Here is a 56,111-nt window from a genome sequence, read left to right as displayed (position 1 = left end):
CTGGATCACGGCTATGTTCTTGTGGATTTTGCCTCGGGTGCGCGCGCGATGTTGGAACTCTGCATGTTTGCCGAAGGCTCTCGCTATCAGGAAGAGATATCAGCCGTCGGACCAGACGCTAAAATCGAAGCGCTGGTTCCAGGACCGGTGCGCTTTTGGCAGGATCACTTGGGCGCTCCTCCACCTCCGCGCGTAATCGTGAGTCCGCGCAATCCCAAAGGCCCCGTATCAATGGACGTTCCAGTGGACCCGAACCTATTGGCGGCTGGGGATCACAATGGATCAACCTACTATCAGCACAAAGGTTTCTTGGCCGTGCTTCGTGGCGAAAAAGATAAGCCGGACGTAAGTTTAAACGACGGCCTCTGGGCGGTCAGAATGGGGCAAGCGGCGCAACGGGCGATAGACACGGGCGAAACGGTGTACATGGTCGATTGAACGGGTTCAAAAACACGGGCGCGTGTTGCAGCCCTTAAAAGACCCCATATCGCTCGAGTTTATGTCAGACATCACCAATCGATTTGGCAAAGGGCCAATTATGGCGACTGTGCAAGCCTACGTTTGTGCAGTCCTACTTGGATGCTCCGCTAGACTTTTTGTCTTGCCTTCCCTGCTGCGAACGGCCGCCTTTCATGATCGAGTGAGTTGCTCTTGCGGATGCAGCTCAGGTCCGCTTGCCCCGGACAAACCGAAACACCTTTCTTCTGTGTTGGCGTCCAAGCTCCAAGTAAACCAGTGCCTAACATGATGAAGATGTCGTGCAACTTGCTATACCGGCGACGGACCTGCTCGATCATCCGATGGCCCTGCCGATAACACCCATGTACCGAGCCTCGGCATCGAGATTAAATGTGCAGCTCTTATCCAGAATGCGGGCGGGCTGGACGCATAGCCTGATCTTTGGTCATTAGAACTATTGTGTAGTCGGTTCCACAACTACAGCACCCTACACGGTAAATTCGATCGCATAGGTTCGTTGGGTTTCGTGTCTCTCATCACCCAGGATGCTTCTTTTGAAAAACGCTCCTCCTCGCACGATGTTGATGTGGCTTTGTTGCAACCGGTTGCAACAATGCGGACTTGGTGCATAATGCTGACACCATGACACTACCCAGCGCCCTCCCCGCCCAATTGCCCGCAAGGCACCTGCCATGAGCGTCACCCTCAAAGATGTTGCCGCGCTGGCGGGTGTGTCGCGATCAGCCGTGTCGCGCACCTTTACCGAAGGCGCCTCGGTCTCGGCCAAAACCCGCAGTAAGGTGGAAAAAGCCGCGAAAGAGCTGGGATATAGCCCCAATGCGCTGGCCTCGTCGCTGACAACCGGGCGGACCAAGCTGATCGGGCTGATCTCGAACAACTTCCACAACCCGATCTTTTTGGAGGTGTTCGACCAGTTCACACGGGCCCTGCAGGAGCGCGGACTGCGTCCTTTGATCGTGAACCTGACCGACGAGACCGAGCCCGCCAATTCCGTTCGGATGTTGCGGCAATACTCGGTCGATGCCGCCATTGTCGCCTCATCGACCTTGCCCCCCAGTTTTGCCAAAGCGTTCCACGACGCTGGGGTTCCCGTCGTGCATACATTTGGCCGCTCGGCCACCTCGCCCGAGGTGCATGTGGTTGGCATCGACAACGTGGAATGCGGGCGTATGGCCGCGCGAGAGCTGGTGGCACGGGGGTACACACGCGTCGGGTATCTTGGGGGACCGAAGGATGCGACCTCGGCGATGGACCGATATCGCGGGTTCATCGAGGAAACAGCGCAATATGCGAACCTCGAGGTGTCGTATTCTTTCGCGCAGAATTACTCGTTCGATGCCGGGCGGGCCGAGATGCTGCGGCTGTTGGGTGGCGCCCCGGCCGAGGGGTATTTCTGCGGCGATGACATCCTGTCGATTGGCGCGCTGTCGGCCCTCAAGGATCATGGGCTGACGCCAGGACACGACATCGGCGTCATCGGCCTGAACGATATGGAAATGTCTCGTTGGGAAAGCGTCGACCTGACCACCATTCACCAGCCGATCAAGCAGATCATCAACGCCTCGGTGGATCTGGTCGAGGAGATGTTGAAAGAGCCTCAGAGATACCCTGAGGCCCGTATTTTCCCCTGCCGGGTGATCGAGAGGGGCACGCTGCGCCCCCGTGCCTGACTACCGGAACATTGGCGGACGCGCGTCTTTCCAAGCGCCGTCCTCTTTGCCCGACGCGACAGCAGCATGAACGGCGGCGATCGAACGCACACCGTCTGAAGCCCCGGGCAGACCGTCACGGGCCTCACCCCGGATCGCATCGGCCAGATCGCAGTAGATATTGGCCACAGCCAGCGGGAAGCCCTCAGGGTGGGCGATGGCCACGCGCGACAGTCGTTGCACTTCGTCATGCAGACCACCCTCGCCCTTTTCGATGATCTGGGTGCGCCCTCCGACTGGGGTGTAGATCAGCTGGTTGGGCTGCTCAGACGCCCAGCGCAAACCGCCGGTTTCACCAAACACTTGAATGTCGAACCCGTGTTGCCGCCCGATCGCCACGGACGACGTCCACAGGCGACCAACCGTGCCGCCTTCGGTACGGAAATTGATCATCGCGTCATCTTCCAGCTCGCGGCTGGAAATGGTCGAGGCCATATCAGCGGACAAGGATTTCACCTGATCATCGCAGACGAAACTGGCCATATGCAGCGCATGAATACCACAATCGGCGAATTGGCCTGAGACACCCGCCATCGCCGGATCATAGCGCCAGCGAACCCTAGGGTTTTCGGCATCCGTCGCATCGCCATGATGGCCATGGCTGAAATTGGTCACCACCAACCGCACCTTGCCGATATCTCCTGCCCGCACCATCGCACGGGCCTGCCGGATCATCGGATAGGCCGAGTAGCAGTAGTTCACCGCGCAGATCTTGCCTGAGGCCTCGGCCACGCGTACGATCTCTTCGCCTTCTTCGACCGTCATGGTCATGGGCTTTTCGCACAGGACGTTGAAGCCGGCCTCAAGAAACGCCTTAGCGATTTCGAAATGGGTGGAGTTCGGCGTGGCAATCGTGACCAGATCAATCCTGTCGGGGCGGTCTTTTTCGCCTGCCAGCATGTCCTGCCAGCTGCCATAGGCGCGGTCGGCGTTGATACCCAACCGCTGAGCATATTCACGGCCCACCTCGGGCCGATGATCCAAAGCGCCTGCCGCGAACTCGAACATCCCGTCCGCCTGCGCGCCCAACCGATGGGCAGGTCCGATCTGGCTGCCTTCGCCGCCACCAATCATGCCCCATTTCAGCTTTGCCATGGTCTTTGTCTCTCTTCAATTTTACCGAGCTAGAGCGATCAAAAATCGCTGATATCTTTCCACTGCCGCTGGTCCGACGAAGCCAGCGCAGCCGCCAGCACCCGGTTGACCTCATGCCCGTCGCGGAAGGTCGGCCAGATCGGATTGCCAGTGTGAATGGCTTGTAGGAAATCCTTGGCCTCGATGATGATCTGGTCCTGATAGCCGGTACCGTGACCGGGGCCCTGGCAGAAGGGCTCATAGTCCGGATGGGCGGGGCCGGTCAGAATCTTGGTGAAGCCTCGCTGCCCTTCCGGCCCTTCGCGGCGATAGAGCCAGAGGGCGTTCTGATCTTCCTGATCGAACCGGATTGCGCCCTTGGTGCCCGAGATCTCATAGGCATAACCCATCTTGCGACCCGTCGCGACGCGGCTGAAATAGAGATTGCCCATCACACCTTTTTCAAAGCGGCACATAATCTGGGCGTGATCGTCATTCGTAACCTCTCCGCCCGGACGCGTGCGGTGAACGGTTTCGACATCAGCCATGACCTGCGCGATCGGGCCGATCAGCGCCAGCGCGCCGTTTACCATATGCGGGGCCAGATCTCCGATCGTGCCGTTGGCCATGCCGGTCGTGCGCCACGTGGCGGGAGCGTCGGGGTCGGCATAGAAATCCTCAGTATGCTCACCGCGAAACCAGGTGACGTCGCCGATCTCACCATCAGTAATCAGCTGGCGCGCATACTGGCTGGCGGGAGTGCGGATATAGTTGAAACCCACCATGTTGACGACGCCGGCTTCCTCGGCCGCGCGTGTCATCGCCTGACTGTCCTCCAGCGACGCGCCCAGAGGTTTTTCGCACAGGACCGGCTTGCCCAAGGCAAAGGCTGCCTCGGCGATCTGGCGGTGCGTTTCCTGAGGCGATGCGATGACAATCGCTTCGACCTTCGGATCCTCAACCAGAGCGCGCCAATCGTCGGTCGCGCGCTGGAACCCATAGGCCGCACGGTATCGTTCGGCACTTTCAGTGGACGAGGCGCAAATCACCTCGAGCTGCGGACGCAGAGCAGTGTTGAACACAGCGCCCACGGCGGACATGGCAACAGAATGCGCCTTGCCCATATAGCCGCCACCAACAATTCCAATTCCGATTTCAGGCATCTGTCGCGGCTCCGAACATACTATTTGCAACCGGTTGCAAAATCAGTATCGTGTGAATCGATTCAACGCAAGGTCCAAACTTTGCCGACGACGCTACGCCGGAGGAACATCACGTGAGCGCTTTGATCGAGGGCATCAAAGGAAATCGGTTTGCGGTTTTCGGTCGTGCCGGAATGGATATGTTTGCCGATCCAATCGGTGTCAAAAGCGAGGATGCCGACACTTTCCATGCCGATCTCGGCGGGTCCTCGGCCAATATTTGCGCGGGTCTGGTCAAGCTCGGCAGTCAGGCATCATTGGTTACCTCGGTCTCGGACGATGCAGTTGGTCGATTCTGTCTGAACCGCCTGCGGCACTACGGTGTCGACACCTCTTACATCCGCATTGTCGGCGGTGAATTCCGCATATCCCTAGCGATCTATGAAAGCCGGATCGAGAATTTTCAGAACGTCATCTACCGCAACGGGGCGGTCGATTTCCAAGTCACCGAAGAGGACATGGACCGGATCGATTATGCGGCATTTTCAGCCGTGATATCCGCCGGAACTGTCTTTGCAGCGGAACCATCACGCAGTGCCACGTTTCGGGCTTTTGACAATGCCCGCGCCGCAGGGTTGCCAATAATTTTCGATATCGACTATCGCCCTTATAGCTGGCCATCGCCCGAAGTGGCGGCCGATGTCCTGTCCCGGGCCGGAGAGGCCAGTGACCTGATTGTCGGCAATGACGAGGAATTCGGCTTCATGGCCGGCGGTATCGAAAAAGGGTTCGCAAAGGCCAAGGAATTGGCCGAAAAGCCAGGCCGCATCGTTATCTACAAGATGGGTGAAAAAGGTGCCGTCACGATGATGGACAGTCAGGAGATTCACACGGGCATCTACCCGATTACCGCAGTCAAACCCAACGGAGCAGGTGACAGCTTTATGGCAGGCTTGCTGGCCTCTGTCGCCGCTGGCTATTCGTTGGAAGAAGCCGTCATGCGCGGTTCGGCCTGTGCATCCATCGTGGTTTCGAAACCCGGATGCGCCCCCGCCATGCCCACAACGCCCGAGCTGGATGCGTTTCTGGCCGACCACCCCGGCCCGACCACATAGGAGGCCCCCATGCACATCGCGCCCCATGACAACCAAAACAAAGCCATCGTCGATGTCGACGACCCGCTGGTTCCGCTGAACTATTTCAACATCGTCAAACTCAAGCGCGGTGAGGCGTTCGAATACCAGGTGCCGGGCTATGAGACCTGCATCGCCCCCGCCACCGGCTCGGTGGATGTAGACGTCGAAGGCGTGCAATTCGCCAAACTGGGCAACCGTGGCGAGGACGTTTGGGATGGTGAGCCAGAGGGCGTCTATGTCCCGGTTGGCGCCAAAACGCAGCTGGTCTGCGTGTCGGACGCGGCCGAGGTTTTCATCGCCGGGGCCAAGTATGACAAGGTTCTGGACCCGTTCGATGTACGCGAGCATGACCTCGTGCAGTACGGCAGCGACGACACCAAAACGCATCGCAAGATCAAACATATCCTGGGCCAGAAACAACAGGACAAGGTCGGCCGCCTATTGGTGAGTGAGCTGTTCACCGTCGGCCAAGGCGGCTGGTCGGGCTTTCCCAGCCACAAACACGACACCAACCGCCTGCCGGATGAGACGCGCCACGACGAGACCTATAACTTCCGCTTCAAACCCAACTGGGGCTCGGGCCTTCAGATGTTGCAGCGCGAAGACAATGAACCGGGCGATGCCTATCACATCGTCGATGGCTCAACCGTTTGTATCGACAAGGGCTATCATCCCTGCTGCGTATTACCGGGATATGAGATGTACTATTTCACCATCCTCGGCGGACTGACGCAGCGCTCATTGGTGCAGTATTTCCAACCCACCCATGCCTATCAGGTCGAGACGATTCCGGGCATCAAAGACATGATCGCGAAGTTTAAATGACCCTTGTCACCCTGAAAGACGTCCTGCAGCCGGCTTATGAACATGGCTATGCCGTAGGCGGTTTGGTAACCCTCGGCTGGGAGGATATGCGCGCCTATGTAGCCGCTGCCGAGGCCGAAAACGCACCGGTCATCCTGCAAGCCGGTCCCAGCTGTCGCGAACACACGCCCCTGCCCATCCTTGGTAAAATGTTCCGCCATCTGGCCGAGGGAGCCTCGGTCCCCGTGGTCGCGCATCTGGACCATGGTTACACGTATGAAGACTGTAAGATCGCGTTGGACAGCGGTTTTACGTCGCTGATGTTCGACGGGTCGCGCAAACCGTTGCAGCAGAATATCGACGAGACCTCCGCCATTGCCGAAATGGCCCATGCGGCCGGGATTTCCTGTGAAGGTGAGATCGGGTTTGTCGGCTATTCCGGCGGCGAAGGATCGAACGGAACTGACCCCGAGGAGGCCGCGCAATTCGCCCGTGACACCGGCGTGGATGCGATGGCGATCTCGGTTGGGAATGTCCACCTGCAGCAGAACAAAGAAGGCGGTCTTGACGAAGACCGGATCGCTCGGATCGACGCGCTGACCGAGGTGCCGCTGGTGATCCACGGAGGCTCGGGCGTGCCAGTCGAGCAGCGCACGCGCTTGGCCCAAGGCACCTCGATCTGCAAATTCAACATCGGGACCGAGCTGCGTATGGCCTTCGGTAACGCCCTACGCGACGCTGTGAATAGCGACCCGGAGCGGTTCGACCGCGTGAGCATCCTGAAAGAGACACACGACCCGGTCGAGGCTGCCGCCCGCACCGTGATCCGGGCCTTCGGCGCGCCACCTCAGAAATAGTTAGATCGAGATGTGAATGGCTACTTAGTTTAACCCTGCGCCTAGATGAATTGCCTTTCTCAGGCAGTGTTTGTGTAACTGGGATAAAGCGGTCCTTCGGCCAGCGAGCGGCGAAAGAGGAAAAAGAGCCCTTAGTACCGAATGCTGCATAACACTAAATGTCCGCTGTATGCTCTGGAGGTGCAACGAGTGGGCCAATTTGGACTCGAAGGCACCTCTGGACTTGCAGTGTACGTGGAGAAGCGGAACAGCGCTATGGCTCAGAACAATAGACGCATCGTACCTCAACCCAAGAAACTCGTATGTACCCCCCAGAACTACCGAACAACTGGAGGTCTGAAGTTCTGGTATGAACACGAAAGCAGGCGGATTGCTACTTCAAACTTTAACGTATCGTTGAATTTTGTCAGAACCGGCGGAATGGAAGCGGTAATGTATTTGTTTTTAAAACTGGACGGTCTGAGTATTCAGATCGGTCAAAAGGGAGGCAGACCGTTCCCTCCCAGCGTTTATCAGGGGCCTAAGCGAGAAACGACTTGGGAAATAGGCTCTCTTGGTATGCCACTCTATTTCGATACATTGGCACAAACGCATACCTCACGCCACGTCCACAACCCATCCCACCGCTTTGAGCCTGTTGCTCTTGACGAACATTTTATCTCAATCGAGCAGCAAGAGGACGCGATAGCTTTTCTGAAAGAAGCTCTCGCAAAATACTCTGGGGAATGGATCGGTGCATGCCGAGGAGAGGAACAACACGCAAAGGTATACTTACGCCCAGAGTTGGAAGAACAGCTAGCGGCTGGGCAGTTCTTGAAATGAACTACTCGTCGGCAAAGCTGTCATTGGCGCAACTGTAGCGAAAGCTCAATTTGTCCCGCAACTCGTCCCTCGATGGAATCGTTTTGGATGGCAGGTTTCGAAACCATCTGTCTAAAAGTATAAACCGGTGCTTCATTGAGATATCCGGCGACGGGACAACAATTGCTTGGCCCATGCCGAATGATCAAACTAAGTCTAGATCGAGCCGCCTTCGACCATGAAATTCCCGGCGCTGCACATGGCGGCGTCGTCTGAGGCCAGAAACACCACCATCCGCGCCACATAGACCGGGTCGATCGGGTCCGGCAGGCATTGGCGGTCAACTTGTTTTGCCAGCGCCTCGGGCGTGACCCACAGGTCTTTCTGGCGCTGGGTCATGATCCAACCGGGGACAACAGTGTTTACGCGGATACGGTGATCCCCCAGCTCGCGCGCCATGGTTCGGGTGAGGCCATGAACCGCAGATTTGGCGGTGGCATAGGCGGGGAAACCTGCGCCGGCCTCCCACCAGGAATTCGACCCCAGATTGACTATGGAGCCTGCGCCCCGTTCGATCATTGCGGGGGCAACCGCCTGAATGGCAAAGAACATATGGCGGATATTGGTCGCCATGCGTTCATCCCAATAGTCCGCAGTAACCTCGCGCCAGTCATGTCGGTCATCTTGTGCCGCGTTGTTGACCAGAACATGCGCTGCGCCCAGTTCCTCGGTCAGTTGCTCCAGCGCATCGCGCAGCGCATCGATATCGCGCAGATCGCATTGGGCGAAGGCATGCTCGCCTTCCAACTCCGCCAGCAACTCATGGCCGGCATCCGCGTTGAGGTCCAGAAAACCCACCTTGGCCCCCTGTTCAGCAAAGGCCCGAACCGTTTCCGCCCCAATCCCCCCAGCCCCGCCGGTGATGAAAACGGTCTTGCCGTTCAGGCTGGGATAGGTGGCAAATTCTGGGGTCATCCGTCACGCTCCATGATCCATTCGACCTCGGGGGCCGCAACAAATCGCCATTTCCGCAATGGTCCGGCCATGACGTTCAGATAATACATCTCAAACCCATAGGGTGCTCCGCAAGGGTGGTGTCCGCGCGGAACGGTCACAACATCGCCATCCGAGACTGCCATCGTTTCATCCAACTGACCGTCATCTGTGTAGACGCGCTGAATTCCGAACCCGTTCGCCGGGTTTAGGCGGTGGTAGTAGGTTTCCTCAAGATAGGTGATACGCGGGAAGTCATCCTCATCATGGCGGTGACTGGGGTATGAGGACCAATGGCCGTTTGGGGTGAACACCTCGGTAACCAACAGGCTGTCGGCGTAGTCTTCATTCTCCATCGCGATATTGTTGATATGGCGTGTGTTCACGCCCTTGCCACGCTGGGTCAGAGTAATGCCATCCGGTCCAATCCGCCGGGCCTGATGCCCGCCCTTTCCGGGGGCCGAGCAGACAGCGATGACGCAATCAGTTTCGGCCACGGCCTCCCATTCGGTGCCGTTGGGCAGATAGAGGCAATGAGGTGGTGATTTCTCAAACACATTCATCCGGTCGCCCAGAACGCCCCAATCCTGCCCGGCGCCGGAGATCTGCGCCTTGCCTTCGACCATGACCAGAATGACCTCACGATCTCCAGTGACCTCGGCCGCCTTGTCGCCCGCGCGCAGGTGGTAGAGGCCGAATCCGACATAGCGCCACCCGGCGCTGGCCGGAGTTATGTCGTGGACCTTGCCACGGGTGCCGAATGGTTTCTTGAGCAAATCTGCCATGTTGGTCTCCGGTAATGGGCGGCCCTTCAGACCGCCCGGTTCTTATTTCAGGCGGATTGCCGCGTGGTCAGCGCCGAAAGCGCGTTCGATAGCTGCGCCTCAGACCACCCCTCGGCCACAGCGCGGCGCAGGATATCCGCCTGACTGTCCGGCGCATTCCCCCCGACCGGAGGATCCGTGTCGAGATTGGTTGGGAAGGGATACCCTTCGGCAGTTGCGGCAATCGCGGCCTCTAGCTGAGTAGCAGTCAGGTCACCTCTCTGTTTCAAGGTGATGAGCGACGGAAGCACCGCCTCGGACATCGCGCGGCGATCCACAGCCTCCATCGCCCGACCAAAACCCGAGGACACCTGAAGCAGGTTTGCCATGCGATCAATGTCCGCGCTGCGGTTTTCGCCCGCTGCATGGAACAGCGCAGGGTTGAAGAACACGGCATCCCCTTTTTGCAAAGGCAACTGCACGTAGTTCTCTTCGAAATGCGCGCGGTGATCCGTGTCGTGGAAGGCAAGATATCCGGGCGCATAAAGCTGCGAGAACGGCAGCAGCTTGGTTGGGCCGGACTCCACCGGCATATCGCAATGCGCCACAGCGCCCTGCAATGTCAGAGCTGCCGTTAGAAAATGCGCATGCGCGGGGTATCGCGCAGCGCTGTCTGCCGTTTGAAAGCCAAGGTGATAGTCACGGTGCGCTTGCTGTGCCTGCCCGCCGGGGCGCACCTGGTTGATCTGCGCCGTGACCTGATAGTTCGGGCCAAGCCAAGCCTCACACGCGGCGGCAATCGAGGTGTTTCCGAAATAGAGCGCAAAGCCCTCGGGATCGCGCAGGCACTGTTTCTGCAACGCGTTCCAGATCCGGTCATTGGCCCCAGAGGCCGCAAAGTGGTCGCCCTCACCCCCGCCGCCCTGACGTTCGTCTTCGATGATCTGGCGGAACACTTCTGTGGCCCGGTCGATCACACTTGTATCCGGATACGCCTGTTTCAGGGCGATGACGCCTGCAGATTTGGCAAGAACCCAAGCCCATTCGGACAGCAAGGCCTGCCGCTTGTCTGCTTGCTCTAGTAGCGGACGCAAAGCCTGCATGTCATAGACGGGCACATTGTTTTCCACAGACGCAGCAAACGACACCGCGTCCGCCGAAAGGGCCTGTGAGGTCAACACCTTGAATTCATCCAGATCACAGGATTCCCGGTCAAAATAGCCGACATATCCGAGTTCTTGATTTACCATGACTTTCTCCTTTCTCATGGCTTCGGTGTTGCCCCTTGGGGCGGTGTGCTAAGCGGTGATCTCCAATCCTGCCTTGCCGCAGACATCAACGATGTGGTCGTAGCCTTTTTTGGAGTACTCATAGGGCGGCGCTTTGGCCGGGTCCTGTTCTGCCTCAACGACGATCCAGCCGTCATAATCCATCGCTTTCAGCGCATTTGCGACCGCCTGAAAATCAATGTAGCCGTCACTTGGCACCGTGAACGCGCCTGCGATCACGGCGTCCAGGAAACTGCGGTTGTTTTCCCGCACGTCCTGCACGATGGCGGGGCGGATATCCTTGAAATGCACGTGATGCACGCGGTCGCCCCAGCGGTTCAGGGTCGCCATCACGTCACCGCCGCCAAACAGCAGGTGGCCGGTGTCAAAGCACAGTTTCAGCTCGCGGCCTGAGCCCTCCATCAGCCAGTTCACGTCATCCTCGCTTTCGATGATCGTGCCCATGTGGTGGTGATAGGCCATCGGCATGCCCTGATCACCCATCCATTTTGCCAACTCGGTCAGCTTGGCCGCGTAGGAGAGCACCTCATCCTTCGACAGTTTCGGGCGGTCATTGACCGGCGTCCCGATCTGGCCCTGAACGGTGTTGGAGCATTCGGCGTAAACGATACACGGGCTGTTCAACGCCACGAATTGCGCGACCTGTTCCTGCACGGCGTCTCGTTCCGCCGCGAAGTCGTTGATCAGCGAGGCACCGGAACACCAGCCGCCACAAAGCGCGATATCGTTGCCCTCAAGGTAGGCGCGCAGCCCCTCGGTATCGCTGGGCATCCGCTGGCCCCGTTCGACGCCGGTGTAACCAATCTGACGCGACTCCTGCAGCGCTTGTTCCATTGTGTATGCAGCGGTCAGGTCCGGCAGATCGTCATTCTGCCACGCGATCGGAGAGATCCCGATTTTCACGCTCATTTCGTGTTTCTTTCCTTGATGGCAACCTCATAGGCCGCGCGTTTTTCGTTCACTTCGGGGCGGGTGCTGACCTCGGGCACCGCGACTTCCCACCATGTGCCGCCATATTCGGTCGAGGGGTAAGGATCGGTGTCGATGACCACCACGTAAGGGCCTGAGATGTCACCGCGTTTGGCCAGCGCGTCCTCAAGCTCGGCAATCGAGCTGACCTTGACTGAGGTCGCCCCCATCGCCGCCGCATGTGCCGCGAAATCGATGTTCGAGGCGGTTTCGTGGACGGTGTGATCCAACAGGTTGTTAAACTCGGCCCCGCCAGTGCCCATTTGCAGGCGGTTGATACAACCAAAGCCCCGGTTGTCGGTAATTACGACGGTGAAGGAGACGCCCATCATCGCAGCCGTCGCCATTTCCGAGTTCGCCATCATGTAGGTGCCGTCACCGGTAAAGCAGATCACGTCGCGATCCGGCTGGGCCATCTTGATGCCCATCGCACCCGCGATCTCATAGCCCATGCAACTGAACCCGTATTCCATGTGATAAGCCCCGGGCCGTGGCGCTTTCCACAGCTTGTGCAGCTCGCCCGGCATTGTGCCAGCGGCGCACATCACCACCGTGTCGTCATGCGAGGCACGCTGTACCGCGCCGACCACCTGCATATCGGTGGGAAGCGCGTTCCCGTCCCCCGGTGCGTCGGTCAGCGCGTCGACCTTGCCAAACCAATCCGCTTTGAGAGTGTCCGCCACAGGATCAGCATTGTAGCCCTGCAACGCCGCGCCCAGCTCCTGCAAGCCAACGCGCGCGTCGGATTGCAACGGCATCGCGCCGTGTTTCTCGGCATCATAGGCGGCTGTGTTGAGGCAGATCATCTCGCGCGCGGAGTTCGAGAACAGGCCCCAAGAGCCGGTCGTGAAATCCTGAAGGCGCGTGCCAACGGCCAGCACCAGATCGGCCTCGGCGCAGATGTCATTGGCGGGTTCGCCGCCGGTCACACCGATTGGGCCGAGGTTCAGGGGATGATCCCAGGCCAAAGCGGATTTGCCGGCCTGCGTCTCGGTGATTGGGATATTGTGTGTCTCAGCAAAGCTCTGCAGGGCGTCGGTTGCATCCGAGTAGTGCACCCCACCGCCCGCAACGATAACCGGACGTTTGGCTGCGGAAATCGCGGCGACGGCGCGCGCCAGTTCGCCTTCGTCTGGGCGAATACGGCGTTGGAACCACACGCGCGGTTCAAAGAAGCTTTCGGGGTAATCATAGGCCTCGGCCTGCACGTCCTGACAGAAGGCCAAAGTGACTGGCCCGCAATCCGCCTGATCCGTCATCGTGCGGAAAGCACGCGGCAGAGCGGTCAGCAGATGTTCGGGGCGCGAGATACGGTCATAGTAGCGGCTAACCGGGCGGAAACAGTCATTGGCACTGATAGTGCCATCGCCAAAACTCTCGATCTGTTGCAACACCGGGTCCGGCCCGCGCGAGGCGAAGACGTCGCCCGGCAGCAGAAGAACCGGCAGGCGGTTCACATGGGCCAGCGCAGCAGCGGTGACCATATTGGTCGCGCCCGGCCCGATGGACGAGGTCACCGCCATCGCCCGTGTGCGCCGCATCTGTTTGGCATATGCAATCGCGCAATGCGCCATCGTCTGTTCATTGTGGCCGCGATAGGTGGGCAGCGTGTCTTTGACACCATGCAGCGCCTCACCCAGCCCGGCCACGTTTCCGTGGCCGAAAATGGCCCAGACACCTGCGATAAAAGGCTCTCCAGCCTCATTCATCTGCGCGCCCAGATAGCGCACCAAAGCTTGCGCTGCGGTCAGTCGGACGGTCTTGCCCATTGTGATCCCTTTCAACACAAGGCCATTTTGGCCAATTCTGCGATTTCGTTGGATGTCGAACCGAATGGTCCCGTTTTGGGGGAACGGCGTTAAACCGTTCCGCCCAGTGACCCTTCCAATTGGGCCAATTCCTGCCCTCCTGCCATCAGGTCCTGTAATTCTTCAGGTGTGATCTCACCGCGTCTTGCGGTGCCCAGCGTTTTGCCACGGTTCAGTACGGTAAAGCGGTCGCCGACGGCCAGCGCGTGGCGCACGTTGTGGCTGATGAAAACCACTCCGACGCCTTGGCTGCGCACCTTGTCGATAGTCGCCAGCACGTTCGAAGTTTGCCGCACCCCAAGGGCCGAGGTTGGCTCGTCCAAAATCAGGATCTTGGCACCGAAATGAACGGCGCGCGCAATCGCAACCGTCTGGCGTTCCCCTCCAGACAGGGTGCCCACAGCCTGATCCGGGCCACGCAGGTTGATGCCCATCTTGCGCATCTCTTCCATAGTGATTTCGTCAGCCAGCTTCTTATCGAAGAAGCTGATTCCCGCCACTTTGCGCGTAGGTTCGTTACCCATAAAGAAATTGCGGCTGACACTCATCAGCGGGATCATGGCCAAATGCTGATGCACTGTTGCGATCCCCGCTGAAATAGCATCGCGCGGGTCTTCAAAATGCATCGGCTTGTCTTCGAAGAAAATCTCGCCCGAAGTTGGTTTGTGAACGCCCGACATCGTCTTAATGAAGGTCGACTTGCCTGCACCATTGTCGCCGAGAAGACAGTGGCATTCCCCCGGTTTAAGATCAAAGCTGACGCCTGCCAGCGCAATCACCGAGCCGAAGTGTTTCTGGATGTCGACCATACGAATGATCGGCTTGCTATCCTGCACGTCCCCATGGTGGAACTTGGTATCGTCAGTCATCTCAGTGTTCTCCTGTGATGATGCGGCGGATATAGGTGTTCAGGATTACGGCACCCAACAGGATGATCCCCAAGAAGACCCTAAACAATGAGCTTTCTACGCCGGCAAAGAACAGCCCCTGCTGTACCACGCCAAAAATCAAAGCGCCCAAAGCAGCCCCCAGAACCGAGCCATATCCGCCGGTCAGCAGCGCGCCGCCAATTACAACCGCAATAATCGCTTCAAACTCCTTAAGCAAACCACGGTCCGCGCCAGCCGAGCCGAACTCCATAACCTGACAAGTTGCGAAGACCGTGGCGCAGAAGGCGGTGAACATGAACATCAGTATTTTGACTTTGTTCACTGGCACGCCTGAATTTCGCGCTGCCTCGGCGTCGCCACCCGCTGCGAAAATCCAGTTACCAAACTTGGTTTTGGTAAGCAGCACGTGACCAAAAACAATGATACCAATGGCCCAGACAATCAGCATGGGAATACCGTCAACAACAGGCTGACCTGCGCGCGTTCCACGCTCGAACGTTTCGATCAAGCCGTTTTCGCCAAGCCAAGTGAAGAACCCTTGTCCGACTTTGCCACCGAAGATCGATGCCAGCCAGTCACCTTCCGCGACGTCTTTGATTCCGCCAATGATCGTCTTCCGCTCAATGGTTTGCGGCAGATAAATGGTGAAGCCGCGCAGGATAAACAGAAAGGCCAAAGTCACGATAAAGCTGGGCAGGCCAGTTCGCACCACGATAAAACCGTTCAAGGCCCCAATCGACACACAGAGCGCAAACGTCACAATGATAGCCATCCACACGGGCCAACTGAGTGTGACTGAGAAGATCGCGATCATCATCCCGGCAAAGCCGATCATCGAACCAACCGATAAGTCAAATTCGCCTGCGATCATGAGCAGGCACGCCCCTACGGCAATGATCATGAACTGCGCCGAAACGATCGACCAGTTCAGCACACCCTGACTGGTGAACATGCCACTATCGAATGCAAACAACAGAAAAAACGTGAATACGGCGACGGTGCCGACAATTCCACCCAGCTCAGGGCGGATCAGAGCACGGCGCAGCGGCGATATCTCTTTGATCCGTTCATCTTCAACTGTCGTGGATTGAGCTGACTCAGTCATTGTGGTCCTCCCCTCGCGGGTGATCCAGAAAAATTGGAAGTAGGTCTGAGCGGGCGCCTTAGCACGCCCGCTCAGCTAGGAAGATCAGCGGTATTCACCTGCGAATTCTTCGATTTTCTCCAGACCGTCAGCAGTCACGAAACCGGGGCCAGAGTTGATGTTGTTGCCTGGCAGAACGCCGTAACGGTGGTAGTTAGTCAGAACAACAACCGGCAGGTAGGCCTGCAGGAACGGCTGCTGGTCGATTCCCCACTGAATGGTACCGTCCTTGATGGCTTTGACAATCTCGCCACCCAGATCAAACGTGCCGAAATAAATGTCACCGGCCATGCCGTTCTCTTGAAGAGCCAAGATGGTTGGATCGGCAGAGGTCGGGCCAAGCGTCAAAACAGCGTCCGTCTCTGGGTTAGCCGACAGGTAGGCCAGAACGCGGTTCTTAATCTCCGCAGGGTCCTGTCCCGCGTCGATCATCTGCTCACCAAGCTCAATACCCAGGCCGTCCGCGAAGCCCTGGCAACGCTCTTGGCTGGATGGCTGGACGATGTAGTGGTTCACACAAAGGAAAGAGCCAATGCCGTCACCTTTCGCCCGAAGACCAGCCGCATAGCCAGCGTCATATTCTGGTTGCCCGACATACATCAGGGCGCCAACTTCGCGTGCCTTGTCGGGTGTCCCAGTGTTCATAATGATCACGTCGATCCCGGAATCTACAGCAGCTTTGATCGGGCCTTCGAGAATATCCGGGTCAGCCAACGTGGTGATGATACCGTTGGGACCGGAGGCCGCAGCCTGATCGATGATGCGCGCCATATCCGCAAGGTCACCAGTAGGCGGGTTGCGATATTCCACCTCGACACCCATCTGCTCACCAGCCAAAGCGATACCGTTCTTGATCGTGTTCCACCAGCTGTCACTGTCAGGGGCATGGCTGACCAGGATGTACTTTTCGCCTTCAGCCGCGGCACCGCTTGCGGCCGCCACCGCGACAGCACTGGCCATCAGTACTCGTTTCACAAACTTGTTCATTTGGTTTCCTCCCATAAAACCGTCTGTTTTCGTCCTAGGCTATCAGCCCCATTTATTCGGTTGGGCCGAATCTGTATTGCCCGGGTCTGTATCCGAGCTGTTTTCAGTTTGAAGAAATTCAATCATTTTGCAACCGGTTTCAAAACTTCAGCCAGATGAACCGGCCTACCGGACTGCGCCGACAGCGTTGCCGCCTCGGCCATTGCGAGGGCGGCAACCCCATCCTCCAGCGAGACGGGAACCTGCGCGCCCGAGGCCGCTGCCTCCAAAAAAGCGGCCCACTCGGCCTGATAGGCTGGCATGTAGCGTTCCAGAAAGAAATAGGTGGGTTTGGCCCCGACGACGCCGGCGGAGGTCGATTTGACAACCGTGTTTTCCAGCATGTTCTGCGCCTGCAAAAGACCTTCGGAACCCAGCAGCTCGACCCGCTGATCATAGCCATAGGCCGCCCGGCGTGAATTCTTGATGGCCGCGATACGACCATCCGCGTAAGTCATTGTGACAATGGCGGTATCCACGTCTCCGGCCGCGCCGATTTCTGGGTCGACGATCGACGAGCCAACAGCGGAAATCGTCGTCGGGACCTCTCCCATCAGGAAATTCGCCATGTCGAAATCGTGGATCATCATGTCCCGGAACAGGCCACCCGAAACCTTGACATAGCTCACCGGCGGAGGGGCCGGGTCAAACGAGGTGATGGACAACAGTTCAGCCTTGCCGATCTCGCCTGCATCCACAGCCGCTTTCAATGCCGAAAAGCTGGGATCAAACCGACGGTTGAAGCCGATCATCACGGGCTGACCATGCGCTGCGACCGACTGCTGGCAGGAAATGGCCCGCTGAAGGTCCAGATCGACTGGTTTTTCGCACAAAACAGCTTTACCCGCCGCTGTTGCGGCTTCAATCAGGTCCGAATGCGTGTCGGTCGGCGTCGCGATCAGCACCGCGTCAATTTCAGGATCAGCTATGATCTGGTCCGAGGTTCGAACCTCGGCACCGTGCTCATGGGCCAGATCGTCGGCCGCCTGAGCCATGGCATCCGAGACCGCAAATAGCACACTGCCTGGATGGGCTGATATCGCCCGCGCATGCACCCGCCCGATCCGTCCGGCGCCCAGCAATCCAACCTTCAACATCCAAACCCTCGAATCCTGTTCTGTGGCGCAACAATGGATTTTTTTGCAACCGGTTGCAACAGTTTTATCATCGGTCCTCCGATCAAGGTCTGCGGGCGATGCAGTCGGCACCTCAACAACAATTGAATACGCGAAGCCTAAATAAGCCTGACGCTCAAGATGACGTGAATTGGTCGGGGTCGAGAACCACCCTAGGGTGCGCCGCAAATGGTCTGTTCAGGCCGCTCAAAGCAACAGCAATCATGACGGGTACTAGATGGTTCTGCGTAGTTTCTTTTCGGTCGACAGCGAAAACATGATGGTAACGTCTAGCCCCAGCGCGGGGATTGTAGGCACGCCAATCCGCAACAACTCAGACACGCCGAACGGTACTGTTTTCCAATATACGGCGGGCGGCGGAACTACGGTCACTGTAGATGACACCTCGGGCACTCCGGATGTGTTCGAAGATGATCAGGCCTTTGGTCACACAGTCACCGATGGCGGCGGTATCGTGGCTAATGGTACCCCCGTGGAATCCGAATCCTTCATCGATATTCGGCAGCTTGACGAAAACGGTCTGGAAACGGGACCTGTCATCCGGCTGTATGTCTTTTCGCAAAACGGCGTGACTTCGGATGTCTGGGGTTTTGCGGCCTCAGAGCGGCTGATAGATGGGGCGTCCTACGTCAAGGTTGCGGGATCAAATACGGGGTCTTCGCTGTATTCGGACTATGTGGCTTGCTTTGCTGAGGACACATTGATCGAAACAGCCGACGGTTCGGTTCCCGTGCAGCAGATCCACGTCGGTCAAAAGGTCTGGACACGGGACAACGGCCTGCAGCCAGTTCTGTGGATCGGGAGCACATCCGTTCCGGCAACCGGGCGCTTTGCCCCTGTGGTCTTTGCCCCCAACACGCTGGGCAACCCAAGCGAACTTGTCGTCTCGCAGCAGCACCGGATGATGATCGACACCAGCGTAGCCGAGCTTCTGTTTGGCGCGCCCCACGCATTGGTGGCAGCCAAGTTCCTATGCGGCATGGAGGGTGTATCGATTCGCGAAGGCGGGCATGTCAGCTATTGGCATATTATGTTCGATCAGCATCAGATCATCAGATCTGAAGGCGTCCTTAGCGAGAGTTTTTTTGTGACCCCGACTTCGATCGGAGCGCTGGATCGCCCGCAGCGCGCTGAAATACTGTCACTTTTCCCCGAGCTGCGGGTAAAATCCGACGCTTTTGGGCCGACGGCTGCACCCATTCTGAAACCACATGAAGCGGCTGTTCTCAGGTCCCATCTATCCCGTTTGAACACCACAGGATCCCGCGTAGCGGCGCAGTAACTACGGGAATCCCCCAATTTCGCGCGCTGCGCGCATTTGTTAACTATTGGTTATTGATTTACCTACCACTCAGTAACCCTCTTAAGAAGGGTTGGCGCGACCCCCTCAGCCAACCCTTCTGGCCCTTCCCCGCCAAAGTGAAGAACGGATCAGGCAAACCGTGCGTTTTTGAGTGTAATGGCGATCCCTGAAGGACTCGAACCCTCAACCTGCTGATTAGAAGTCAGCTGCTCTATCCAGTTGAGCTAAGGGACCGCTGCGCCCTTCTTGCTGGTTTTAAGGGCGGGGTTCAAGAGCCAAGCGCATGAAGGCGCTGTTTGGATCATCTTCATACCCGTAGATCGGGTCGCAATAAGAATAACCCAGTGCCTCGTAGAGCTTACGCGCAGCATCATAATCCGGCAGATGCGCGGCGCCCGTTTCAAGCACAAGCGCCTCTGTGCCCTCATTGGCCGCCAGATCGGCAAGGTATGCCATCATCACCCGCGCCAGACCGCGCCCGCGTGCGGCTTCGACAACGTGAACTGATTTCACTTCGGCAGTACCATCGGGCAGGGTCTTCAACGCGCCGCAGCCCAGGGCACGGCCCTCTTCGAAAAGACCCCAGAAGCGGATGTCGTCACCCGACAAGGCCTCGGGCCCCATGGTGTGATTGCTTTCCGCCGGACCCGCTTGTTCGCTATGGGAAAAATGCGCCTCAATCACAGGGCGCAAAGCACCCGACGTGGGGTCGGCCAGTCGAATTTCGATCATTTAGTGCGTCCAGGGGCTGCGACGGTCAGTTGCGAAATTCTCGCCATACCCGCGCGGACGCAGGTTAGGCTTGCGCTTGTGCGGCTCGCTGACCTGTACGTCGATACCATTGTCCTTGGCGTAATCCAGCGCCTCTTCCTTGGTATCGAATTTCAGGCGCACCTGGGTCTGAGTGTCATCGGATGAGGTCCAGCCCATCAGCGGATCAACTTCACGCGAAGACGCAGGCGCATATTCCAAAACCCACTTGCGGGTCTTGGCCATGCCCGAGGTCATCGCATTCCGCGAAGGCTGGTATATCCGTGCGCGCATCTCGCCTCTCCGTACTCATTTGGCTGGCTTTGTTTATGCGTCACAGCATCCATTCGGACAAGTCCGCAATTGTCGCAATTGCGTGCAATGGAAATGCCCCCTTGAACCGGAACAAAAACAGATCAAAATCAGGCGCGAAAGGAATCCCCCTCTATGGCCTATGCTCATTCCGACAAGACCCAGCTGACCTCAGAAGACGTCCGCGCGCGCCTCAAGCTTGAGGGCGGTAAGGCGTTTGTCATGCACACCGATTTTGCGCCCGCCGGGGACCAGCCTACGGCCATCAAAGAGCTGGCGGGCGGCGTTCTGGATGGCGAGCGCGATCAGGTTCTGCTGGGCGCGACCGGAACGGGCAAGACCTTCACCATGGCCAAAGTGATTGAGGAAACGCAGCGCCCCGCCATCATTCTTGCGCCCAACAAGACACTGGCCGCGCAGCTATATGGCGAGTTCAAGGGCTTCTTCCCTGAAAACTCAGTCGAGTATTTCGTGTCTTACTACGATTACTACCAGCCCGAGGCCTATGTGCCGCGCAGCGACACCTACATAGAAAAAGAATCCCAGATCAACGAACAGATCGACCGGATGCGCCACTCAGCCACCCGCGCGCTTTTGGAACGTGACGACGTGATCATCGTCGCCTCGGTCTCGTGCATCTACGGTATCGGCTCGGTTGAAACCTACGGGGCGATGACGCAGGATCTGAAGGTCGGCAATGAATATGATCAACGGCAGGTCATGGCCGATCTCGTAGCTCAGCAATACCGCCGCAACGATCAGGCGTTTCAGCGCGGGTCCTTCCGGGTGCGGGGTGACTCGCTGGAGATCTGGCCCGCCCACCTCGAGGACCGCGCCTGGAAGCTGTCGTTCTTCGGCGAGGAACTGGAACAGATCACAGAATTCGACCCGCTGACCGGCGAACGCGCCGCCACGATGGAACAGGTGCGGGTCTATGCGAACTCGCACTACGTGACACCGAAACCGACGATGCAGCAGGCGATCATCAGCATCAAAAAGGAACTCCGCATCCGGCTCGACCAATTGGTGGGCGAAGGCAAACTGCTGGAAGCGCAACGTCTGGAGCAGCGTACCAATTTCGATCTGGAAATGCTCGAGGCTACTGGTGTCTGCAACGGGATCGAGAACTATTCGCGCTACCTCACGGGTCGCGCGCCGGGTGAACCGCCCCCAACCCTGTTTGAATTCATCCCCGACAACGCCATTGTCTTTGCCGACGAATCCCATGTCTCGGTCCCGCAGATCGGCGGCATGTACCGGGGCGACTATCGGCGCAAATTCACACTGGCCGAACACGGGTTCCGCCTGCCGTCGTGCATGGACAACCGACCCCTCAAGTTCGAGGAATGGGACGCCATGCGCCCGCAATCCGTCTTCGTCTCGGCAACGCCTGCGAAATGGGAGATCGAACAGACCGGCGGCGTCTTCACCGAACAAGTGATCCGCCCCACGGGCCTTCTTGACCCTGAGGTCGAAATCCGCCCGGTGTCGATGCAGGTGGACGACCTGCTGGACGAGGTGCGCAAAGTCACCGCCAACGGTTTCCGCACGCTGGTCACCACGCTGACCAAACGCATGGCCGAGGACCTGACCGAATACCTACACGAACAGGGCATCAAGGTCCGCTACATGCATTCGGATATCGACACGCTGGAACGCATCGAAATCCTGCGCGACCTGCGGCTGGGGGCCTTTGACGTGCTGGTCGGCATCAACCTGCTGCGCGAAGGCCTCGACATTCCCGAATGCGGGCTGGTCGCCATTCTAGACGCCGACAAAGAGGGCTTCCTGCGCTCCGAGACCTCTCTGGTCCAGACCATCGGCCGCGCCGCGCGGAATGCCGATGGCCGCGTGATCATGTATGCCGACAAGATCACCGGCTCGATGGAGCGCGCCCTGAACGAGACCAACCGCCGCCGCTCCAAGCAGATCGCCTATAACGAGGAACACGGCATCACGCCCGAGACGGTGAAGAAGAATGTCGAGGACGTTCTCGCCGGTCTCTACGAAGGCGATGTCGACATGAACCGCGTCACCGCCACCATCGACAAGCCGATGCACGGCGCGAATTTGGAGGCCCATCTGGACGGGTTGCGCGAGAAGATGCGCAAAGCCGCCGAGAACCTGGAATTCGAAGAGGCCGCCAATATCCGGGATGAGATCAAACGTCTGGAAGCGGTCGACCTCGCCGTCGCCGACGACCCCATGGCGCGCCAATGGGCGGTCGAGAAAGCGTCCGAGGATGCAGTGAAATCACGCGGGCGGTCAACGGCTGGCAGGCCGGGACAACGGGGTGGGAATGTGAAGCGGAGGAAGCGCTAGTCATCCTAAAGCCCTACTATCGATGCTAAGTACGCAGTAATCAGTCCGATCAAAACAGTACAAAATGCAGAAATGCTTACTCTGCCTATCGTTTTACCAGTGGTGTGTGAATTCCTTGCGACTAGTTCCGCGTCAGCTTGGGTGAGCTGGATCAGCGACAAAGGCATAAGTCTCGTTATCTGGCTTTCAGCATAGAAACCAAGCCTACGCGATACAGCTACGGTCAAAATCATACAAAATAGGCTGACAATTCCTGCGCGAAAAAGAGAGTTTAGATCAAAATTTTGTTCATTGAAGTGCAAAAGGAGAACACCACAAACCGCAAGTGCGCCTAAGCCTTGAATAACAATTGAAGTTGCCTTCTCTGCTTTCTTAATTGCAAGGTGCATTTTGCCAACGTTTTGCTTCCTAAGGCTGGAATATCAGTCTTCGACTTGTGCTTCGATGCTTCTGGCAACTGCCAAGTCAACGTATTCGATGGTCATTCGACCTGTTAGCCGCATAGACTCAAATGATATTCTCCTTTGTATATCTGATGCTTGTAGATTTTCCATCTTCTTTGGAAGTGCCATGGTGTTTCGCAGACCCACTTCAAGTGTGTAGGGTCTTGCTTCATTCGTTTTGGGAAGAATAATTAGGAAGTTATATTCAAGTTCAAACTCCTCTACGCACTCATTTCTTGTTGTGCCCTGTGCGGCAAATTTTTGAAAGCTACTAACGCGCTCCGTTTTATCGTCGATGTATCGAACTGTGATTGAGCAGTTGGACCCCATGCAATGGTACTGCTCCATGAGCGCTTCAATTGAGCGATGTAAATTTTCAATGTCTGAAAATTCTATTCGATGGGCGTCGAAGAAATACCGACCTAGACGTTCAGTTCTACCAGTAATGTCATTGTAGACATCCTGAATCACCTGAAGTGATACTTCACCACCAGTCGAGATTTTAACTTTATCGAGCAAAACAGAACCCCTGCAAACTGCTGAATTTAATGATGGTTTCGCATTACAGAGCCATCGATTGCGGATCAACCTTACAATCATAGGATGAAGTAAAATTTTCCTTTCACCAGCACTTCGGCGCTCCACCCTTGCGCCTCGTCCCACCCTCCTCCACGTTTGAAATCACAAATTGTGATTCCAAACGGTTGCCATGACGAACACCCTACCCAGCACGCATGAGGTCCAAAGCGCCATTCACCGGGTGCGCGGCACCCGTGTGGTGCTGGCCGAGGATCTGGCGCAGTTCTACGGAAAATCCGTCAGCGCGTTCAATCAGGCCGTCTCGCGCAACAAGGACCTGTTTGAAGGCTACCGCTTTCAGCTGTCCGATGCCGAGGTCGCCGATTTGCAATCACAGAATGTGATTTCAAAACCCAAGGGCCGCGGCGGGCGGCGGGTCAATCCGTGGGTCTATACGGATTACGGCGTGGCCATCGCCTCGGCCCTGTTCAAGGACCCGCGCGCGATCAGGATCACCCGGATGATCACCGAGGCCTTTGTCGACGGTGCGAATGCGCTCGCCGAGGCCCCGCGTAGCGTACCGGAAATCCTGCCGCCCGAGGGCGCCTCTGCCCCGTTGCTGCCCAATGGCGCGCAACTGCGTGATCTGGCCGAAAACATCCTCGATTCTGGTAAGCAAAGCCTTGTTGACTATATCGCCAGCCCCAGCACCAATCGCAAACAGGCCGTGGCAGCGATTATGAAGACATTGGCCGAAACCGCCAGCGAAGATGTCCGCACTCAGCAGGAACGCCTGCGCCTGAGCATTGCCCAGCGCCTGGCCACCGGTGACTATGCTGACGATGATGACAGAATGCGGCTGCTGGACTTGTTGAATGCGATGAAAGGCTAGCCCGTCACACACTTGCCAAAGGGCAATCTGCGGCTAGGTTCCTCGCTATGCGCTTTGTCCTGCTCTCACTGCTGCTCGGCAGCCCCGCCTATGCGTGGAACGCCACGATTGGCGAGATCTGCACGTTGACACACGAGACCGAAGCAGAGGAGATCCGGCTCACTTACGATCCGGCGCAGCCGCTCTATACCCTCGAAATCATGCGACGCGCCGAAGGCTGGACGCAAACGCCTTGGTTTGCCATGCGATTTGAAGGCCCAAACCCGATTGAGATTGGAACGCCAAGACACAAGCTGTCGGACGATGCGATGTCCCTATTCGTCTCAGACACCGGCTTTGGCAACGTCTTGGATGGCTTGGAGTTCAACCAAACAGCCTACGCCTTCACGCAAGACCACCTGAGTGAATTCTCACTGGAAGGCGCCGCGCCAGAGGTGCGCAAGTTTCGCACCTGCGCAGCGTCGCTGCTCTCGTAGCACTGCCTGAAGTGGCGCGGATCGGCCTCCGGTCAAACGTGCGTTCAGCCTTTGTCCCAATGGGCAATCACGTCAAAGCCTGCCGGGGTTGGCGGCGCTTCCATGAAATCAGCGAAATGCCCCCAAAGCTCGGCCACTTTTGGGGCGTTTGCGTTCGAGATATTCTCGCTCTCGACCACCGAGATCACATATCCGGTGCCGTCCTCGTTCATCACATTGGTAAAACAATGCATGCCGGGCATGCCCATGATTTCAGATTTCAATTCGTTCATCTTCGCCGTGGCCGCCTCGCGCGTACCGGGCTTCATTTTAAATTGAGTTACGCGTGCAAACATCTTTGTCCTCCCAAGCTGGGCGAAATTGCCCGATGGAGGCACCAAACTGGTACCAACGCGGGGCATCATAGCATGAACTGGCAGATTCCCGCAGCGTCACAGGCCAAGCGGTCGCGGATGTGACAGCCCTCAACCCACGGGTTTTAGGGCTTGATGAACTTGGCGTTGCCCAAGGACCTTTGGTTGGCGGTTGTTTGACGGGGCGTGGTCGTACTTGGCGAGGGGGCCGTTTGACGCTGCGCCACATCCGGTCCACAGGCCACTCCATCACCGTCGGGATCGTTGCGCGGATGATAGCCCGCATAGCCTTCGTAAAACGTCCCAAACCCCACGGCCCGAGAGGCATCGCACCCGGCCAGCGCGATTAGGTGCACCATGGCTTCATCCCGACCATAGTCTGAAAGGCGCACGAACATGTTGAAGGAAATCAACGCGACGGTCAGCGGCAGGCACAGAACCATAAGCAGAATACGCACGGGAGAGAGCGCGCGTCGCCGGGCAGCTTCGGCCCGGAGCTGACGTTTGGTCGGCAAGGGTTCGTCCAACTTGGATTTGCGAAACATCATACCACCGCGATACAGGGGATTTGTGGCGAAGCCGAGGCAGAACACGGCTCGCACACAAAGATCAGAGCGGATAGGATTGCCCTCACGCTTACCAATGCGAGGCAAAATGCCAAACAAAGACCCCTACCAACCGCTGGACGACACCGTCCGGGGCCTGATCCGCGAATTGATGGATGAGGCGACCCATGCCGCGCTCGCCGTTCTGAGCCCTGGCACCGCTTTGCCATCAGTATCGCGGATTGCTCTTGCAACAGATGCCGAGAGGCAGCCGATCTCGCTGATTTCAAGCCTGTCGGAACATAGCCGGGCGCTACAGAACAACACGGCCTGCGCCTTGCTGATTGGGGATCCCGGCCCTCAGGGGGATCCGCTGACGCATCCTCGGCTGACCTTGCACGCGACGGCTCGTTTGGTTGCAAGGGGAACGGCGGATCATGACAACCTCCGCCAGAGGTATCTGTCACTTCGCCCCAAGGCTAAACTCTATGCAGATTTCGCCGATTTCAGCTTTGTCCGCTTCGAGATTGAGGATGGGTTGCTGAACGGCGGGTTTGGCAAAGCTTACCGCGTCGAAGCTACAGACATCTGACACCGGGACACCGGACCTGCGTCAATTGAATGTCTCAGCCACGTCATACATGACCGGCTCAAAACTCTTGCACAGTTCATTGATCTTGCGGTTGCGGTCACGCATTTCCGGGGTGCGCAGCATGGCAAGAAAATCCTCGCGCCGTTCCCATTGCGAATAATTGGCAATACGGGTCTGGGCGTCGTTGACATGCAGGCCGGCCGATACAAAACCGGGCTGTTTTGAGATGAAGTCGGAATAAGCATCCGTCAGCGCCTCTAGCAGGTCCTGACAGGTGCCGGGTGTCATCTCAAATGTGGTAATGACGGTCTGAACGCTTGCGGTTTTGGCTATGGTCGGCATCTGAGTCCTCCTTTGGCTTACCCTCAGCCTAGCACAGGATTCCCAAACGTCTTGTCTTTCCTGTCACCCAAAGCGAAGCCGCCCCGATACAGGGGCGACTGGCTGCTATCGTCACTCTTCCAGACGCATCTGTACCGAGACATCGCCGCTCAGGCTTTCGGCCCAGCGCAGTTGGACAGCGTCGCCATTGCTGCCCTGTTCGACATCGGCATAGGGAAAGGAATAGCGCACCGACCCAAGCGCCGTTCTGAGCGGCCCCAGAACCGCCACTGCGTCGCAACTGCGAGCCTTGGAGCCAAACGGCAACCGACCGTCCGAGTCGATGGTCCAGACCTGCGAGGCCGAGCTCTGGCTATGTCGCACCCGCAGCGGGTTTTCCACCTTGGCATCAATTCCGTGATAGGTGTTGTTTCTGAACGTGACGTTGATGTGCTGATCCGCATCCAGATCCGCAAAAGACGTATCCACCCGGTCGGCACGCTCTAGGTCCGTCCCGTTAGAGCGGAACTTGTTGCCGGTCACCGCCAGCCCGTTGAGAAAATGCCCCGGACCGTGCGGGCGGATCACGATATAGCTGAACCAGGGCGGCGCCTCGCTGGAATAGAAGATATTGTCGGTGATGCTCATGGCGCTGAAGGAATAGCCCGAAACATAGGCGGGCGTCGTGTCACGCTCGTTCGTCCACTGCACAAAGCAATTGTCCACGTAATTCTCGGCGATGGTCGAGCTGTTATAGGTGCCGATCATGATCAGCCCTGCGGTCCGCACCCCTTGCGGGATACTGTCGCCCTGGAAAAAGTGGTTGCCAAGGATCATGTTGTTGTCGCCGCCGATAACCGCAAAGTGCTTGAAGCGCACCGCCCGGTTGTGGCGGATCTTCACGTCGTTCGAGGTGGTGTTCAGCGCGATCGACTTGCGATCGGGTACAATGAAGGACTCTTCCGAGGACAGGAACTGGCAATTGTCGATCAGCATACCCTTGCAGCCCGTTCCAATCGAGGTGATGCCGCGATCCAGCGGACGGCTGATGAAACAATCCGACAATGAGAATGTGCTTCCCGCAGGTGCCAGACGAATGGCGCTGCAACGGCCGTTGCACTGGAACTCGATCTGCTCCATCCCGAACTTGCGCAGCACTCCGAAATTACCGAAATCCAGCAGGTATTTGAAGGATACAAAAGTGAAGGTCTGGGTCCCTGCCGCATCATACAACGGCGCATTCAGCGTCAACTCACCAGCGCTTTCATCCTTGCCGCGCACGTAGATCTCGCGCCCGACGCCGCTGCCTTGAACCAGCGAACCGATGGGGATGTTCGCGACGTTGGCCACATTGGTCAGACGGGTCGAATCCGCAGGGTCATAGGTCGCGACCGAGGTGAAGGTCTCGGTATCCCAAGCCGAACTGCTTTTGACATCGAACTGACCGTTACGGATGACGCGACGGGTTGAAAACCCCGGCTTGTTGGGAACAGCGGCAAACATGTCGATTGGGGCCGTCACTTCGATCTTGCGGCCGGCCAGATCCAGCGATTCATGGTCCGAGTTGTTCAACAATGCCTGAAACGCTTTTTTGAAAGCCAGCTCTTCATTCCCGAACGCGGCGATATATGCTGGCAGGTCATAGTTTTTCAGCAGCAGAAGCATCTTGTCGTCAGGCATCGTCACAGTGCCTTCAAACTCGACCTCTGAGGACAGGGTGGTGTTCTCAGCCAGGCGATAGGTGCCTTGGGGTACAAAAATGCGACGGCCTCCAGCGGCCTGATCCGCTGCCTCGAACGCGGCCGAGTCGTCAGCAATACCGTCGCCCACCGCACCATAGTCGCGCACGTCCACACGGCTGATGATCTCACGCAGGAACACGCCGGTGACATCCGTGATCTCCAGATCATCGACGCGGATGACGGCCCCGTTAGCGCCCTCAACATCAATGCCGAAATGACCGTAGAGCGCCCTGACGCCCCACGCCATGTCCACGCCCGGACGCTGACCCGTGCCCACAATCGCGGTAATCTCGGTCACTGCGCCATAGCTTGTCAGCTGGGTGGCTGGGCCTTGCTCGACCACGCCCGCCAGATGGGTGTCGCCTGCTGCGCCGGCCCAGGCAGCGATCCGCACCTCGGGCAGAGGGCCACTGATCGCCTTGACCCGCGCCTTGATCTGCAAATAGCACCCCGGCAGGATTTGGGTCTGGCCCATATGACGCAACTGTTGCGGGTTATTGATCTTCAGGATCTCAAGACAGCCGCCAAAATCCGCATCCGACGGCACAAACGCCCCGGTGCCCGAGCCATCATAGGTCGGAGAGCCCGGCGTGCCATCGCCCACAGACCACACGCCCAGACCGTTTTCGAAAGCAGGCGGCATGAACACAATGCCGTCGGTGATTGCCTTGTTCATAGAAATCCCTTTCCTCGTCGCGCGGCCCAATGGCTGCACGTTCAAACGCCGTGTTCAGGTCCATCCCGAACGCGACGATCTGAGTATCCAAAAGGGATTAACCGCCACTCATGCGACCGTGACGGTGGTGTTGCATCAGGCCGCGGGGTCGGCGCGCCCAAGTAGCTGCACGCCGTTGATCTTCCAGACATTCTCCTGCTGGATCATCTGATAGTCGAGAATGTGAACCGCACCATCGCCATCGGTGATCATGACCTTCTGCCACAACGCGCCTGCGACCTCGCGCAGTTCCAGAAATCGCACGTCAGAGGGACGCCAGACCATGGGATAGCCATTGCGTACCATCGCTCCGAAATTGTCCGGGTTTCCGAAAAGACGCTGAATATTGGGGCTGGCAAAGGTAAAGGCCGTGGCGAAATCATTCGCCTTGAAGGCCTGGATCTGGGCCGCGATATTGGCCTCGATCTCGGCGCTTTGGGCAAACGCACCCGAGGCCAAACCGGCGCTCAGGGACAGGGCAAGCAGTAAACTACGCATAGGGCTACCTCCTGTCGGAACGGTAGCCCCATGCGGGATCAGGTCAAATCAGACCAGCTCTCCGGCCAAGGCCTTATCGATCAGCGCGATCGTTTCCGGCACGCCATAGAGGGCAATGAAGCCACCAAAACGCGGGCCTTGCGAGGCACCCAAAAGTACCTCGTAGAGGGCGGTGAACCAGCCACGCATCGGGTCAAACCGCTCACGCCCTATGGAATAGACCACCGATTGCAGCGCCTCATCCTCGGTCGGGCCGTCATATGCCTCAAGCGCGGCTTTCAGAGCCTCCAGCGCCTCGCGCTCTTGCTCCGTCGGGGCGCGGTGCTTGCGCATTGGTTTGACGAAATCGTTGAAGTAGCGCACGGCAAAACCCGCCGCCTGATCCAGATCGGGGTGGCTTTCTGCCGTCGCCTCAGGCGCATAACGGCGGATGAAGCCCCACAGCGCCTCTTTGTCCTCGGCCCCGGAAACCGACGCAAGGTTCAGCAACATGGCAAATGGAACGATCAGGCTCGATTCCGGGACATCTCCGCCATGAATATGCCAGACCGGGTTGTTCAACTGCGCCTTCAGATCCTGCCCCGGATAGGCCCGCAGCTGCTGGTGATATTCATCATAGGCTTTCGGAATAACGTCGAAATGCATCCGCTTGGCCGTCTTGGGCTTTTGATACATGAAATAAGACAGGCTCTCCGTAGGCGCATAGGTCAGCCATTCGTCTATCGACACGCCATTGCCCGACGATTTCGAGATTTTCTGGCCATTTTCATCCAGAAACAGCTCATACGAGAAATGCTCAGGCGCACGACCACCCAAAGCACGGCAGATCGCGTCATAGATCTTTTCGTTGGTGGCGTGTTCCTTGCCGTACATCTCGAAATCGACGCCCAATGCAGCCCAGCGCGCGCCAAAGTCCGGCTTCCACTGCAGCTTGACGTTGCCGCCTGTGACGGGAACGGTCCATTCCTTGCCCGTCTCATCGTCAAAGGTCACGGTGTAGGTCTCGGCGCAGACCTTCTTCATCGGCACATACATCACCCGCCCGCTTTCGGGATGCAGAGGCAGGAAGATCGAATAAGTTTGCTGCCGTTCTTCGCGGAGACTTTTCAGCATGATCGCCATGATCTCATCGTAGCGTTCGACAGCACGCTTTAGGATCTCGTCAAACTGTCCGGACTCGTAGAATTCCTTGGCCGAATAGAACTCATACTCGAATCCAAAGGTGTCGAGGAACCGGCGTAGCATAGCGTTGTTGTGCGCCCCAAAGCTTTCGTATTCACCGAATGGATCGGGCACCGAAGTCAGCGGACGCTGCAGGTGCTGCTCCAGAATCTCCGGGTTCGGCACGTTGCTGGGCACTTTTCGCATACCGTCCAGATCGTCCGAAAAACAGATCAGCTTGGTTGGGATATCCGACAGCGCCTCAAACGCGCGCTTGACCATCGTGGTTCGCGCGACCTCCCCAAAGGTGCCGATATGCGGCAGGCCCGAGGGGCCATAGCCCGTCTCGAACAGCACAAACCCCTTCTCCGGAGCGTTCTTCTGATAGCGTTTGAGCAACCGGCGCGCCTCTTCGAAAGGCCAGGCCTTGGACGACATTGCGGTTTCACGCAGTTCAGACATCAGATTTGCTCCATCGGGAAAAACAGCGCCGATCGCCCTTTGCAACCGACCGGCCCCTCCTATTGTGACGGTGCAGCATGAGTCAATAAAAGCACGGGGTTTTTCCGCGGATCTAGTCCGATTTAACCGGTCAACTGGTCCAGTTTCGCCGCCCAGATAAAGTCATTCTCGCTGAGCCCGCCGATTTCATGGGTCGTAAGCCTGACATCCACATAGCCCCAGCCGAATGAGATATCGGGATGGTGGCCCTGCTGCTCCGCCAGCCATGCACAGAGATTGGCCAGATATGTCGCCTTAGCGAAACCCTTGAACGCGAAGTGGCGGCTTAGCTCGGTCGACCCGGCATTCAGTGCCCAGTCCGATGAAAGCTCGCCCAAATGAGCGCTTGCCTCGTCTGCCGTCAGGGCGGGAATGCCGCCGGAACAAGGTACGCACGTACGGTCTGACAGGTTGCAGGTTTGTCCTGTTGTGGTCATTTTCGATCACTCCGCTGCTGTTGCTTTGGGTGGGAACTTGTTGGGCAATAGACCGAGCGACTGCGCCTGTCTTACATCTGCCAACAGGTCCCTGTCGGCCGCGGCGAACAGCGCCTCGGGGTCTTGCAGAACAAAGTAGCCCATCTGGTGCATGTCGATCCGGTATGGAGTACGCAGGATCGTCAGCACGTCGAACGGGTCCCGGTCCGGCATATCACTTTCGACCGCATAGACAAGTTCAGTAGGCGAGGACGCCAGACCCGAACCCAGCGCTTTGATTTCACCATCTTGCCATCGTAACCCGAACTCGACCGAGAACCAATAGAGCCGGATCAGCCAAGCATAGTCCTTCGGCCCAGCCTGCACCCCGGCCTTGCCGATGGCCTGACTGAACGCCGCAAATCTGGGATCGCTGAGCAAGGGCGTATGCCCAAAGATCTCGTGAAAGATGTCCGGCTCTTCAATATAGTCGAAATCCTCGCGTGAGCGGATGAAGGACGCTGCCGGAAACACCCTGTCAGCCAGCATCCCGAAGAAGGTCTCGAACCCGATCAGAGCCGGCACAGGCTGAACCCGCCATCCAGTTAGGTCCAACAAACGTTCCGAGATATCCGTGCAGGAGGGCACACGGGTCTTCGGCAACTCCAACCGTTTCAGGCCGTCGAGATAGTCACGCGCCATGTATTTCTGCACGTTGTCCTGCTGCGCCGCATAGAGATCGGCCCAAACTGCATCCTCTTCAGCCGTATACGCGATATGACCCTTCGCATCGGCGATTTTAGCGCGGTATTTCGTTGTTTTCGGCATCTTCTCCTCCCCTTCGCAGACATTCTATTCAAGGGAGAAGGCGAATTCAGTTTCTCTGGATGGAGAAATCGACTAAAGTTGAAGTATTCATTTTGCGTCTGGAGAGAAATTGACACAAACATTTCAACCTGCTGATCTGGCCATCCTGCAACAGCTGCAAACCGATGGCCGACTATCGATGCAGGAGCTTGCAGACCGCACGGGCCTGTCTGCCTCGCAATGCTGGCGTCGGGTGCGGGATCTTGAGGCCTCAGGCGTTGTATCGGGCTACACTGCGCAGGTCCGCGCCAAGTCTGTCGGACTGAACGCCATTGCCTATATCCACGTCGCATTGCAGAGCCATCAGGAAGACAGCATCAACGCCTTCCTCCGTCTGGTTGAGACAGAACCTCAGATCGTGGAATGCGCGTCGATTACCGGAGATCATGACTTCCTCCTCAAGGTCTATGCCAAATCGCCCGAAGATCTTGAGCTTTTCATCATGCAGCGCCTTTTGAAGTCCGGCCTGGTACGTGACACCCGTAGCAACTTCGTGTTGCGCCAAACCAAAACCCGGGGGCCATTGCCAATTCTCTGACCCTCGCCAGCAAAAGCCGTTGAACCTGCCCGCCAGCCCTCCTATCGTGCGACGGCAGCAAATGACTCAGGACGACCCAATGACCGATCAAGTACCACACCCGATGTCTCCGCAAGATTGCCTTGTGGCGATCATGGTCGCGATCTCGGCGTCGGATGAGACGATCCGCACCGCCGAACTGGTCAAGATCGAAGGCGCGGTGAATATGCTGCCTGTTTTTGCGGGTTATGACATCGACCGCACCCGCCGGGTTTCGCAAATCGTGTTCGACCTGTTCGAGCAGGAAGATGGGTTGGATGCCCTGTTCGGACTGATCCGAGAAAACCTGCCCGAACGCCTGAATGAAACCGCCTATGCGCTGGCCTGCGACGTAGCCGCCGCAGACGGTTCGCTGGCCGAGACCGAGCTACGTTTGCTGGAAGAAATCCGCTATGAGCTAAACATCGACCGCCTGCACGCTGCCGCGATCGAACGCGGTGCCCGCGCGCGCCACACGATTTAGGTTCAACTGCCGTAAAGAGACCCCCAGCGCTCAATCAAAGCCCGCTGAAGCTTGCGCGACCGTCGGTTCCAACTGCGAGCGCCTTCTGGTCGCTCGCGTTGTTCACGCGGGATCGTGGCGCGGTGGTCCACATCTGCCGTAAAGATCGCAAAGGCCAGTTCGGACCCGTCGGCCGTAGTCAGAAAGCCGCCAAGACCCGAGACGAAGTTCAGCGTTCCGGTTTTTGCATTCACCTTGATGGGGTGATCCTTGACCGCGCGACCCTGACTATCGGTCAGCGTAAAAGGCTTGAGCAGGGGCCGCAGCGCCCCGGTTTTGCGCGCCGCAACAAGCGCCTTCACCAGATCACCCGGAGGCATGCGGGACGCATCACCCAGACCAGAGTGATCCACCATGGCGATTTGGTTGGCCCCATAGGTCTCAGCCGCCCAGCGGTTCATCTCTGCCGCCGAGTCCGCCAGGTCACTCGGCCTGACCCCGCGTGCTTTCGTAGCCGCCATACCAACCATTTCTGCCGTCAAATTGGTCGAGTATTTCAACATCCCGCGCAGGATACTCTCCAACCGGTCACTCTGATGCACAACCAACGCAGTGCCTTTCGGGGTTTCCTGAGTGACTTGCACCCGACCAAGAACAACCCCGTTTGAGCGGGCAAGCGTGCGAAACACATCGCCCGCATAAAGTGCCGGTTTTCGAACAGGCAACCAACGTGCACCGCCATTGCCCAGCGCGCCTTTGGCCACGGTCCAGCGGTCCTGACGTGCGCTGGGTTGATAGGTGTAGATCGGCAGGCTGCGCGGTTCCACCCGCATCACAGCCATATCGACATCCGGACGGTACTTGGCGCTGCGCGCATCCATCGTGACGTTGTAATTCGTCCCGGCCCGCTTCCATTCGAAATGAACGCGGTTGAAGTTCAAAGAAATTCCACTGATCGCCGGACTATAGCCCAGATGATCTGGCTGCCCAGGGTCGATGCTGAACACGTAGGGCAAGGCTCCGCCATAGACTTTGAACGCCCCGCGCACCTCTGTAACCCCGGCCTCGCGCAGATTGGCTGCCATGCTTGCCAATGCATCTGTATCCAGCAGAGGGTCTCCGCCACCGACAAGGATCAAATCGCCTTTTAGAATGCCATTCTCAATTGTCCCATCCGCCAGAAGCTTGGTCTCAAAGCGATGATCTGGCCCCAGAACGTCCAACGCATAGAGCGCGGTCAGCGCCTTGCCCACACTGGCCGGAGGCAACCTGGCCTCACCCCCCAGCGCCTCAAGCTGGGTGCCCGTCTCAACATCTGCCACTGCAAAGATCACATCGCCCCGCAGCCCGGCTGCGCGAACGAACCGCTCGGCCCCGGTCAGCTGAGGTCCACGGGCCTGAGGCCGCAAGGATACCAAAGGCGCCTGCGCAAAGGCAGCCGCAGGGATCGCAGCTGCGCTCAACCCTGCCAGAAACAAACGGCGTGAAATACGATCAACCATGGGTCAATTAAAATCCCAGAGATGAAATTTGGACAACCATTGCATGAGAATATGCAGGCAATGTGGCTATTCGGGCAACACTCCGTTTGCCCAGATGCCGCGATTGCGAAGTTCAGTTGAACTGAGATTGACCATCGGCACGTTCACGAAACACCATGCCGGCGCCTGCGCGCGTCCCAATAGATGCCGCGCCTGCCCGTCAATTCTGTAGGGTGCGTAGACCCGCGCCGCTGGCGACATCCGCGCGGAAATTCGATCCCCCGGTCGCGCCACAACGCCCACGGGGACGCTGTCCATGATCAGCCGCCAGTCCTTCCATTGGTGAAACTGCGCCAGATTGTCGGCCCCCATGATCCAGACGAACCGAACTTGAGGATAAAGCCGCCGGAGGACCGCCAGAGTATCCGCAGTCGCCCGCGTACCCGTCAGCGCCTCGATATCCGTAACGTCCACCCGAGGGTGCTGCATCACCGCCCGCGCGGCCTCTAACCGACGCGGCAAAGGCGCAGGCCCTTGCTGTTTCAGAGGGTTACCCGGAGAAACCAGCCACCACACACGATCCAAACCGAAAGCCTTCATCGCCTCAAGGCTGACATGCACATGACCTTGATGCGGAGGATCAAAGGACCCCCCGAACAGCCCAATGACCTGTCCGGGCCGAGCATATGGTATCTGGCTGCGCAACATCCTTTGCTGTTGTTCAGAACTGAAGCAGCTTGTCAATCAATCGGTTGCACCGTATCGCCCACCCGAACGCGTCCAGGGCGCACCACTTCGGCACACCACCCGCCGTGCCCACGCACGGCAGAATAGCCGCCTTTTCCCAGCGCTTCCTCCATCCGGCTCCAGGGCGCACAGATCACGGTAAAGCGCAAAATCGCCTCACCCACCTGCACCTCGCGTCCTTTGAGCGCGGAGAGGTTAATCCCTGAAACCACCAGATTGCGCCGCAATATCTCTGGCGCGATCGGCCCTTGTCCAAGGTACGAGCCAATCGCCGCCAAATGCTCCTGTTGGATCAAAGTCACCGCTCTCTTGCCCGTGCGACTGCGATCTCCATCTAAACCATCGGCGGAAATCCTAGCGTCGCCCAAGGTGACGATCTCCGCCCGCCGGGCTGGACGCACTCCGATCCAATCGACCCGACCGGGCTTTGCCCACCCAGCAATCAATTCCGCAAGTTCTGACATCTCACGCGCCTCTCAAACCGAAGCCACTCTAGCCTGCCCAAGGTCTCAGCAAAAAATCACGAAACCACCAGCTTGCCCCGCCCGCTCCGCTTGGATATCAAGCGTTTCAACCCAATTTCCCCGACCCAGAGGACGCGACATGGCCGCCTATCAATATGTCTACCACATGCAGGGTGTCTCAAAGACCTATCCCGGAGGCAAGAAGTGCTTTGAAAACATCCACCTGAGCTTTCTGCCCGGCGTGAAAATCGGTGTCGTCGGCGTCAACGGCGCGGGTAAATCGACACTGATGAAGATCATGGCCGGCCTTGATACGGATTTCACCGGTGAGGCATGGGCGGCTGAAGGCGCCAAGGTGGGCTATCTGCCACAGGAACCGCAGCTGGATGAATCCCTGACCGTCCGCGAAAATGTCATGCTGGGCGTGTCCGCGAAAAAGGCCAAGGTCGACCGCTTCAACGAGATCGCCATGGAGATCGCTGAGAATTACTCGGACGAGTTGATGGAAGAGATGACCACCCTCCAGGACGCGATCGACGCGGAAAACCTGTGGGACCTCGACAGCCAGATCGACGTCTCGATGGAGGCGCTGCGCTGCCCGCCGGACGATGCCAACATCGCCAACCTCTCGGGGGGTGAGAAACGCCGCGTGGCGCTGTGCAAGCTGCTGCTGGAAGCACCCGACATGCTTCTGCTCGACGAACCGACCAACCACCTGGACGCCGAGACCATCGCCTGGCTGCAACAGCACCTGATCGACTACAAGGGCACCATCCTGATCGTCACCCACGACCGTTATTTCCTGGATGACATCACTGGCTGGATCCTCGAACTCGACCGCGGCCGTGGCATTCCGTACGAGGGCAACTACTCCGCATGGCTGGAACAAAAGGCCAAACGGCTGGAGCAGGAAGCCCGCGAAGACAAGTCCAAGCAGAAGACCCTGCAACGCGAGTTGGAATGGATGCGTCAGGGCCAGAAGGCCCGCCAGGCCAAATCCAAGGCCCGGATCAACGCCTACAACGAGTTGGCCGAACAGTCCGAACGCGAAAAGCTGACCCGCGCCCAGATCGTAATACCCAACGGCCAGCGCCTTGGTGGCAAGGTGATCGAGGTCGAGGGCCTGTCGAAACACATGGGCGACAAGCAACTGATCGAAGGGCTGGACTTCGCCCTGCCCCCCGGCGGCATCGTCGGCGTCATCGGCCCCAACGGTGCCGGTAAATCGACCCTGTTCAAGATGCTCACCGGTCAGGAACAGCCCGACAGTGGCACCATCACGCTGGGCGACACGGTCGAACTGTCTTATGTCGACCAGTCCCGCGACGACCTTAAGGATGGCGATACCGTGTGGGAGGCAATCACCGGCGGCGCCGAGATCATCCAGCTGGGCGACGCGCAGGTCAATTCCCGCGCCTATTGCTCGTCCTTCAACTTCAAGGGCGGCGACCAGCAGAAAAAGGTCTCGCTGCTGTCAGGTGGTGAGCGCAACCGCGTCCACATGGCCCGCCTGCTGAAAGAGGGCGGTAACGTCCTGCTGCTCGACGAACCGACCAACGACCTCGACGTCGAAACCCTACGCGCACTGGAAGACGCGCTGGTCGACTTCGCCGGCTGCGCCGTCGTCATCTCCCACGACCGCTTCTTCCTCGACCGGATTTGCACGCACATCTTGGCGTTCGAAGGTGACGCGCACGTGGAATGGTTCGAGGGCAACTTCGAGGACTACGAAGAGGACAAAAAGCGCCGTCTGGGACCGGATGCGCTGGAGCCCAAGCGGTTGAAGCATAAGAAGTTTGCGAGGTAGCTGATCTACCTAGAAATTAGGTCCATCACATTCCAAACGAGAGTACAAATGTCATTCAATTGGACCTGTCCTTACTGTAGCCAAACTCAAACTGTGACACGCGAACGCATCTCCTCCGATCGTTTTCATTTCCTCGTTGGCGAAACTGCTTGGGGCTTCTTCGGGTTAGAGGGACAAGCCATTTGCTGCTCAAACCCTGATTGTCTTAAAGTGACTGTGGACGTTAGCTTATTACCTGCGGAAAAATATTCACAGTATGGTGTCAACGCACTAGATGGACGGTTTTTTTCGTCTGAAGCCGACCCAATGCTTCACGAAAGACTTATACCGCGCAATTCCGCTAAGCCCCAACCTGATTTCATTCCGATTGCGTTACGCCAAGACTATATCGAAGCTTGCGAAATTCGGGACCTAAGCCCGAAAGCTTCCGCGACTCTTGCAAGACGATGCTTGCAAGGAATGATCCGTGATTTTTGCGAGATTAGGAAAGGTCGTCTAGTCGACGAGATCAATGAACTTCAAAAAAGAGTTGAAGCCGAAAAGGCTCCCAAGGGTGTATCGGCGGAAAGTGTAGAAGCTATTGATCATGTTAGGAAAATTGGCAACATAGGCGCTCATATGGAAAAAGACATCAATACTATAATTGATGTTGATCCACAAGAAGCACAGATTCTCATTGAGTTGATCGAAAGTCTTTTTGATGAATGGTATGTAGAAAGAGAGCGAAGAAAAAAGCGCTTCGAAAAGCTTGGTGAAATAGCCGCCAAAAAAGAAGCGCAGAAGCAAATAGCACAGGAAAAACCCATACAAATCAAGGGTCCCGAATAGGCGCAGCAGGTAGCAAGCGTAGGATGGGGTTTCACCCCATCACTCACTCAACGACCCTACCCGAGCACACGCACGATCTGTTCCCGCGCACCAAACAATATGCTATGCAAACTCCGACCTCTCAAATGATGGGGTGAAACCCCATCCTACGGCTCTCCGAACGCGCCCTCGGTGACCATACCGCTCCACTCCGGATCAACCCTGCCCGCGCGAATATCGCGATGGAGAGACGAATGCGGTGGAGCCAAAGGTGAAATTTCGTCGGCGGATTCACGTTCAAATCACCCGTTACGCCCTGAATTCACAGCGCATCCTGTTCAATCCACTCTTGCCACACCCGCACCCCAATGCCATATCCAAAGGGCTAACGTTTTTCTATTTCGACCCACTGTCTCCTTCTACGGCGCTCAGTCATTCGATCCAGACCGACGACGCCAGGCTGCCGCATCCACGTGGGCAGCACTAAACAGGAGACACGGACATGCCTGCAGGCACCGTAAAATGGTTCAACACCACCAAAGGCTACGGCTTTATCGCACCCGAAGATGGCGGCAAAGACATCTTCGTTCACATCTCGGCTGTCGAGCGTTCGGGCCTGACCGGTCTGGCCGACAACCAGAAAGTCACCTATGAGCTGCGCTCGGGTCGTGACGGTCGCGAAAGCGCAGACAATATCGAACTGGCATAAGTCACTCAGACGGGCGGGGGTAAACCCCGCCCTTTTTTGTGGCCGAAAGGCCTCATATCACAATTTCGTAATATCTGCCCCATAATTGACCAATTAAGATATCATTCTGGAATTCGAGTGATGATTTTTCAGGTCAATTCAAGAGGCGCACATGTTTACACGTCGTGTTTTTCTGGCCGGAACGGCCCTGAGCCTTCTCCCCGGTATTGCCGTTGCCAAGAAGGCTGCCGAGTATGATCCCACACCGCAATTTGTCCGGATCAAAAAGCAGTTTCAGCCGGGGCAACTGCTGGTCGTGCCGCGATCATTCTACCTGTACTACGTGACCGAACCGCGCAAGGCGGTCCGCTATGGCTGTGGTGTCGGCAAAGCCGGGTTGGAGTTCACCGGCACTGCGACCATCGACGTGAAGAAGGAATGGCCCACCTGGCGTCCCACGCAAGAGATGATCGAGCGGGATCCGGTGGCCTATGCCCGTTTCAAGGATAACGACTATGTTCAGCCCGGCGGGGGCGACAATCCGTTGGGCGCGCGCGCACTCTATCTATTCCAGAACGGGGTAGACACCTATTTCCGTATCCACGGCACAACGCAGCCCCAGACGATCGGGCGGGCCGCGTCGAACGGATGTATCCGGATGATGAACGAACACGTGGTAGATCTCTACAACCGTGTGCCGATCGGAACGGTCGTCACAGTGGTTTGACGGCCCCTAGCCCTGTTCACCCGACATCTTGACCAGTTCCAGCACGGATGGGCCAAGCGCCTCAACAATCCGCGCGACGCCTTGGGCATTCGGGTGAATCCTATCAGGCTGCATGTATTGGCTGACTGCGTTCGGATCACCACTCGAGGCGAGACCGTCAAAGAAACTCTCGGCGAAGAGGACATCAAACTGTTCAGCCAAATCCGGGTAGATCGTGTCGAACGCCTGTTTGTAGTCCGGACCATAGTTGCCGGGGGCCTGCATGCCGATCAGCAAAACGTCGACATCGCTTGTTTCAGCCGCGCTCAGGATTGCGGTCAAGTTGGCGCGCGACAGATCGGGATCGAGACCGCGCAGCAAGTCGTTGCCACCCAGCGCAACGATCATCGCGTCCACATCCGGCGTCAAAGTCCACTCGACCCGCGCCGCGCCGCCCGCCGTTGTATCCCCCGAGACACCTGCGTTGATCAAACGAACCTCGGCCCCGTTCGCCTGCAGCCAGCGTTCCAGCTGTGGGACAAACCCATCCTGTTCGACCAGCCCATAGCCTTGGGTTAGCGAATCCCCCAATGCGGCAATCACCACGGGCTCGGCTGTTGCAGTATAGCCCCAACTGACAAACAGCCCTGAAACCAGAACCTTGCGCAGAGCTACAAACGCTCCATATCCCAATTGACTGCCCTCCGATGGAAAGACCAATGACTTCAGCTGTTCTTACGCTCCAAAATGCCTCTTTGTCTCTAGATGGCAATGCCGGGCGGGTCGATATCCTGCATGAAATCTCTCTGTCCGTGACGAAGGGTGAGAGTCTGGGGCTGATCGGGCCATCCGGGTCGGGCAAATCTTCGCTTCTGATGCTGATGGGCGGGTTGGAGCAAGCGACCGGCGGTCGCGTCTCGGCTTTGGGTCAGGATCTGACGACAATGGATGAAGATACTCTGGCCCGCTTTCGACGCGACACGATGGGTATCGTGTTCCAGAACTTCCATCTGATCCCCACCATGACGGCACTGGAAAACGTTGCCACCCCACTGGAGCTGGCTGGCCACAAGGACGCATTCACCCGCGCCGAAGCAGAACTCGACACCGTCGGTCTGTCCCATCGGCGCGACCACTATCCGGCGCAATTGTCCGGGGGTGAGCAGCAGCGGGTTGCCCTGGCCCGCGCCTCGGCCCCGCGCCCTCAGATCCTGCTGGCGGATGAGCCGACGGGCAATCTGGATGAAACCAACGGTGCTGCAATCGTCGATCTTTTGTTCGGTCTGCGGGACAAGCACGGCGCGACCTTGGTATTGGTCACGCACAGCCCATCGCTGGCGGCGCGCTGCGACCGCGTTGTGCGCCTGCGCGATGGCCGCATCTCGGATGAGACCAAGCAAGAGGCCGCGGAATGAGTCTGCGACTGGCCGGACGGCTGGCACGTCGTGAACTACGCGGAGGCCTGCGCGGCTTTCATATTTTTCTCGCCTGTCTCGCCCTTGGGGTTGCCGCCATCGCTGCGGTCGGCTCGGTCCGCTCGGCCATCCAGACAGGGTTGACGCAGGAAGGGGCTGCCTTGCTGGGCGGAGACGCGCAGCTTGAGTTCACCTATCGCTTTGCCAGCGACGAAGAACGGCGCTGGATGGACGAGACCGCGCAACAAGTGTCCGAGGTTGTCGATTTCCGGTCGATGGCTGTCGCCGCGCAAGACACCGGAACCGAGCGGGCGCTGACACAAGTCAAAGCGGTAGATGGCGCTTACCCTTTGGTGGGATCTGTCACTCTGGCCCCAGAGATGCGACTGGACAACGCTTTTGCGGGCGCAGACGGCCTGCCTGGTGCCGTCATAGCCCCCGCATTGATCGATCGGATGGGGCTGACGGTCGGCGATCGCTTCGCCTTAGGCACGCAGGAGTTTGTCCTGATGGCGGCCTTGCGTCATGAACCGGACGGTGCGGCGGACGGATTCGCCCTTGGGCCAAGAACACTGGTCCGAACTGAAGACTTGCAGGCCTCCGGCCTATTGGCACCGGGCACGCTGTTTTCGACCAAATACCGCCTCGATCTGCCCAGAGGCACTGATCTTGCAAACCTCTCCCAGCAGGCCAAGGAAGCCTTCGATGGCACCGGCATGCGCTGGACCGACGCCCGCAACGGGGCACCCGGCATCACTGAATTCGTCAACCGCCTCAGCGCGTTTCTGGTTCTGGTCGGCATTTCAGGGTTGGCAGTCGGAGGCATAGGCGTATCCGCAGCCGTCCGAGCCTACCTGTCTCAGAAGACCGAAACCATCGCCACCTTGCGTACCTTGGGGGCCGACCGCGCGACGATTTTCCAGACCTACATGATCCAGATCGGGCTGTTGTCGGGCATCGGAATAGCCATCGGCGTCACATTGGGCGGGGTCCTGCCGCTGGCTCTGGCCCCAATGATCGAAAACCTGCTGCCGATTCCGGCGGTTTTCGCCCTCTACCCGCAAGCTCTGGCCGAGGCTGCGATCTACGGCATTCTGACCGCCTTTCTGTTCACGCTCTGGCCATTGGCCCGCACCGAGGAGGTGCGCGCCGCCACTCTCTTCCGTGATGCGCTGACCACGGCCCGCGCCCTCCCCCGACCCATCTATGTCATGGCCACCGGTTTCGGGCTGCTCCTGCTGATTGCAATCGCCGCGTGGTTCAGCGGCTCGGCCCGACTGACGCTCTGGACCAGTGCTGGCTTGGTGGGCGCGCTCATCCTTCTGTCCCTGTCGGCCATCGCGATCGGCCGCATCGCCCGCGCTGGCAAACCCGCCGCGCGTGGCCGCCCTGCCCTGCGATGGGCGCTCTCGGCCATTTCCGACCCGCGTGAGGGCGCGGCATCGGTGGTCCTGTCCCTAGGTCTCGGCCTGTCTGTTCTGGCCGCCGTTGGACAGATTGATGGAACCTTACGCAATGCGATCTCGGGCAACCTGCCGGATGTCGCGCCGTCCTATTTCTTTGTCGACATCCAAAAGGACCAGATGCCGGGCTTCACCGAACGTCTTGAAACCGACCCATCCGTCAGCCGGATCGAAAGCGCACCGATGCTGCGCGGCATCATAACCCAGATCAACGGACGCCCCGCGCGCGACATAGCCGGGGACCATTGGGTTCTTGAAGGCGATCGAGGTATCACTTACTCGACCCGCCCGCCCGAAAACGCCCGCGTTACAGCAGGCGATTGGTGGGCCGAAGACTATTCCGGAGAACCGCAAGTCAGCTTCGCCGCTGAAGAGGCCGCGGAGATGGGCCTGACCCTTGGGGATGAGTTGACGGTTAACATCTTGGGCCGAGATATCACGGCCCGCCTGACCTCATTGCGCGAGGTCGACTTTTCGACTGCGGGTATGGGCTTCATCATGTCCATGAACCCTTCGGCGCTGGCCGGGGCACCACACAGTTTCATCGCCACCGTCTATGCCGAGGAACAGGCCGAAACCGCGATCCTGCGCGATCTGGCTAACCAGTATCCCAACATCACCGCGATTCGGGTGCGGGACGCTATTGACCGGGTGTCGGGCCTGCTGGCCGGGTTGGCAGCGGCAACCTCCTACGGGGCAGGTGTCTCGCTTTTGACCGGGTTTCTGGTTCTGATCGGCGCAGCCGCCGCCGGAGAGCCTGCGCGACGCTACGAAGCTGCGGTGCTGAAAACACTCGGGGCGAACCGGCAGCGCATCCTGCAAAGCTTTGCTCTGCGTGCTGTCTTGCTGGGAGCAGCCGCTGGGGGAGTCGCCCTTCTGGTCGGAATTCTGGGGGGCTGGGCCGTCGCCACCTATATCTTCGACACCGGCTATACAGTTATCTGGCCTTCAGCCGTTGGCATCGTATTGGCCGGAATGGTCGTGACATTGGGTGCAGGGCTTGCCTTCGCCCTGCGGCCGCTATCGGTAAGACCAGCCCGCATCCTTCGCGCCAGCGATTGACCCCTTAGCGCACGCAGGCGACGGGTTGCAGGATTTTCAACAGAGGATCGTTGTCGCAAACCAAAGCATCCAGCGTGATATCATCCAACGAGGCATAAAACACCTCAGCAGCGTCCTTCAACGCCAGCTTCAATCGGCATGCATCGGTCAGAGGGCAGGTGTTGTCGGCATCCGCAAAACACTCGGCAATCGGCAATGCGCCTTCCACATCCCGGAACACCGCCCCCACCCGGATCTCATCAGCCGAGCGCGCCAGCGACATGCCCCCATTGCGGCCCCGTTGTGTGCTGAGATAGTTCAGCTGGCTCAACTGGTTGATCACCTGGGCCAAATGGTTCTCGGAAATGTTGCAGACCTCGGCGATCTCGGCCTTGGTCACCAGCCTCTCGGGATGCGCCGCGCAATACATCAACAGGCGCACGGCAATATTCGTCCGTTTGGTAATCCGCATAAGGGCCTCCCTAAATCAATGATGTGATCTTATTGCATGTCCGGCAAAAAAGCGGTTTGACATACATCAATCGACCCAAAGGACATCTCGCGCTGATGGCAGACCCCTATTTCTTTGGCTATGGCAGCCTCGTAAACTTGGCCACACATGACTTTCCCGATCCTCGGCCTGCAAAGCTCAAAGGTTGGCGGCGGGCATGGAAGCACACCGACTTGCGCTCGGTCGTGTTCCTGACGGCGGTACCTGATCCTGATTCCGAGATCGAAGGTATGATTGCCCACGTACCTAAAAACGACTGGGCCGCGCTGGATGAGCGTGAGTGGGCCTATGACCGCATCCCCGCCACGCCGTCAGTCACGCATTCGCTTAAGCAGGATGTTGAAATCGCTGTTTATGCAGTGCCGCAGGACCGACACAATGCGCCGACAGATCATCATCCGCTACTGCTGAGCTACATCGACGTCGTTGTGCAAGGATATCTGCGTGTTTTTGGGCCGGACGGGGTCGACCGGTTCTTCGCAACAACGGATGGCTGGGACGCACCTGTCGTGAATGACAGGGCCGAGCCAAGATACCCGCGCCACCAACAGCTCAAACCTGACGAGACAGACTTTGTTGACGATCGCTTGCGCCGGGCGTCGGTGCGGGTCATCCAACCGCACCAACAAAAAGAAGCAGACGAACTGCCCGCCTCTTTCAAGTTCTAAGGCCCGGCAATCAGCCTCGCGCGCGGATCACTTGCAACAGCGGCAAGAGTGCCGCCATCTCAGGCCCGCGCTCCATCCCGGTCAGCGCCTTGCGCAGCGGCATGAACAGGCCCTTGCCTTTGCGGCCCGTGGCCTCTTTGACGGCCTTGGTCCAAGTGCCCCAGGTGTCGCCATCGAAGGGGCCTTCTGGCAATAGCGCAATTGCCTCAGCGATAAAGTCACGATCCTCATCGGCGATCAGAGGTTCGGCCCCATCCCGGCACAGCTCCCACCATCCCTTGAGGTCAGCCAGAGTGGTGATGTTCTCGCGCGCCATGGCCCAGAACGGCTCAGCCAGTTCAGCAGGAACGCCCGCCTCGGCAACGGCGTCTGCAACATCCCCCAGCGGCAGCGATTGCAGGTGCTTCGCAGTCAGCGGGAACAGGTCCTGCACATCAAACTTGGTCGGAGCCGCGCCAAAACGGTTGATGTCGAACCCGTCGATCAACTCGGCCATCTCGGACCGCAGCTCAACCGGATCAGACGATCCTAAACGCGCCATCAGGCTCAGCAGCGCCATCGGCTGCACGCCCTGTTCGCGCAGATCACGCAGGGCCAGTGTGCCCAGACGTTTCGACAGCGCCTCGCCCTGAGGGCCGGTCAACAGAGAATGGTGGGCAAAGCGCGGGCAAGTGCCACCCAGCGCCTTGATGATCTGAATCTGCGTTGCGGTGTTGGTGACGTGGTCCGAGCCACGCACCACATCGGTCACGCCCATCTCGGTATCGTCCACGACAGACGCAATCGTGTAGAGAACCTGCCCATCGCCCCGGATCAGGACAGGATCGGAAACCGAGGCCGCATCAATCGAGATATCACCCAGGATGCCGTCATTCCACTCGATCCGCTCGTGATCCAGTTTGAACCGCCAGACGCCATTGCCACGCTCGGCGCGCAGCGCGTCTTTCTCGGCCTCGCTCAGGTTCAGCGCGGCGCGGTCATAGACCGGCGGCTTGCCCATGTTCAGCTGCTTCTTGCGCTTGAGGTCCAGCTCAGTCGGCGTCTCGAACGCCTCGTAAAACCGGCCCATCTCACGCAACTTGTCGGCGGCTTCAGCGTAGCGGTCCAGACGCTCGGACTGACGTTCGACCCGATCCCACTGCAGACCCAGCCACTCAAGATCCTGTTTGATCGCGTCGACATATTCCTCTTTCGAGCGCTCAGGATCGGTATCGTCAATACGCAGTATGAAGGTACCGCCTGCCTTGCGGGCGATCAGGTAGTTCATCAGAGCGGTGCGCAGGTTGCCCACATGGATGTAACCGGTGGGCGACGGGGCGAAACGGGTGGTTGTCATGGGTGTCTCCTGTTGGCGCGGCTCTTGTCACAACGGCGCGTTTTTGTCCAGCAGGCGTTTCGGATTGCCTAAAGCGTTTCGGGTTTAGCTTGACTCATTAGGTGACACGAATGTCCCGAGAACGCTGAAAGCGTGGCAGGGTATTCGTGTCTCAGGTTAAACCGAAACGCTGTAGGCTCCACGGGCACCCCAGATCGCAAGATGAACAAATATTAACACGCAATGTTCATCCACGCAGACTAAGTACCGGTGTATAAAGTGGCACGCGACCCGAAGCGAACTACCTTTTTCGCTGGCGTTCTGACAGGGAGACCAAGAAATGGCCATCAATTTAACACGCAGAGCGGCCTTGGGCGCCGCAGCAGCCCTTCCATTTGCATCCGCAGCGACCCCTCTTTTGGCCGCCGGAGCCGAGACAAAGGCGAACTCGACCATCGCAAGATCATTCCAGCTGGGCGACTTCACGGTCACAACCCTGCTGGATGGCAGCCTGCCACGCGATGGTGCGCAGGAAATCTTTGGCGGCGGCGCATCGGATGAGGATTTCGCCAAAGTATCAGCCGAAAACTTCATCTCGCCTGACGTAGCACAATTCTTTTTCACGCCGACCCTGGTGAACACAGGCTCGGAACTGATCCTTTTCGACACCGGGCTTGGTCAGGGCGGCATTCAGGCCGCTTTGGCAGATGCAGGTGTCACGCCTGATCAGATTAACGTGGTCGTGCTGACCCATATGCATCCAGACCACATCGGCGGCATGACCACAAACGACGCGCCGACATTCCCCAATGCCCGCTATGTCACTGCGGCACCCGAATATGATTTCTGGTCCGCTCAGGAAGCCGGGAACCGGGTCGGCGATCTGGTTGCTGCCAAAGTCACCCCTCTGGCGGAGAAGATGAGTTTTATTGAGGATGGCGGAGACGTGGCCTCGGGCGTGACGGCGATGGCGACCTTTGGACATACCCCCGGTCACATGGTCTACCACCTGGAAAGCAACGGTCAGCGCCTTATCCTGACTGCGGACCTTGCCAATCACTATGTCTGGTCCTTTGCGCACCCCGAATGGGAAGTTCGGTTCGACATGGACAAAGCCGCCGCAACGGAATCACGCCGTAAGATTTTGGGCCTGCTGGCCGCCGACAAAGTACCGATGATCGGCTATCACATGCCCTTCCCGGGCGCTGGCTATGTCGAGACCCGAGGCGACGGCTTCCGCTTTGTGCCCGTCAGCTATCAAATGATGGGCTAAGCCTTCAGTACCCAGGGTCCGGCCGGACCTTTGAGCCGTCGGTGAAACGAGACAGGCGAAACGCGGCCGGATCCACACAGGGCGTTCTGTGCATGACCAGATCTGCCATCAGCAGGCCCGCGCCGGGGCCAATGCCGAAACCGTGGCCGGAGAAGCCGGTGGCAATGAACAGACCCGGCAGATCATCGACCGACGACATCACTGGGATCGCGTCCGGTGTCACATCAATCATCCCCGCCCAGCTTTGGACGATCTCGGCCTGCTCCAGCGCCGGATAACTCTTGCGCGCATTCGCCCACGCGCCACGGATGACCTTTTGCGACGGCTCTGGATCCAGCACGCGGCAATGTTCGAACGGAGTCACATCAGTGGGCAGCCAGCGCCGATCCTCGCGCGCCTCGGTCGTCCAACGGCCTGACAGGCGAAAGCGCAGCGATCTCCATTCCTGTGCGAAGGCTGGCAGGAACTTGAGGGCCAGCCGGAAACTGTCGGGCACGATATCCACCGTGTTTTCATGGCCCGAAGCGATGGTATAGCCCCCATCCGCCCGCTTTCGGATTGCAAACCCATCCGACCAAAGCGCGACCTCGGGCCCCTCGACCACCGACGACACGCGCATGACTGTGTTCAGCACCTTCAGTTGAGGCAGGTCGATCCCAGCATTTCCCGCAAACAAGCGCGACCACGCCCCACCGGCCAAAACAACCCGGTCACACGCCACTCGGCCCCGTTCGGTGAACACTCCGGCGACGCGGCCCGCTTGCATATCGACGCTACGGACGGCGCAATTGGTCATGATGATCGCCCCGCGATCACGCGCGGCCTCGGCGATGGCGGGGGCGGCCCATTGCGGCTCGGCCCGACCGTCTTGCGGCATGTAGAGACCGCTAGATATTTCCGACTGCGCACCGGGCATCAGATCGGCCAGTTCCGCACCAGCGACGATCCGCGCGCCAGTGTCCAACCCGTCGACATGGCGCATCCAACGTTCAAGATTGCGCGCATCCCGCTGGCCTGAGGCCCCGAACAGAATCCCTGACTGCGTATAGCCGATCTGACGTCCGATCCGGTCATCCATCCCGCGCCAAAGCCGCAGCGACTCTTGCATCAGAGGGATCTCCCTCGGGTCGCGCATCCCAAGACGCACCCATCCCCAATTGCGAGAGCTTTGCTCGCCCGCGATCTGACCCTTTTCACACAACAGGACCGAAACACCCCGCTCAGCCAGCTCCAAGGCCGTGGATACACCAATGATACCGCCGCCAATCACGACGATATCGGTTTGTTTCGGCAATGAGAGATCGGAGTCGAAGACAGTAGGCTTGGGACCGGGCATCAAAAGCTCATGGACAATCGCATGGACCGCCATGGAGACCGACCGCTGTGCTACTGGCAACCGGTTTTTTGAGGTTCACAAAAGGATTGTGCAGACCTGTGGCGCGCGCGCCAAAGGTGTCGCGAAATACGCCGCACCTCCTACGACTTTAGCCTAGCGATTTACGCCGCGCCTGACAGCTCAGCCCATTTCTGACGCAGATTGGCCGAGAACCCGCTGGCCTTGGGCTTTGACCCGGTCCGGACCTCTTCCTGGGGGACAAGATCAGGGAATTCAGGACGCTTCATCGGCGCGACATTCTGCTGACCTGCATCTTCCCTCAACATGTCCGCAATGGCCGCATCCAGTTTCTCCTCGTCCAACTCTTGGGGAGGAGATTCCATCGTATTCAGCGCACGCGGCGCGTGAAGCGATTTATCATATTGCTCATTCATAGTAACACCACACTGTTCACTCAGACATCCCACCCGGATGTTACGTCGTCAGGCTAAAAACAGTTTGCCATGACCCTGCGCCCCTCGCAGCAATACGTCACACCCGCCTCACATGAGGCAATATCCAAGCATAAATGTGGCGGAAAAATGTCGCAAAAACAAGGATAGCCTGCGGATCACCCCGGGAAATGAACGGGGCACGCGCCCTATCGGAAACAATCCGAGAAATCAGAGTATCGCTACCCCATAACGGGAAACAATGTGCCTTATTTACCCCTGATCACGCCAACGATTCACAATTGGATAGCGGCGATCCAACCAGAAGGCCCGGCTGGTCAGGCGCGTGCCGGGGGCGGACTGAAACCGTTTATACTCGCTGATGTAAATCAGATGCTCGACCCGTTTGGCATCGGCCTCATCGAAACCGGCCGCAACACAATTGGCGATCGAGCCATCCTGATCGACCAGGATATCCAGAATGCCATCCAGAACCGGATAGTCCGGCAGGCTGTCGCTGTCTTTCTGATCTTCGCGCAGCTCGGCGCTTGGGGGTTTGTCGATGACCGACGGTCGGATGACCTCGCCTTCAGGCCCCATCATCCAGTCGCGATGATTGGCGTTGCGCCAGCGGCAGGTCTCGAACACGCGGGTTTTGTAGAGGTCCTTGATCGGGTTATAGCCCCCGTTCATGTCGCCGTAGATGGTAGCATAACCAACCGCAACCTCGGATTTGTTACCGGTGGTCAAAAGCATCTCACCAAATTTGTTCGAGATCGCCATCAGCAACACACCTCGCAGGCGGGACTGGATGTTCTCTTCGGTCAGATCGGCATCGCGACCGGCAAACAAAGAGGCAAGTGTCTCGGTCACCGCCGCGCGGCTGTCCGAGATCGGCACATAGTCATAGTGAACGCCCAGCGCCTTAGCGACCGCCTCGGCATCGTCCAGCGAGGTTTGGCTGGTGTATTCCGATGGCAGCATCACGCAACGCACATTGTCAGCGCCAATCGCGTCAACGGCAATGGCCGCAACCAGGGCTGAATCGACCCCGCCTGACAGCCCGAGAACCGCCTTTTTGAAACCGGTCTTGCCCATGTAGTCACGCAAGGATTGGACCATGGCGCGGTAGTCTTGCTCCCACACATCCGGTTGGGGGACGATCTCGGCCGGGACGATGCGCCAGCCGTCATCGCCACGCTCAAGGTCCACGTGGCGTATCGCTTCGTCGAATACGGGCATGCGGAAGGCAAGCTCACCACCCGGGTTAAGACCGAAAGTTGCTCCGTCAAAAACCTGATCGTCTTGCCCGCCAACCATGTTCAGATAGATCAGCGGCAGGCCGGTCTCGACCACGCGGACCACCATGTGGTTCAGACGCACATCGTATTTGTCCCGGAAATAGGGCGAGCCGTTGGGGATCAGCAGAAACTCGGCCCCGGTTTCCTCCAGCGTTTCAGCCACATCCGGATGCCAGCCATCTTCGCAGATCGGACTGCCGATGCGGAAATTGCCCACCGAGTACGGCCCACCCAGCGGGCCGGAATCATAAAGACGCACCTCATCAAACACGGTCTCGTTCGGCAGATGGTGCTTCAGGGACTTGCTGGTGATTCGGCCACCATTCAGGATCAGATACGCGTTGTAGAGGCTGTCATCTTCTACCCACGGCCCGCCGATGGCGATGGCGGGACCCTCGGCGCAGTCCACGGCCAGCGCCTCAATCGCGGCCATAGCAGCGCGGTGAAACACGGGCTTCATCACAAGGTCCTGCGTGTTGTAGCCGGTGATGAACATCTCGGGGAAGGCCACCATATCGGCCCCGGCCTCGCGGGCCTCGTGCCACGCTGCGCGTGCTTTGGCGGCATTGCCGGAAATATCCCCCACGGTGGGGTTAAGCTGCGCCAGAGTGATGCGGAAACGGTCGGCCATGCTGCCCTCTTGCCTTCGTCAGTCCTTTTGCATTTAGCAGATCACCGCGCGAGTGAAAGGGCCATGCGGCAAAAGCCGTTGCTCTGCCCGTGACGGTCCCTTAGTTTTGCGCCGAAGAAAGCAAGCAATGATGATCGGGCAGGCAGGAACAACAATGGATGTGATCCGAAATTCGATTGCTGCAGGGGCCATGACCCTGATCGCAGCGGCAGCCTTTGCACAGGACGGAACCGTCATCGTCAAGGATGACGAGGTCGGAGGCGTCTATGAAGGCACCTTCCTGAACGGCTTGCGGCACGGGACCGGGTCGTATCGGCTACCCAACGGGTTCGAGTATTCGGGCGAATGGATCGAAGGCAAGATTCAGGGGCAAGGCACGGCGCGCTTTGCAAATGGCGCGATCTACGAAGGTACATTCGCCGATGGCCAGCCAGACGGCCAGGGCAAGATCACCTATCCCGATGGCGGCACCTACGAAGGGACGTGGTCCAACGGGGCCATCAACGGAACCGGCGTGGCCCAATATGCCAATGGCCTGCGATATGAAGGCGCGTTCAAAGACGCGCGCCATCACGGCAAGGGCACTCTGTCCGACCCCAACGGATACGCCTATGAGGGCGACTGGGTTGAGGGTGAAAAGCAGGGCATGGGCAAGATCACTTCGGCCGATGGATCTGTCTATGAAGGTGAGATCGAACAGGGTCAGCGCCATGGTCAAGGTCGTCTGGTTCAGTCGGACGGCGTTGAATATGACGGTCAGTGGCAGAACAACGTGATGACAGGCACCGGGCGGCTGACGCTGGCCAACGGGGATGTCTACGAGGGCGCATTGCTGGACGGGCGCCGTCAGGGCAAAGGCAAGGAAACCTATGCCAACGGCAACGTCTATGAGGGCGACTACGAAGACGATCAGCGCCACGGCAAAGGCACCTTCACCGGGACAGATGGCTACAGCTATACGGGCGACTGGTCCCGTGGTCAGATCGAAGGTTTTGGTGAGATCACTTATCCCGACGGCTCAACCTATATCGGCGAACTCAGCGCGGACCTACCGCATGGCAAGGGTCAGAACACATATCCTGACGGTACCATCTATGATGGTGAGTGGGTTGCGGGCGTGTTCGAAGGTCAGGGCAAGGCCACATATCCAAACGGCGTCGTCTATACCGGCGAGTTCCGGAATGCGGTCAGCCATGGCACCGGCATCGTCACTTTCGCCAACGGCTATCGCTATGAGGGCGAATGGGTTGATGGTGCGCGACAGGGCAAAGGCAAGGCCAGCTACGCGGACGGCACGATCTATGACGGAGATTTCCTGAATGGCAAGCGCCACGGCAAAGGCACGATCACAACGCCTAGCACCTTCACCTACACGGGCGATTGGGTTGACGGCAAAATCAGCGGAGTGGGTGTTGCGACCTACAGCACGGGCGATGTGTACGAAGGCGGCTTCCTCGACAACAAACGCCACGGCGAAGGCACCATGCGCTATGCCAACGGCCAAGAGGAGTCTGGCGTGTGGGACAATGACGCCCTGCCTGCGCGAAGCGCAACAGAAGAAGCGCCCGCGCAAGAGGATCAACCCGATCAGGCCGAAAACGCTGAGGAACCAGCGCAGGCTGAACCATCCGACGGTTAACTTGCTACCACGGAACGGGTTTTCCGGCCCAGTCGAAGAACCCACCCGTGTCATCGGTCGTTAGACCGTTGACCACGTTTAGCAAATTCTGAGCGGCTTCTTCAGGCTCTACCGCCGGATGCCGACCAAGGTATTTCTGCGTGAAGGCCGTTTTGACGGTGCCGGGATGCAAAGACACGCAGATCGCCTGTTTGTGCGTGCGCGAAAGTTCGATCGCCGAGGTATGGACGATCTGATTCACCGCAGCTTTTGCGGCCCGGTAACTGATCCAACCACCGATCCGGTTGTCCCCGATCGACCCCACACGCGCCGACAGGACACCAAAAACAGATCGCCTGTCGCGTGGTAGCAATCTGTGCCCACGGCTGAGGACCAAAGCCGGACCAACCGCATTCAACGCAAACTGATCCATCATGGCCTGTGCCGATACAGCGCGGATCGTCTTTTCCGGCTCCGCCCCGTTGATCTCCAACGCGCCTGAGACCACCAGAACCAGATCGAACGGGTCAGGCAAGTCATCCAAAACCTTCAGCGCCTGTTCCGGTTGGGTCAGGTCAAACCCGTCAACCGACCGGGACAGGCTAGTCACCTGCATCCCGTGCTCCTCAAGATGCGTGCAAAGCGCCGAGCCAATTCCTCCAGAGGCACCTATAACCAAAGCTGTTTTCATCTCTAACGACCTAGCGGCGGCAATGGCTGGATCAATGATGGGTCCCTAAGAATTCGCACAGAAAGGACCACGTCCTAATTTTGGTTCTTTTCATTCCGCGCAAGCTGGGTATAACCTCATCCTCATGATCAACCGCGCAGATATCCTTGTTGCCGACACCGCCCTTCGCGGTCCGTCGCTGCGTGGCCTACTGATCCTAATCCGCCTCTGAGCGTGCCAACCGGCGCGCCCGCTCAGAGGAGGACGCTAGCGCGCCAAGAGGCTTTAGGACAGAAGAAGAAAGAGAACCCCATGACTAACGTGACCGACCAAGACCGCGTCTTGATCTTCGATACCACTTTGCGCGACGGCGAGCAGAGCCCCGGCGCAACCATGACCCACGACGAAAAGCTCGAGATTGCCGAGCTGTTGGACGAAATGGGCGTCGACATTATCGAAGCCGGTTTCCCTATCGCATCCGAGGGCGACTTCAAGGCCGTATCCGAGATCGCGCAACGTTCGAATAACAGCCGTATCTGCGGTCTGGCCCGTGCGAACTTCGCCGACATTGACCGCTGCTGGGAGGCGGTGAAACACGCCGAGAAGAACCGTATTCACACCTTCATCGGCACATCCCCCCTGCACCGCGCCATTCCGAACCTGACGATGGACGAGATGGCCGAGAAGATCCACGAAACCGTCAGCCATGCGCGCAACTTATGTGAAAACGTGCAGTGGTCACCGATGGATGCGACGCGGACCGAGTGGGACTACCTTTGCCGTGTAATCGAGATTGCGATCAAAGCGGGCGCAACCACGATCAACATCCCTGACACGGTGGGCTACACCGCCCCGGTGGAGTCGGCTGACCTGATCAAACGCCTGATCGAGACCGTACCGGGCGCGGATGAAGTGATCTTTGCCACCCACTGCCACAACGACCTTGGCATGGCGACCGCGAACTCTCTGGCCGCTGTTGCAGGTGGTGCGCGTCAGATAGAATGCACCATCAACGGTTTGGGCGAACGCGCGGGCAACACGGCTTTGGAAGAGGTTGTAATGGCGCTGCGCACCCGCAACGACATCATGCCTTGGCACACGGGCATCGACACCACCAAGATCATGCATATCTCGCGCCGCGTGGCGACTGTGTCCGGCTTCAACGTGCAGTTCAACAAAGCCATCGTCGGCAAGAACGCCTTCGCACATGAAAGCGGCATTCATCAGGATGGGATGCTGAAGAACCGCGAAAACTTCGAGATCATGCGCCCCGAGGACATCGGCCTCTCCGGCACCTCTCTGCCCTTGGGCAAGCACTCGGGCCGCGCCGCGCTGCGCGACAAGCTCGAGACGTTGGGATTTGACGTCGGTGACAACCAGCTCAAGGACATCTTCGTACGGTTCAAGGATCTGGCTGACCGCAAGAAAGAGGTGTTCGACGACGACTTGATCGCCTTGATGACCATGGACGAGCATGACGACTACCTGCAGCTTGTATCGATGAAAGTGACCTGCGGCACCGGTGGTCAGGCCGAGGCAACTGTTGAGCTTGAGATGGACGGCAAGGACATCATCGCCACCGAACATGGCGACGGGCCTGTGGATGCAACGTTCAAAGCGATCCGCGCGATCTACCCCAACACAGCCCGGTTGCAACTGTATCAGGTCCATGCCGTCACCGAAGGCACCGACGCGCAAGCCACAGTCTCGGTCCGCCTGAGCGAAGACGGCATGATCGCAACCGGCCAATCGGCCAACACAGACACGGTCGTTGCGTCAGCCAAGGCCTATATCCACGCGCTGAACCGCCTGATCGTTCGCCGCGAGAAAACCGGCCCCGGCGCAGACACGCGTGAGATCAGCTACAAAGACCTGACCTAGAAACGGCAAAGGGCTCCCGCACCCGCGGCGGCCCGGCTTCGCCGACCCATCTTGGGTTTTGGGCCCGGCAGCGCGCCTGCGGCGCGCT

General features: G+C 58.3%; 56 protein-coding genes and 1 tRNA gene (1 of these 57 running past the window's edge). 23 read left to right on the top strand and 34 right to left on the bottom strand.

Annotated features, from left to right (window positions below; translation table 11 throughout):
* Positions 1-438: the 3' portion of a Gfo/Idh/MocA family protein gene (locus ACRZ95_RS20275; RefSeq protein ID WP_170678916.1), read on the top strand. The gene continues 660 nt to the left of window position 1, outside the view; only the last 438 of its 1,098 coding nucleotides appear in the window; its start codon lies beyond the left edge, outside the window; the stop codon is at positions 436-438.
* 713 nt (positions 439-1,151) lie between these two features.
* Positions 1,152-2,150 carry a LacI family DNA-binding transcriptional regulator gene (locus ACRZ95_RS20270; protein WP_170678914.1) on the top strand — a complete coding sequence of 333 codons (999 nt, stop codon included), beginning with the start codon at positions 1,152-1,154 and terminating at the stop codon, positions 2,148-2,150.
* On the opposite strand, the gene ACRZ95_RS20265 is transcribed toward ACRZ95_RS20270, so the two are convergent.
* Together ACRZ95_RS20265 and ACRZ95_RS20260 are read right to left on the bottom strand one after the other, a co-directional pair.
* Positions 2,151-3,284, bottom strand: coding sequence for a Gfo/Idh/MocA family protein (locus tag ACRZ95_RS20265; RefSeq protein ID WP_170678912.1), 1,134 nt, complete (start codon positions 3,282-3,284; stop codon positions 2,151-2,153).
* 38 nt (positions 3,285-3,322) lie between these two features.
* Positions 3,323-4,426 (bottom strand): Gfo/Idh/MocA family protein, encoded by a 1,104-nt coding sequence (locus ACRZ95_RS20260; protein WP_170678910.1) that lies wholly within the window; start codon positions 4,424-4,426, stop codon positions 3,323-3,325.
* 113 nt (positions 4,427-4,539) lie between these two features.
* Between ACRZ95_RS20260 and iolC the strand changes: the two genes are divergently transcribed.
* The 4 genes from iolC (at position 4,540) to ACRZ95_RS20240 (ending at position 8,024) form a co-directional block, all read left to right on the top strand.
* Positions 4,540-5,520 carry a 5-dehydro-2-deoxygluconokinase gene (iolC, locus tag ACRZ95_RS20255; protein WP_170678908.1) on the top strand — a complete coding sequence of 327 codons (981 nt, stop codon included), beginning with the start codon at positions 4,540-4,542 and terminating at the stop codon, positions 5,518-5,520.
* A 9-nt stretch (positions 5,521-5,529) separates the two neighbouring features.
* Entirely contained in the window at positions 5,530-6,366 is an 837-nt protein-coding gene (locus ACRZ95_RS20250; protein ID WP_170378767.1) for a 5-deoxy-glucuronate isomerase, read from the top strand.
* On the top strand, positions 6,363-7,202 hold the full coding sequence (locus ACRZ95_RS20245; RefSeq protein WP_170678906.1) for a class II fructose-bisphosphate aldolase: 840 nt from the start codon (positions 6,363-6,365) through the stop codon (positions 7,200-7,202). The genes ACRZ95_RS20250 and ACRZ95_RS20245 overlap by 4 nt, the downstream gene beginning before the upstream one ends.
* A gap of 255 nt (positions 7,203-7,457) precedes the next feature.
* Positions 7,458-8,024, top strand: coding sequence for a hypothetical protein (locus ACRZ95_RS20240; RefSeq protein WP_170678904.1), 567 nt, complete (start codon positions 7,458-7,460; stop codon positions 8,022-8,024).
* 195 nt (positions 8,025-8,219) lie between these two features.
* On the opposite strand, the gene ACRZ95_RS20235 is transcribed toward ACRZ95_RS20240, so the two are convergent.
* The 9 genes from ACRZ95_RS20235 to iolG all read right to left on the bottom strand — a co-directional run bounded on the left by ACRZ95_RS20235 (position 8,220) and on the right by iolG (position 17,983).
* On the bottom strand, positions 8,220-8,978 hold the full coding sequence (locus tag ACRZ95_RS20235) for an SDR family oxidoreductase (RefSeq protein WP_170678902.1): 759 nt from the start codon (positions 8,976-8,978) through the stop codon (positions 8,220-8,222).
* Positions 8,975-9,781, bottom strand: a complete 807-nt coding sequence (iolB, locus tag ACRZ95_RS20230) for a 5-deoxy-glucuronate isomerase (RefSeq protein WP_170528367.1) — start codon at positions 9,779-9,781, stop codon at positions 8,975-8,977. The genes ACRZ95_RS20235 and iolB overlap by 4 nt, the downstream gene beginning before the upstream one ends.
* Positions 9,782-9,828: 47 nt before the next feature.
* Entirely contained in the window at positions 9,829-11,010 is a 1,182-nt protein-coding gene (locus tag ACRZ95_RS20225; RefSeq protein WP_170678900.1) for a phytanoyl-CoA dioxygenase family protein, read from the bottom strand.
* A 48-nt stretch (positions 11,011-11,058) separates the two neighbouring features.
* Entirely contained in the window at positions 11,059-11,958 is a 900-nt protein-coding gene (iolE, locus tag ACRZ95_RS20220; RefSeq protein WP_170678898.1) for a myo-inosose-2 dehydratase, read from the bottom strand.
* Positions 11,955-13,787, bottom strand: coding sequence for a 3D-(3,5/4)-trihydroxycyclohexane-1,2-dione acylhydrolase (decyclizing) (iolD, locus tag ACRZ95_RS20215; RefSeq protein WP_170678896.1), 1,833 nt, complete (start codon positions 13,785-13,787; stop codon positions 11,955-11,957). The genes iolE and iolD overlap by 4 nt, the downstream gene beginning before the upstream one ends.
* Positions 13,788-13,876: 89 nt before the next feature.
* Entirely contained in the window at positions 13,877-14,695 is an 819-nt protein-coding gene (locus ACRZ95_RS20210) for an ATP-binding cassette domain-containing protein (RefSeq protein ID WP_170678894.1), read from the bottom strand.
* Between the two features lies 1 nt (position 14,696).
* The gene (locus ACRZ95_RS20205; RefSeq protein ID WP_170556568.1) at positions 14,697-15,821 is read right to left on the bottom strand and encodes an ABC transporter permease; all 1,125 of its coding nucleotides are present in this window, start codon (positions 15,819-15,821) and stop codon (positions 14,697-14,699) included.
* 84 nt (positions 15,822-15,905) lie between these two features.
* Positions 15,906-16,847, bottom strand: coding sequence for a sugar ABC transporter substrate-binding protein (locus ACRZ95_RS20200; RefSeq protein ID WP_170378787.1), 942 nt, complete (start codon positions 16,845-16,847; stop codon positions 15,906-15,908).
* A 122-nt stretch (positions 16,848-16,969) separates the two neighbouring features.
* Positions 16,970-17,983: an inositol 2-dehydrogenase gene (iolG, locus tag ACRZ95_RS20195; protein ID WP_170678892.1), complete on the bottom strand. Its 1,014-nt coding sequence runs from the start codon at positions 17,981-17,983 to the stop codon at positions 16,970-16,972.
* 256 nt (positions 17,984-18,239) lie between these two features.
* On the opposite strand from iolG, the gene ACRZ95_RS20190 reads away from it, so the two are divergent.
* Positions 18,240-19,304 (top strand): Hint domain-containing protein, encoded by a 1,065-nt coding sequence (locus ACRZ95_RS20190; protein ID WP_170678890.1) that lies wholly within the window; start codon positions 18,240-18,242, stop codon positions 19,302-19,304.
* 178 nt (positions 19,305-19,482) lie between these two features.
* On the opposite strand, the gene ACRZ95_RS20185 is transcribed toward ACRZ95_RS20190, so the two are convergent.
* The 3 genes from ACRZ95_RS20185 to ACRZ95_RS20175 form a co-directional block, all read right to left on the bottom strand.
* Positions 19,483-19,559 (bottom strand) — tRNA-Arg (locus tag ACRZ95_RS20185).
* Positions 19,560-19,580: 21 nt separating this feature from the next.
* Positions 19,581-20,057, bottom strand: a complete 477-nt coding sequence (locus tag ACRZ95_RS20180; RefSeq protein WP_170678888.1) for a GNAT family N-acetyltransferase — start codon at positions 20,055-20,057, stop codon at positions 19,581-19,583.
* The gene (locus ACRZ95_RS20175) at positions 20,058-20,369 is read right to left on the bottom strand and encodes an ETC complex I subunit (protein ID WP_170378795.1); all 312 of its coding nucleotides are present in this window, start codon (positions 20,367-20,369) and stop codon (positions 20,058-20,060) included.
* A gap of 153 nt (positions 20,370-20,522) precedes the next feature.
* On the opposite strand from ACRZ95_RS20175, the gene uvrB reads away from it, so the two are divergent.
* On the top strand, positions 20,523-22,709 hold the full coding sequence (uvrB, locus tag ACRZ95_RS20170) for an excinuclease ABC subunit UvrB (RefSeq protein ID WP_170678886.1): 2,187 nt from the start codon (positions 20,523-20,525) through the stop codon (positions 22,707-22,709).
* Between the two features lie 5 nt (positions 22,710-22,714).
* Here the strand turns inward: uvrB and ACRZ95_RS20165 are convergent, their stop codons facing one another.
* Positions 22,715-23,098, bottom strand: coding sequence for a hypothetical protein (locus ACRZ95_RS20165; protein WP_170678884.1), 384 nt, complete (start codon positions 23,096-23,098; stop codon positions 22,715-22,717).
* A gap of 33 nt (positions 23,099-23,131) precedes the next feature.
* On the bottom strand, positions 23,132-23,671 hold the full coding sequence (locus tag ACRZ95_RS20160; RefSeq protein WP_170678882.1) for a hypothetical protein: 540 nt from the start codon (positions 23,669-23,671) through the stop codon (positions 23,132-23,134).
* Between the two features lie 190 nt (positions 23,672-23,861).
* On the opposite strand from ACRZ95_RS20160, the gene ACRZ95_RS20155 reads away from it, so the two are divergent.
* Positions 23,862-24,563: an ORF6N domain-containing protein gene (locus ACRZ95_RS20155; RefSeq protein ID WP_170678880.1), complete on the top strand. Its 702-nt coding sequence runs from the start codon at positions 23,862-23,864 to the stop codon at positions 24,561-24,563.
* 47 nt (positions 24,564-24,610) lie between these two features.
* Positions 24,611-25,039: a hypothetical protein gene (locus tag ACRZ95_RS20150; protein ID WP_170678878.1), complete on the top strand. Its 429-nt coding sequence runs from the start codon at positions 24,611-24,613 to the stop codon at positions 25,037-25,039.
* Between the two features lie 44 nt (positions 25,040-25,083).
* Here the strand turns inward: ACRZ95_RS20150 and ACRZ95_RS20145 are convergent, their stop codons facing one another.
* Both ACRZ95_RS20145 and ACRZ95_RS20140 read right to left on the bottom strand, forming a co-directional pair.
* Positions 25,084-25,374 (bottom strand): hypothetical protein, encoded by a 291-nt coding sequence (locus tag ACRZ95_RS20145; RefSeq protein ID WP_170678876.1) that lies wholly within the window; start codon positions 25,372-25,374, stop codon positions 25,084-25,086.
* A 143-nt stretch (positions 25,375-25,517) separates the two neighbouring features.
* Positions 25,518-25,937 carry an excalibur calcium-binding domain-containing protein gene (locus tag ACRZ95_RS20140; RefSeq protein WP_480555482.1) on the bottom strand — a complete coding sequence of 140 codons (420 nt, stop codon included), beginning with the start codon at positions 25,935-25,937 and terminating at the stop codon, positions 25,518-25,520.
* A gap of 109 nt (positions 25,938-26,046) precedes the next feature.
* Between ACRZ95_RS20140 and ACRZ95_RS20135 the strand changes: the two genes are divergently transcribed.
* On the top strand, positions 26,047-26,529 hold the full coding sequence (locus ACRZ95_RS20135; protein WP_170678874.1) for a pyridoxamine 5'-phosphate oxidase family protein: 483 nt from the start codon (positions 26,047-26,049) through the stop codon (positions 26,527-26,529).
* Between the two features lie 21 nt (positions 26,530-26,550).
* Here ACRZ95_RS20135 and ACRZ95_RS20130 read toward each other — a convergent pair whose 3' ends face one another.
* From ACRZ95_RS20130 to phhA, 6 genes are all read right to left on the bottom strand, one after another.
* Entirely contained in the window at positions 26,551-26,871 is a 321-nt protein-coding gene (locus ACRZ95_RS20130) for an antibiotic biosynthesis monooxygenase family protein (protein ID WP_170378809.1), read from the bottom strand.
* 111 nt (positions 26,872-26,982) lie between these two features.
* A complete protein-coding gene (locus tag ACRZ95_RS20125; protein WP_170678872.1) occupies positions 26,983-29,268 on the bottom strand; it encodes a glycosyl hydrolase family 28-related protein in 2,286 nt (761 codons plus the stop codon).
* Positions 29,269-29,403: 135 nt separating this feature from the next.
* A complete protein-coding gene (locus ACRZ95_RS20120; RefSeq protein WP_170678870.1) occupies positions 29,404-29,805 on the bottom strand; it encodes a DUF4864 domain-containing protein in 402 nt (133 codons plus the stop codon).
* Between the two features lie 48 nt (positions 29,806-29,853).
* Complete coding sequence (locus tag ACRZ95_RS20115) at positions 29,854-31,428, bottom strand: lysine--tRNA ligase (RefSeq protein WP_170678868.1); 1,575 nt, start codon at positions 31,426-31,428, stop codon at positions 29,854-29,856.
* A gap of 122 nt (positions 31,429-31,550) precedes the next feature.
* Entirely contained in the window at positions 31,551-31,904 is a 354-nt protein-coding gene (locus ACRZ95_RS20110; protein WP_170678866.1) for a 4a-hydroxytetrahydrobiopterin dehydratase, read from the bottom strand.
* A 6-nt stretch (positions 31,905-31,910) separates the two neighbouring features.
* Positions 31,911-32,711 carry a phenylalanine 4-monooxygenase gene (phhA, locus tag ACRZ95_RS20105; protein ID WP_170678864.1) on the bottom strand — a complete coding sequence of 267 codons (801 nt, stop codon included), beginning with the start codon at positions 32,709-32,711 and terminating at the stop codon, positions 31,911-31,913.
* Positions 32,712-32,796: 85 nt separating this feature from the next.
* Here phhA and ACRZ95_RS20100 point away from each other — a divergent pair, with 85 nt between their 5' ends.
* Positions 32,797-33,288, top strand: coding sequence for an Lrp/AsnC family transcriptional regulator (locus ACRZ95_RS20100; RefSeq protein ID WP_480555501.1), 492 nt, complete (start codon positions 32,797-32,799; stop codon positions 33,286-33,288).
* Between the two features lie 79 nt (positions 33,289-33,367).
* Positions 33,368-33,790, top strand: coding sequence for a tellurite resistance TerB family protein (locus ACRZ95_RS20095; protein WP_170378829.1), 423 nt, complete (start codon positions 33,368-33,370; stop codon positions 33,788-33,790).
* A gap of 2 nt (positions 33,791-33,792) precedes the next feature.
* Here the strand turns inward: ACRZ95_RS20095 and dacB are convergent, their stop codons facing one another.
* The 3 genes from dacB to ACRZ95_RS20080 form a co-directional block, all read right to left on the bottom strand.
* Positions 33,793-35,271 carry a D-alanyl-D-alanine carboxypeptidase/D-alanyl-D-alanine endopeptidase gene (gene dacB / locus ACRZ95_RS20090; RefSeq protein ID WP_170678862.1) on the bottom strand — a complete coding sequence of 493 codons (1,479 nt, stop codon included), beginning with the start codon at positions 35,269-35,271 and terminating at the stop codon, positions 33,793-33,795.
* 66 nt (positions 35,272-35,337) lie between these two features.
* Positions 35,338-35,958, bottom strand: a complete 621-nt coding sequence (locus tag ACRZ95_RS20085) for a nicotinate-nucleotide adenylyltransferase (protein ID WP_170678854.1) — start codon at positions 35,956-35,958, stop codon at positions 35,338-35,340.
* 32 nt (positions 35,959-35,990) lie between these two features.
* On the bottom strand, positions 35,991-36,461 hold the full coding sequence (locus ACRZ95_RS20080) for an MOSC domain-containing protein (RefSeq protein WP_170678844.1): 471 nt from the start codon (positions 36,459-36,461) through the stop codon (positions 35,991-35,993).
* A 139-nt stretch (positions 36,462-36,600) separates the two neighbouring features.
* On the opposite strand from ACRZ95_RS20080, the gene ettA reads away from it, so the two are divergent.
* The 4 genes from ettA (at position 36,601) to ACRZ95_RS20060 (ending at position 40,490) form a co-directional block, all read left to right on the top strand.
* Entirely contained in the window at positions 36,601-38,268 is a 1,668-nt protein-coding gene (ettA, locus tag ACRZ95_RS20075; protein WP_170678842.1) for an energy-dependent translational throttle protein EttA, read from the top strand.
* A 48-nt stretch (positions 38,269-38,316) separates the two neighbouring features.
* Entirely contained in the window at positions 38,317-39,096 is a 780-nt protein-coding gene (locus tag ACRZ95_RS20070) for a DUF4145 domain-containing protein (RefSeq protein WP_170678840.1), read from the top strand.
* 481 nt (positions 39,097-39,577) lie between these two features.
* Positions 39,578-39,784, top strand: coding sequence for a cold-shock protein (locus ACRZ95_RS20065; protein WP_170378838.1), 207 nt, complete (start codon positions 39,578-39,580; stop codon positions 39,782-39,784).
* Positions 39,785-39,935: 151 nt separating this feature from the next.
* On the top strand, positions 39,936-40,490 hold the full coding sequence (locus tag ACRZ95_RS20060) for a L,D-transpeptidase (protein ID WP_170378840.1): 555 nt from the start codon (positions 39,936-39,938) through the stop codon (positions 40,488-40,490).
* A gap of 6 nt (positions 40,491-40,496) precedes the next feature.
* On the opposite strand, the gene ACRZ95_RS20055 is transcribed toward ACRZ95_RS20060, so the two are convergent.
* On the bottom strand, positions 40,497-41,162 hold the full coding sequence (locus tag ACRZ95_RS20055) for an arylesterase (RefSeq protein ID WP_170678838.1): 666 nt from the start codon (positions 41,160-41,162) through the stop codon (positions 40,497-40,499).
* 26 nt (positions 41,163-41,188) lie between these two features.
* Between ACRZ95_RS20055 and ACRZ95_RS20050 the strand changes: the two genes are divergently transcribed.
* Both ACRZ95_RS20050 and ACRZ95_RS20045 read left to right on the top strand, forming a co-directional pair.
* Positions 41,189-41,884, top strand: coding sequence for an ATP-binding cassette domain-containing protein (locus ACRZ95_RS20050; RefSeq protein WP_170468773.1), 696 nt, complete (start codon positions 41,189-41,191; stop codon positions 41,882-41,884).
* Entirely contained in the window at positions 41,881-44,409 is a 2,529-nt protein-coding gene (locus ACRZ95_RS20045) for an FtsX-like permease family protein (protein ID WP_170678836.1), read from the top strand. The genes ACRZ95_RS20050 and ACRZ95_RS20045 overlap by 4 nt, the downstream gene beginning before the upstream one ends.
* Positions 44,410-44,413: 4 nt before the next feature.
* On the opposite strand, the gene ACRZ95_RS20040 is transcribed toward ACRZ95_RS20045, so the two are convergent.
* On the bottom strand, positions 44,414-44,860 hold the full coding sequence (locus tag ACRZ95_RS20040; protein ID WP_170378848.1) for an Rrf2 family transcriptional regulator: 447 nt from the start codon (positions 44,858-44,860) through the stop codon (positions 44,414-44,416).
* Positions 44,861-44,955: 95 nt separating this feature from the next.
* On the opposite strand from ACRZ95_RS20040, the gene ACRZ95_RS20035 reads away from it, so the two are divergent.
* Positions 44,956-45,567 (top strand): gamma-glutamylcyclotransferase family protein, encoded by a 612-nt coding sequence (locus ACRZ95_RS20035; RefSeq protein ID WP_480555476.1) that lies wholly within the window; start codon positions 44,956-44,958, stop codon positions 45,565-45,567.
* Between the two features lie 10 nt (positions 45,568-45,577).
* On the opposite strand, the gene gltX is transcribed toward ACRZ95_RS20035, so the two are convergent.
* Positions 45,578-46,903 (bottom strand): glutamate--tRNA ligase, encoded by a 1,326-nt coding sequence (gltX, locus tag ACRZ95_RS20030; RefSeq protein WP_170678831.1) that lies wholly within the window; start codon positions 46,901-46,903, stop codon positions 45,578-45,580.
* Between the two features lie 319 nt (positions 46,904-47,222).
* On the opposite strand from gltX, the gene ACRZ95_RS20025 reads away from it, so the two are divergent.
* A complete protein-coding gene (locus ACRZ95_RS20025) occupies positions 47,223-48,155 on the top strand; it encodes an MBL fold metallo-hydrolase (RefSeq protein WP_170678829.1) in 933 nt (310 codons plus the stop codon).
* A 4-nt stretch (positions 48,156-48,159) separates the two neighbouring features.
* Here the strand turns inward: ACRZ95_RS20025 and ACRZ95_RS20020 are convergent, their stop codons facing one another.
* The 3 genes from ACRZ95_RS20020 to ACRZ95_RS20010 form a co-directional block, all read right to left on the bottom strand.
* Entirely contained in the window at positions 48,160-49,491 is a 1,332-nt protein-coding gene (locus tag ACRZ95_RS20020; protein ID WP_170678976.1) for an NAD(P)/FAD-dependent oxidoreductase, read from the bottom strand.
* Positions 49,492-49,652: 161 nt separating this feature from the next.
* Entirely contained in the window at positions 49,653-49,874 is a 222-nt protein-coding gene (locus ACRZ95_RS20015) for a hypothetical protein (RefSeq protein WP_480527608.1), read from the bottom strand.
* A 321-nt stretch (positions 49,875-50,195) separates the two neighbouring features.
* Positions 50,196-51,854: an NAD+ synthase gene (locus tag ACRZ95_RS20010; protein ID WP_170678827.1), complete on the bottom strand. Its 1,659-nt coding sequence runs from the start codon at positions 51,852-51,854 to the stop codon at positions 50,196-50,198.
* A 130-nt stretch (positions 51,855-51,984) separates the two neighbouring features.
* On the opposite strand from ACRZ95_RS20010, the gene ACRZ95_RS20005 reads away from it, so the two are divergent.
* A complete protein-coding gene (locus ACRZ95_RS20005; protein ID WP_480555499.1) occupies positions 51,985-53,493 on the top strand; it encodes an MORN repeat-containing protein in 1,509 nt (502 codons plus the stop codon).
* A gap of 4 nt (positions 53,494-53,497) precedes the next feature.
* Here the strand turns inward: ACRZ95_RS20005 and ACRZ95_RS20000 are convergent, their stop codons facing one another.
* Positions 53,498-54,163 (bottom strand): SDR family NAD(P)-dependent oxidoreductase, encoded by a 666-nt coding sequence (locus ACRZ95_RS20000; RefSeq protein WP_170678825.1) that lies wholly within the window; start codon positions 54,161-54,163, stop codon positions 53,498-53,500.
* A gap of 291 nt (positions 54,164-54,454) precedes the next feature.
* On the opposite strand from ACRZ95_RS20000, the gene ACRZ95_RS19995 reads away from it, so the two are divergent.
* Positions 54,455-56,023, top strand: a complete 1,569-nt coding sequence (locus ACRZ95_RS19995; protein ID WP_170678823.1) for a 2-isopropylmalate synthase — start codon at positions 54,455-54,457, stop codon at positions 56,021-56,023.
* Positions 56,024-56,111 lie beyond the last annotated feature (88 nt).

The sequence above is a fragment of the Ruegeria sp. AI3 genome (assembly GCF_056541245.1).
The sequence above is the reverse complement of the archived record's forward strand: the minus strand, read 5'-3'. Positions and strand labels throughout refer to the sequence as shown.

Coding starts and splice junctions, on each gene's coding strand:
- ACRZ95_RS20240 (WP_170678904.1), top strand. CDS start 7,458: ATGGCTCAGAACAATAGACGCATCGTACCTCAACCCAAGAAACTCGTA.
- ACRZ95_RS20065 (WP_170378838.1), top strand. CDS start 39,578: ATGCCTGCAGGCACCGTAAAATGGTTCAACACCACCAAAGGCTACGGC.
- uvrB (WP_170678886.1), top strand. CDS start 20,523: ATGGCCTATGCTCATTCCGACAAGACCCAGCTGACCTCAGAAGACGTC.
- ACRZ95_RS20165 (WP_170678884.1), bottom strand. CDS start 23,098: ATGCACCTTGCAATTAAGAAAGCAGAGAAGGCAACTTCAATTGTTATT.
- ACRZ95_RS20120 (WP_170678870.1), bottom strand. CDS start 29,805: ATGCGTAGTTTACTGCTTGCCCTGTCCCTGAGCGCCGGTTTGGCCTCG.
- ACRZ95_RS20005 (WP_480555499.1), top strand. CDS start 51,985: ATGATCGGGCAGGCAGGAACAACAATGGATGTGATCCGAAATTCGATT.
- ACRZ95_RS20015 (WP_480527608.1), bottom strand. CDS start 49,874: ATGGAATCTCCTCCCCAAGAGTTGGACGAGGAGAAACTGGATGCGGCC.
- iolE (WP_170678898.1), bottom strand. CDS start 11,958: ATGAGCGTGAAAATCGGGATCTCTCCGATCGCGTGGCAGAATGACGAT.
- ACRZ95_RS20245 (WP_170678906.1), top strand. CDS start 6,363: ATGACCCTTGTCACCCTGAAAGACGTCCTGCAGCCGGCTTATGAACAT.
- ACRZ95_RS20020 (WP_170678976.1), bottom strand. CDS start 49,491: ATGCCCGGTCCCAAGCCTACTGTCTTCGACTCCGATCTCTCATTGCCG.
- ACRZ95_RS20025 (WP_170678829.1), top strand. CDS start 47,223: ATGGCCATCAATTTAACACGCAGAGCGGCCTTGGGCGCCGCAGCAGCC.
- ACRZ95_RS20175 (WP_170378795.1), bottom strand. CDS start 20,369: ATGCGCGCACGGATATACCAGCCTTCGCGGAATGCGATGACCTCGGGC.
- ACRZ95_RS20250 (WP_170378767.1), top strand. CDS start 5,530: ATGCACATCGCGCCCCATGACAACCAAAACAAAGCCATCGTCGATGTC.
- ACRZ95_RS20080 (WP_170678844.1), bottom strand. CDS start 36,461: ATGTCAGAACTTGCGGAATTGATTGCTGGGTGGGCAAAGCCCGGTCGG.
- ACRZ95_RS20265 (WP_170678912.1), bottom strand. CDS start 3,284: ATGGCAAAGCTGAAATGGGGCATGATTGGTGGCGGCGAAGGCAGCCAG.
- iolB (WP_170528367.1), bottom strand. CDS start 9,781: ATGGCAGATTTGCTCAAGAAACCATTCGGCACCCGTGGCAAGGTCCAC.
- ACRZ95_RS20205 (WP_170556568.1), bottom strand. CDS start 15,821: ATGACTGAGTCAGCTCAATCCACGACAGTTGAAGATGAACGGATCAAA.
- ACRZ95_RS20125 (WP_170678872.1), bottom strand. CDS start 29,268: ATGAACAAGGCAATCACCGACGGCATTGTGTTCATGCCGCCTGCTTTC.
- ACRZ95_RS20190 (WP_170678890.1), top strand. CDS start 18,240: ATGGTTCTGCGTAGTTTCTTTTCGGTCGACAGCGAAAACATGATGGTA.
- dacB (WP_170678862.1), bottom strand. CDS start 35,271: ATGGTTGATCGTATTTCACGCCGTTTGTTTCTGGCAGGGTTGAGCGCA.
- ACRZ95_RS20115 (WP_170678868.1), bottom strand. CDS start 31,428: ATGTCTGAACTGCGTGAAACCGCAATGTCGTCCAAGGCCTGGCCTTTC.
- gltX (WP_170678831.1), bottom strand. CDS start 46,903: ATGACAACCACCCGTTTCGCCCCGTCGCCCACCGGTTACATCCATGTG.
- ACRZ95_RS20060 (WP_170378840.1), top strand. CDS start 39,936: ATGTTTACACGTCGTGTTTTTCTGGCCGGAACGGCCCTGAGCCTTCTC.
- ACRZ95_RS20225 (WP_170678900.1), bottom strand. CDS start 11,010: ATGGTAAATCAAGAACTCGGATATGTCGGCTATTTTGACCGGGAATCC.
- ACRZ95_RS20000 (WP_170678825.1), bottom strand. CDS start 54,163: ATGAAAACAGCTTTGGTTATAGGTGCCTCTGGAGGAATTGGCTCGGCG.
- ettA (WP_170678842.1), top strand. CDS start 36,601: ATGGCCGCCTATCAATATGTCTACCACATGCAGGGTGTCTCAAAGACC.
- ACRZ95_RS20035 (WP_480555476.1), top strand. CDS start 44,956: ATGGCAGACCCCTATTTCTTTGGCTATGGCAGCCTCGTAAACTTGGCC.
- ACRZ95_RS20260 (WP_170678910.1), bottom strand. CDS start 4,426: ATGCCTGAAATCGGAATTGGAATTGTTGGTGGCGGCTATATGGGCAAG.
- ACRZ95_RS19995 (WP_170678823.1), top strand. CDS start 54,455: ATGACTAACGTGACCGACCAAGACCGCGTCTTGATCTTCGATACCACT.
- ACRZ95_RS20210 (WP_170678894.1), bottom strand. CDS start 14,695: ATGACTGACGATACCAAGTTCCACCATGGGGACGTGCAGGATAGCAAG.
- ACRZ95_RS20050 (WP_170468773.1), top strand. CDS start 41,189: ATGACTTCAGCTGTTCTTACGCTCCAAAATGCCTCTTTGTCTCTAGAT.
- ACRZ95_RS20235 (WP_170678902.1), bottom strand. CDS start 8,978: ATGACCCCAGAATTTGCCACCTATCCCAGCCTGAACGGCAAGACCGTT.
- ACRZ95_RS20095 (WP_170378829.1), top strand. CDS start 33,368: ATGACCGATCAAGTACCACACCCGATGTCTCCGCAAGATTGCCTTGTG.
- phhA (WP_170678864.1), bottom strand. CDS start 32,711: ATGCCGAAAACAACGAAATACCGCGCTAAAATCGCCGATGCGAAGGGT.
- ACRZ95_RS20200 (WP_170378787.1), bottom strand. CDS start 16,847: ATGAACAAGTTTGTGAAACGAGTACTGATGGCCAGTGCTGTCGCGGTG.
- ACRZ95_RS20070 (WP_170678840.1), top strand. CDS start 38,317: ATGTCATTCAATTGGACCTGTCCTTACTGTAGCCAAACTCAAACTGTG.
- ACRZ95_RS20180 (WP_170678888.1), bottom strand. CDS start 20,057: ATGATCGAAATTCGACTGGCCGACCCCACGTCGGGTGCTTTGCGCCCT.
- ACRZ95_RS20145 (WP_170678876.1), bottom strand. CDS start 25,374: ATGTTTGCACGCGTAACTCAATTTAAAATGAAGCCCGGTACGCGCGAG.
- ACRZ95_RS20135 (WP_170678874.1), top strand. CDS start 26,047: ATGCCAAACAAAGACCCCTACCAACCGCTGGACGACACCGTCCGGGGC.
- ACRZ95_RS20155 (WP_170678880.1), top strand. CDS start 23,862: ATGACGAACACCCTACCCAGCACGCATGAGGTCCAAAGCGCCATTCAC.
- ACRZ95_RS20270 (WP_170678914.1), top strand. CDS start 1,152: ATGAGCGTCACCCTCAAAGATGTTGCCGCGCTGGCGGGTGTGTCGCGA.
- ACRZ95_RS20045 (WP_170678836.1), top strand. CDS start 41,881: ATGAGTCTGCGACTGGCCGGACGGCTGGCACGTCGTGAACTACGCGGA.
- ACRZ95_RS20150 (WP_170678878.1), top strand. CDS start 24,611: ATGCGCTTTGTCCTGCTCTCACTGCTGCTCGGCAGCCCCGCCTATGCG.
- ACRZ95_RS20130 (WP_170378809.1), bottom strand. CDS start 26,871: ATGCCGACCATAGCCAAAACCGCAAGCGTTCAGACCGTCATTACCACA.
- iolD (WP_170678896.1), bottom strand. CDS start 13,787: ATGGGCAAGACCGTCCGACTGACCGCAGCGCAAGCTTTGGTGCGCTAT.
- ACRZ95_RS20040 (WP_170378848.1), bottom strand. CDS start 44,860: ATGCGGATTACCAAACGGACGAATATTGCCGTGCGCCTGTTGATGTAT.
- ACRZ95_RS20140 (WP_480555482.1), bottom strand. CDS start 25,937: ATGTTTCGCAAATCCAAGTTGGACGAACCCTTGCCGACCAAACGTCAG.
- ACRZ95_RS20110 (WP_170678866.1), bottom strand. CDS start 31,904: ATGACCACAACAGGACAAACCTGCAACCTGTCAGACCGTACGTGCGTA.
- iolG (WP_170678892.1), bottom strand. CDS start 17,983: ATGTTGAAGGTTGGATTGCTGGGCGCCGGACGGATCGGGCGGGTGCAT.
- ACRZ95_RS20085 (WP_170678854.1), bottom strand. CDS start 35,958: ATGTTGCGCAGCCAGATACCATATGCTCGGCCCGGACAGGTCATTGGG.
- ACRZ95_RS20010 (WP_170678827.1), bottom strand. CDS start 51,854: ATGGCCGACCGTTTCCGCATCACTCTGGCGCAGCTTAACCCCACCGTG.